The organism is uncultured Sphingobacterium sp. (genome assembly GCF_964277905.1).
Classification (GTDB): Bacteria; Bacteroidota; Bacteroidia; order Sphingobacteriales; family Sphingobacteriaceae; genus Sphingobacterium; species Sphingobacterium siyangense.
Map to the genome: position 1 here is coordinate 346027 of NZ_CAXYKD010000024.1, position 48136 is coordinate 394162.

At 37.3% G+C, this 48136-nt stretch carries 40 protein-coding genes and 2 tRNA genes (1 of these 42 cut by a window edge); 26 read left to right on the forward strand and 16 right to left on the reverse strand.

Going from position 1 to position 48136, the window contains the following annotated elements; genetic code table 11:
* Positions 1 to 865: the 5' portion of a quinolinate synthase NadA gene (gene nadA / locus ACHWSC_RS11425; RefSeq protein WP_120335633.1), read on the reverse strand. 131 nt of this gene lie to the left of the window's left edge; the window shows 865 of its 996 coding nt (coding positions 1–865); it begins with the start codon at positions 863 to 865; its stop codon lies beyond the left edge, outside the window.
* 3149 nt (positions 866 to 4014) lie between these two features.
* Between nadA and nadB the strand changes: the two genes are divergently transcribed.
* Together nadB and ACHWSC_RS11435 are read left to right on the forward strand one after the other, a co-directional pair.
* The gene (gene nadB, locus ACHWSC_RS11430) at positions 4015 to 5607 is read left to right on the forward strand and encodes an L-aspartate oxidase (RefSeq protein ID WP_394676851.1); all 1593 of its coding nucleotides are present in this window, start codon (positions 4015 to 4017) and stop codon (positions 5605 to 5607) included.
* Between the two features lie 5 nt (positions 5608 to 5612).
* Positions 5613 to 6119: a gamma carbonic anhydrase family protein gene (locus ACHWSC_RS11435; protein ID WP_394676852.1), complete on the forward strand. Its 507-nt coding sequence runs from the start codon at positions 5613 to 5615 to the stop codon at positions 6117 to 6119.
* 49 nt (positions 6120 to 6168) lie between these two features.
* Here the strand turns inward: ACHWSC_RS11435 and ACHWSC_RS11440 are convergent, their stop codons facing one another.
* From ACHWSC_RS11440 to apaG, 4 genes are all read right to left on the reverse strand, one after another.
* Positions 6169 to 7848: an Ig-like domain-containing protein gene (locus tag ACHWSC_RS11440; RefSeq protein ID WP_394676853.1), complete on the reverse strand. Its 1680-nt coding sequence runs from the start codon at positions 7846 to 7848 to the stop codon at positions 6169 to 6171.
* 78 nt (positions 7849 to 7926) lie between these two features.
* Positions 7927 to 9786, reverse strand: coding sequence for a tRNA uridine-5-carboxymethylaminomethyl(34) synthesis enzyme MnmG (gene mnmG, locus ACHWSC_RS11445; RefSeq protein ID WP_394676854.1), 1860 nt, complete (start codon positions 9784 to 9786; stop codon positions 7927 to 7929).
* A gap of 93 nt (positions 9787 to 9879) precedes the next feature.
* Complete coding sequence (locus ACHWSC_RS11450) at positions 9880 to 11745, reverse strand: ABC-F family ATP-binding cassette domain-containing protein (RefSeq protein WP_394676855.1); 1866 nt, start codon at positions 11743 to 11745, stop codon at positions 9880 to 9882.
* Between the two features lie 349 nt (positions 11746 to 12094).
* Positions 12095 to 12481, reverse strand: a complete 387-nt coding sequence (gene apaG, locus ACHWSC_RS11455; protein ID WP_046673176.1) for a Co2+/Mg2+ efflux protein ApaG — start codon at positions 12479 to 12481, stop codon at positions 12095 to 12097.
* Positions 12482 to 12630: 149 nt separating this feature from the next.
* Between apaG and ACHWSC_RS11460 the strand changes: the two genes are divergently transcribed.
* The 10 genes from ACHWSC_RS11460 (at position 12631) to ACHWSC_RS11505 (ending at position 22943) form a co-directional block, all read left to right on the forward strand.
* On the forward strand, positions 12631 to 13341 hold the full coding sequence (locus tag ACHWSC_RS11460) for an SAM-dependent methyltransferase (RefSeq protein ID WP_394676856.1): 711 nt from the start codon (positions 12631 to 12633) through the stop codon (positions 13339 to 13341).
* Between the two features lie 204 nt (positions 13342 to 13545).
* The gene (locus tag ACHWSC_RS11465) at positions 13546 to 14301 is read left to right on the forward strand and encodes an alpha/beta fold hydrolase (RefSeq protein ID WP_394676857.1); all 756 of its coding nucleotides are present in this window, start codon (positions 13546 to 13548) and stop codon (positions 14299 to 14301) included.
* 22 nt (positions 14302 to 14323) lie between these two features.
* Positions 14324 to 14809: a hypothetical protein gene (locus tag ACHWSC_RS11470; RefSeq protein WP_205400232.1), complete on the forward strand. Its 486-nt coding sequence runs from the start codon at positions 14324 to 14326 to the stop codon at positions 14807 to 14809.
* Positions 14799 to 15899: a Nif3-like dinuclear metal center hexameric protein gene (locus tag ACHWSC_RS11475; protein ID WP_394676858.1), complete on the forward strand. Its 1101-nt coding sequence runs from the start codon at positions 14799 to 14801 to the stop codon at positions 15897 to 15899. The genes ACHWSC_RS11470 and ACHWSC_RS11475 overlap by 11 nt, the downstream gene beginning before the upstream one ends.
* Complete coding sequence (locus ACHWSC_RS11480) at positions 15899 to 16651, forward strand: zinc ribbon domain-containing protein (protein WP_046673181.1); 753 nt, start codon at positions 15899 to 15901, stop codon at positions 16649 to 16651. Before ACHWSC_RS11475 ends, ACHWSC_RS11480 begins: the two co-directional genes overlap by 1 nt.
* 143 nt (positions 16652 to 16794) lie before the next feature.
* Positions 16795 to 20112 (forward strand): PDZ domain-containing protein, encoded by a 3318-nt coding sequence (locus ACHWSC_RS11485; RefSeq protein ID WP_394676859.1) that lies wholly within the window; start codon positions 16795 to 16797, stop codon positions 20110 to 20112.
* A gap of 241 nt (positions 20113 to 20353) precedes the next feature.
* Positions 20354 to 21277 (forward strand): CPBP family intramembrane glutamic endopeptidase, encoded by a 924-nt coding sequence (locus tag ACHWSC_RS11490; RefSeq protein ID WP_120335623.1) that lies wholly within the window; start codon positions 20354 to 20356, stop codon positions 21275 to 21277.
* Positions 21252 to 21467, forward strand: a complete 216-nt coding sequence (locus ACHWSC_RS11495; RefSeq protein WP_083663420.1) for a DUF2007 domain-containing protein — start codon at positions 21252 to 21254, stop codon at positions 21465 to 21467. Before ACHWSC_RS11490 ends, ACHWSC_RS11495 begins: the two co-directional genes overlap by 26 nt.
* Positions 21464 to 22264, forward strand: a complete 801-nt coding sequence (locus ACHWSC_RS11500) for a phosphatidate cytidylyltransferase (RefSeq protein ID WP_120335622.1) — start codon at positions 21464 to 21466, stop codon at positions 22262 to 22264. Before ACHWSC_RS11495 ends, ACHWSC_RS11500 begins: the two co-directional genes overlap by 4 nt.
* A 7-nt stretch (positions 22265 to 22271) precedes the next feature.
* Positions 22272 to 22943, forward strand: a complete 672-nt coding sequence (locus ACHWSC_RS11505; RefSeq protein WP_120335621.1) for a DUF2461 domain-containing protein — start codon at positions 22272 to 22274, stop codon at positions 22941 to 22943.
* Here the strand turns inward: ACHWSC_RS11505 and ACHWSC_RS11510 are convergent, their stop codons facing one another.
* Entirely contained in the window at positions 22944 to 24140 is a 1197-nt protein-coding gene (locus tag ACHWSC_RS11510) for an anhydro-N-acetylmuramic acid kinase (protein ID WP_394676860.1), read from the reverse strand.
* Positions 24141 to 24240: 100 nt separating this feature from the next.
* On the opposite strand from ACHWSC_RS11510, the gene gcvH reads away from it, so the two are divergent.
* Positions 24241 to 24621 (forward strand): glycine cleavage system protein GcvH, encoded by a 381-nt coding sequence (gcvH, locus tag ACHWSC_RS11515; protein WP_075990412.1) that lies wholly within the window; start codon positions 24241 to 24243, stop codon positions 24619 to 24621.
* Between the two features lie 59 nt (positions 24622 to 24680).
* Here gcvH and ACHWSC_RS11520 read toward each other — a convergent pair whose 3' ends face one another.
* The 3 genes from ACHWSC_RS11520 to mqnB all read right to left on the reverse strand — a co-directional run bounded on the left by ACHWSC_RS11520 (position 24681) and on the right by mqnB (position 27298).
* Positions 24681 to 25436: a DUF6263 family protein gene (locus tag ACHWSC_RS11520; protein ID WP_157625820.1), complete on the reverse strand. Its 756-nt coding sequence runs from the start codon at positions 25434 to 25436 to the stop codon at positions 24681 to 24683.
* A 110-nt stretch (positions 25437 to 25546) separates the two neighbouring features.
* Positions 25547 to 26533, reverse strand: a complete 987-nt coding sequence (locus tag ACHWSC_RS11525) for a pyruvate dehydrogenase complex E1 component subunit beta (RefSeq protein WP_046673190.1) — start codon at positions 26531 to 26533, stop codon at positions 25547 to 25549.
* Between the two features lie 123 nt (positions 26534 to 26656).
* Positions 26657 to 27298: a futalosine hydrolase gene (gene mqnB / locus ACHWSC_RS11530; protein WP_120335618.1), complete on the reverse strand. Its 642-nt coding sequence runs from the start codon at positions 27296 to 27298 to the stop codon at positions 26657 to 26659.
* A gap of 591 nt (positions 27299 to 27889) precedes the next feature.
* Between mqnB and ACHWSC_RS11535 the strand changes: the two genes are divergently transcribed.
* The 8 genes from ACHWSC_RS11535 to ACHWSC_RS11570 all read left to right on the forward strand — a co-directional run bounded on the left by ACHWSC_RS11535 (position 27890) and on the right by ACHWSC_RS11570 (position 33983).
* On the forward strand, positions 27890 to 28303 hold the full coding sequence (locus ACHWSC_RS11535; protein WP_070562714.1) for a 6-carboxytetrahydropterin synthase: 414 nt from the start codon (positions 27890 to 27892) through the stop codon (positions 28301 to 28303).
* A gap of 28 nt (positions 28304 to 28331) precedes the next feature.
* Positions 28332 to 28961 (forward strand): GTP cyclohydrolase I FolE, encoded by a 630-nt coding sequence (folE, locus tag ACHWSC_RS11540; RefSeq protein ID WP_046673193.1) that lies wholly within the window; start codon positions 28332 to 28334, stop codon positions 28959 to 28961.
* A gap of 241 nt (positions 28962 to 29202) precedes the next feature.
* The gene (locus ACHWSC_RS11545) at positions 29203 to 29838 is read left to right on the forward strand and encodes an O-methyltransferase (protein WP_394676870.1); all 636 of its coding nucleotides are present in this window, start codon (positions 29203 to 29205) and stop codon (positions 29836 to 29838) included.
* Positions 29839 to 29860: 22 nt separating this feature from the next.
* Complete coding sequence (locus ACHWSC_RS11550) at positions 29861 to 30385, forward strand: glucosaminidase domain-containing protein (RefSeq protein ID WP_046673195.1); 525 nt, start codon at positions 29861 to 29863, stop codon at positions 30383 to 30385.
* A 15-nt stretch (positions 30386 to 30400) separates the two neighbouring features.
* On the forward strand, positions 30401 to 31234 hold the full coding sequence (locus tag ACHWSC_RS11555) for a glucosaminidase domain-containing protein (protein WP_070562717.1): 834 nt from the start codon (positions 30401 to 30403) through the stop codon (positions 31232 to 31234).
* Positions 31235 to 31304: 70 nt separating this feature from the next.
* Positions 31305 to 32057 (forward strand): hypothetical protein, encoded by a 753-nt coding sequence (locus ACHWSC_RS11560; RefSeq protein WP_394676861.1) that lies wholly within the window; start codon positions 31305 to 31307, stop codon positions 32055 to 32057.
* Positions 32058 to 32079: 22 nt separating this feature from the next.
* Positions 32080 to 33117, forward strand: coding sequence for a DUF3078 domain-containing protein (locus ACHWSC_RS11565; protein WP_394676862.1), 1038 nt, complete (start codon positions 32080 to 32082; stop codon positions 33115 to 33117).
* A gap of 11 nt (positions 33118 to 33128) precedes the next feature.
* The gene (locus ACHWSC_RS11570) at positions 33129 to 33983 is read left to right on the forward strand and encodes an N-acetylmuramoyl-L-alanine amidase (RefSeq protein ID WP_240199692.1); all 855 of its coding nucleotides are present in this window, start codon (positions 33129 to 33131) and stop codon (positions 33981 to 33983) included.
* Between the two features lie 25 nt (positions 33984 to 34008).
* Here ACHWSC_RS11570 and ACHWSC_RS11575 read toward each other — a convergent pair whose 3' ends face one another.
* The 6 genes from ACHWSC_RS11575 to ACHWSC_RS11600 form a co-directional block, all read right to left on the reverse strand.
* Positions 34009 to 35724: a sodium:solute symporter gene (locus tag ACHWSC_RS11575; RefSeq protein ID WP_394676863.1), complete on the reverse strand. Its 1716-nt coding sequence runs from the start codon at positions 35722 to 35724 to the stop codon at positions 34009 to 34011.
* Positions 35725 to 35818: 94 nt separating this feature from the next.
* On the reverse strand, positions 35819 to 36028 hold the full coding sequence (locus ACHWSC_RS11580; RefSeq protein ID WP_075990403.1) for a hypothetical protein: 210 nt from the start codon (positions 36026 to 36028) through the stop codon (positions 35819 to 35821).
* A gap of 7 nt (positions 36029 to 36035) precedes the next feature.
* Positions 36036 to 38489: a PIG-L family deacetylase gene (locus ACHWSC_RS11585; RefSeq protein ID WP_394676864.1), complete on the reverse strand. Its 2454-nt coding sequence runs from the start codon at positions 38487 to 38489 to the stop codon at positions 36036 to 36038.
* 634 nt (positions 38490 to 39123) lie between these two features.
* Complete coding sequence (locus tag ACHWSC_RS11590; protein ID WP_046673203.1) at positions 39124 to 39378, reverse strand: DUF6952 family protein; 255 nt, start codon at positions 39376 to 39378, stop codon at positions 39124 to 39126.
* A complete protein-coding gene (locus ACHWSC_RS11595) occupies positions 39359 to 39673 on the reverse strand; it encodes a co-chaperone YbbN (RefSeq protein ID WP_046673204.1) in 315 nt (104 codons plus the stop codon). Before ACHWSC_RS11595 ends, ACHWSC_RS11590 begins: the two co-directional genes overlap by 20 nt.
* An 84-nt stretch (positions 39674 to 39757) precedes the next feature.
* Positions 39758 to 40390 carry a peroxiredoxin gene (locus ACHWSC_RS11600; protein ID WP_070562738.1) on the reverse strand — a complete coding sequence of 211 codons (633 nt, stop codon included), beginning with the start codon at positions 40388 to 40390 and terminating at the stop codon, positions 39758 to 39760.
* A 288-nt stretch (positions 40391 to 40678) separates the two neighbouring features.
* Between ACHWSC_RS11600 and ACHWSC_RS11605 the strand changes: the two genes are divergently transcribed.
* The 3 genes from ACHWSC_RS11605 (at position 40679) to ACHWSC_RS11615 (ending at position 41922) form a co-directional block, all read left to right on the forward strand.
* Positions 40679 to 40762 (forward strand) — tRNA-Tyr (locus tag ACHWSC_RS11605).
* A gap of 235 nt (positions 40763 to 40997) precedes the next feature.
* Positions 40998 to 41069: transfer RNA gene (locus tag ACHWSC_RS11610), tRNA-Arg, on the forward strand.
* A gap of 178 nt (positions 41070 to 41247) precedes the next feature.
* Positions 41248 to 41922: a phosphatase PAP2 family protein gene (locus ACHWSC_RS11615; RefSeq protein WP_120335614.1), complete on the forward strand. Its 675-nt coding sequence runs from the start codon at positions 41248 to 41250 to the stop codon at positions 41920 to 41922.
* A 33-nt stretch (positions 41923 to 41955) separates the two neighbouring features.
* On the opposite strand, the gene ACHWSC_RS11620 is transcribed toward ACHWSC_RS11615, so the two are convergent.
* Positions 41956 to 43143: an MFS transporter gene (locus ACHWSC_RS11620; RefSeq protein ID WP_394676865.1), complete on the reverse strand. Its 1188-nt coding sequence runs from the start codon at positions 43141 to 43143 to the stop codon at positions 41956 to 41958.
* A 542-nt stretch (positions 43144 to 43685) separates the two neighbouring features.
* Between ACHWSC_RS11620 and ACHWSC_RS11625 the strand changes: the two genes are divergently transcribed.
* Both ACHWSC_RS11625 and ACHWSC_RS11630 read left to right on the forward strand, forming a co-directional pair.
* Positions 43686 to 46889 (forward strand): S41 family peptidase, encoded by a 3204-nt coding sequence (locus ACHWSC_RS11625; RefSeq protein ID WP_394676866.1) that lies wholly within the window; start codon positions 43686 to 43688, stop codon positions 46887 to 46889.
* A gap of 314 nt (positions 46890 to 47203) precedes the next feature.
* Positions 47204 to 47965, forward strand: a complete 762-nt coding sequence (locus tag ACHWSC_RS11630) for a hypothetical protein (protein ID WP_394676867.1) — start codon at positions 47204 to 47206, stop codon at positions 47963 to 47965.
* Positions 47966 to 48136: the final 171 nt, after the last annotated feature.

A 48136-nucleotide genomic window follows, 5' to 3' on the forward strand; every position in this document is an offset into this window, starting at 1 on the left:
TAAGCTTCATATGTGGACAATCATTACATGCACAGGCATTATTAGGAGGTGCAGGAATAAAAGTCTTATGTGGACTTGCTTTTTGCATTTGGTAGAGAATACCTGATTCTGTAGCAACAATATAAGCCTGGGCCGTATCTGTCTGGGTAAATTTAAGCATGCCGGCAGTCGATCCCACATAATCGGCTATCGCCAGTATATGATCTTCACACTCCGGATGGGCAATAAACTTAGCATCAGGGTACTCGCTTTTCAAACGATCAATTTTATCTTGAGAAAAAATTTCATGGACCATACATGCACCATTCCAAAGCACAAGATCTCGTCCAGTTTTCTTTTTAACGTATGCTCCGAGATTACGATCCGGGCCAAAAATGATTTTCTGATCCGCTGGCAGGCTCTCTACGATCTGAACAGCGTTACTAGAGGTACATACGATATCGGAAAGCGCTTTCAATTCCGCTGTACAGTTTACATAAGTGATGACCAAATGATCAGGATATTGTTCCTTAAATTTAGCGAAAAGATGAGGTGGGCAAGAATCTGATAGCGAACAACCTGCTTTGGCATCTGGCAGAAGAACCTTTTTCGTCGGTGAAAGTATTTTAGCCGTCTCAGCCATGAAATGTACTCCAGCAAAAACAATTACATCGGCATCAGTTTTCGCAGCTTCCTGGGATAAACCAAGGCTATCTCCTATATAATCCGCTATATCTTGAATTTCAGACTCTTGATAATAGTGAGCCAAGATGACAGCGTTCTTTTCTTTCTTTAACCGTTGGATCTCTTTAATCAAATCCAGTGAGGGATCAATCGGAGCATCGATATAACCTTTTGCTTGAAGCTCATAATTTACAATTTCCATGCGAGTAGTTTCAACTTTTATGAACAGCAAAAATAAGCATTGTTAGATATATAAAAGTCAATTAAAAGCAAATTAATCAGGTCGTGGTAATATACCGCTCGCTTGAATGTGATCCATTATTAGATAATAACGGATAAAACACTGATATAAAACCTCTTATTAATAAAGAATAGATTGCAGCGGATCTACCGAGCCTAGCTTATAGGATAATGTCAGTTTTCAAATTTGATCGAACAACTACAACTGTTGCCCAATTACATGATCTTGCAGCACTGACAGTGAAATACCTATTTAAAAAATACAAATTAAACGTTTATAATATTAATAGTTAAATTAATTTATATAAAGTTTAATCACACAATATTATGCCCATATAAACTCTTTTAGACTTGAATATTTAGGAAACTATTCAAACTCTTCATTTATACTAAAAGCTGAAAGGGTTTATTTCACATTATTTCGATCTTCGAAAATCAGTTTCATCCGCATCCAACCTTCATAGCCTAAGGAACGTTTTTAGGCATATTACAAAACAATGAAAAATATAGCACAAAAGGAAGCTTTATTTATTAACATTTCAGATTAAAAAACGTTTTTGAGCTCGTATAGGAGAGATTAATGGATTCTGGATTGATCAATAATTTTATATCAAATTCTCAGCGGGTTTATTTTGTAAATTTGGAGTAAACTGTATATGCCTGCAGCATTGAAAACGTACAAAATAGCTTCGAAAACAAAATAAACGCTCTCAGAATCGTCTATAGGATATTGTATCATCACCTTCCCTAAATATGCCATTCTAATCGCAAATATTTGAAGTTTATATATTTTCCGTTTACCAACCACATACAGCAACGGAGGCCAGAATTGGGCAAAAATCAATTTTCACCAATAAAAATACGTCATAGACAATCAATACAAAACAATAATTTCTGGAATAAGTGCTTTTACATTTACATATAAAAATACTAGCAGCATGTAGAAATGAATATAGGAATGTAGGGATGTAAATTTAAGCCAATTCAGGGTCAATAGCGTTGAATGAAATAGTTCAAATAAAGCCTATAAGAATTGGATATTTATAAGAAAATCTAAAAGAGTCGGGTAGAAACGAATCTAGAAGAGAGTAATTCGCGGAAATTGAAATAAACGACTAAATGATGCGTACAGCATCCAAAATAAAGTGGATGAGAATTAAATATTGGCTACTATAATATAAGATAGTGAATTTATTTAATTCTAAGAGGCTTAAATGAAATTTTCACAATTCAATTTTACAAAATTCAAGAATAAATGAAGAATCCCACCAAAATAAAATAAATTATACCGAGTATCAGATTAGAATCCCGTAAATAGCTCCCTCAAAAGCTCAATATAACAGAATCCGAGCGTATATACGGCTAGACCAAGCATCTGGCAATAATTATGGTACAAAGCGCAAAAAATTCAACAAATACAACTTAAAAGATACTAACTAGTATAATAAAGAAATATAAATTTGTTAAAAAATATAAATTTTCATATTTATGTTAAATTTAGTGAATTAAACCGATTAATAGTCAAATATATAGATAATATTACAAGATAACACTAAATATGCCACTGACAACGCGCTTTCAAAGCAACTTAGTCGCTTAGAATTAAATATTCGAAACAAATAGCGAATCAAGTCAATATATTCAATCTATAAGAGCTTTATTTTAGAAAAATATGCCCTGAGAATGATATAAAAAGATACTCCATAACAATAATCCAGAATATTCGAATCTCACTGATCTAAATTTGGATAATTCCTCCATCTAATGGATGTTGGGCTGCAAATATAGTAAGATTGTTTGTTCTACAATAAATTATTTGAAGAAATTATTTACAATCCAAAATTATAAACAAGCAAATTTTAAAATTTCACTTAGATCGCAAAAAATTCACTATTTAAACGCATAGAATGCAATAAAAAGCACTGAAAACAAATTTTGTAAAAATATCCAATTTTAACCGGGTTTATTTTTAAACAATAGCCTTGAGATTCTGTTTAAAATTCAATTCCGCCAAAACCAAACGGATATTATAGCCAATTCGAATACGATAACCCGATCAGGAATAAAAAATTCCAATAACCATTACGGTTCAATTTTCATTTTGAAAAATTTGTTGATAAAATTATAAGATTTCGTACTTCAATTTAAACTCGTTGAGAAGGCCATATTCTAATATTTTTAAAAAAAATAAGCAAATAAGCAATCCTAAAACGACTTAAAATCCAAATAGCAAAATCAAGTAAATTACCTTTTTAAAGAAATTTTCAAAGCAAAGATTAGTAGCTATTAGAATTCAATAAAAGAATTTATCTGGTTGAAAGCCAAAAATATTGAAATCTCATAGCACCAAAATGAGAATTAAACCATTTCTTCATCAATTTCTATCAGTTACAATCCAATAAAATTGAAATAAGATCCCATAAGGGAAAATATCCAAGTATAAAACGGCTTAAAACTAAATTTTTCCTAAAAAAAATATAAATAACGCGCTGAAACTACTTTAAATCTATATACAAAAAAAAATAAAATAAATATCCAATCCTAAAGCGCTTCAAAAGCCAATAGGAAATTAAAAAAATAATATAAACTCAACTAGAATTAAATATTTCAATAGGGGGACTTTATAATTCCCAGATATCGAAATCTAACGGCCTCTAATCGAACTTGACAAAACTAAACAAAGATTTTCGAACGTATTCCACAATCTTTTTTTTCAATAAATACTAATTATTTAAAATAGAAAATCTCTTATTGTTTATTATGGTGTGGAAAAGTGGTATAAATTAGGTTATTTCAATTTTGATTTTAGGTTTTTAGTGAGTTTTCAACAATTTTTCAACAGGATTTATCTATTAAAGAGCTGATTTTTAAAATTATAATTTATCGTATTTTTTATTTTCCATATATTTTTGTTGAATAGTTTTTGTTTAGAAAATGTGGAAATCTATGGATTTTTGTGCGGAAAAATTTTAGAAATAAGGCTTCGAAATAGGGGATTTGTGAATTGTTAAATACTTTTCATTTTTATTTAACCTTTTATTTACACGTTTTCCACATTTTTCGTTAATTTGAATCGTCACTTTTGGGGATAGTTTGTGAATTTTAATTTATATGGCAGATAGAAAGGTAGATTTTTTGGTCATTGGATCAGGTATTGCTGGATTGAGCTTTGCTTTAAAGGCATCGAAATTCGGTAAAGTATTGATAGTCACTAAGTCCAATGAGGATGAGTCTAATACAAAATATGCGCAAGGGGGAGTGGCTGCCGTTGTGGATAAGTCAGATAGCTTTGAAAAGCATATCATTGATACTCAGATTGCTGGGGATGGTTTATGCGATGTTGAAATTGTGGAAAACGTAGTGAGAGAAGCACCGGAACGGATAGCAGAACTTATTTCATATGGGACATCATTTGACAAGGAGGAATCGGGCTTGTATGACCTGGCAAAAGAGGGGGGACATTCAGCTCATCGTATTTTACATTATAAAGATATAACTGGTTACGAAATAGAGCGGGCATTATTGGCTCAAGCACATAGTGATCCCAATATTGAAATTGTAACACATTACTTTGCCATTGATTTGATTACACAGCATCATCTGGGTGAGTACGTGGATAAAAATAGGGAAGACATTACCTGTTATGGAATTTATGCTTTTAATACCTCATCACATTTAGTAGATAAGATTTTGAGTAAGGTCACCGTGATGGCCTCTGGCGGAGCCGGTCATGTTTATTCAAGTACAACAAATCCAACTATTGCGACCGGAGATGGTATAGCGATGGTGTATCGGGCAAAAGGTAAGGTACGTAATATGGAGTTTATGCAATTTCACCCTACTTCTTTATATAATCCAAAGGATTCGCCTGCATTTTTGGTATCCGAAGCTGTACGTGGATTTGGGGGAATTTTAAGGAGGATCAATGGTGAATCTTTTATGGAGGAGTACGATGAACGTGCTTCCTTGGCACCAAGAGACATCGTTGCTAGAGCTATTGATGCCGAGATGAAGAAATCAGGTATAGATTATGTTTACCTCGATATTACGCATCGGGATAAACAGGATATTATCAAGCATTTTCCAAACATTTATGAAAAGTGCCTTTCGATCGGACTGGATATGGCGAAGGATTTTATACCAGTTACACCGGCGGCGCATTACCTCTGCGGGGGTATCTATGTCGATGATTTTGGACGCAGTAGCCTTGTTAATTTATATGCTTGCGGTGAGTGTTCTTCTACTGGACTACATGGTGCAAACCGATTGGCTTCTAATTCGCTTCTTGAAGCACTTGTTTATGCACATCGTATTTTCTTAGACGCCACAAAGTCGATCGGATTGATTAACCATATTGTTGACGTTCCGGAATGGGATGACTCTAAAACTTCACTTTCAAATGAGGATATTTTAGTAAGTCATAATTTGCGCGAATGCCAAAAGATTATGAGTGACTATGTTGGTATAGTCCGTTCCGATTTTAGGCTGGAAAGAGCCCTTAAACGATTACATCTGTTATATGAGGAGACTGAAGAATTTTATCGAAATACCAGGCTTTCTGTTAAATTGTGTGAATTGCGTAATGTTATCCAAGTAGCTTATATTGTGACAAAATCAGCTATGTTGAGGAAAGAAAGTAGGGGATTGCATTATACAACGGACTACCCTAAACATTCGGAAGTACTACAGGACACAATTTTTTAAGGAATATGGCACTTATTTTACCTGTTTTGTATAAATCTCCATTGATAGCCGAAGAATGCTTCTTAGCACCTAATTCAACGATTGTAGGCGATGTAGAGATTGGGCATCACTGTTCGGTATGGTTTAACGCTGTAATACGTGGAGATGTCAATTATATTCGTATTGGTAATTATACGAATATTCAAGATGGTGCTGTTATACATTGTACCTATAAGAAATGCGGTACAACGATTGGAAATTATGTAAGTATAGGCCACCAGGCTATGGTACATGGATGTATTTTGGAAGACCATGTACTCATTGGTATGGGAGCTATCGTTATGGATAATGCTATTGTTGAATCTAATGTTATTGTAGCAGCTGGAGCAGTGGTGTTAGAAAACACCCGCTGTGAATCGGGATTTCTATATGCTGGGGTACCTGCGAAAAAGATAAAGGCACTTACTGAAGAGCAGAAAGATCTATTGCAGCAGCTACCACATAATTATGTTCTGTATAGCTCTTGGTTTTAGCTTAATCGAATTAGCAGTATTTTAAATTATTATTTTAGAATGGCCTCACTTATTCTTTTTTGAGGCCATTCAAAGAAAAGCTATCTTTTTGTTCCCAATTAGCACGTATAGTAAATACTTTATTTAGATATATTACAGGTTCCGGAAAGGTTTTCTTTTCGACATCTCCGGTATCCCAGATTCCATTATCATTGTCGTCGCGAATTACACGTATGCTATACTTTCCTCCTGGATACTGTTTGTATACGACGGTCGGATTGTTCATGTTTATTTTGTCGACGCGGTAGACTTTATCTTTTTTCTCATTGATTAACTCTACCAGATATGTTGTATTGCTATCTAGATCTGTAAAATCAAATGTCAGATCCCCATAGTTTTCACTATCGTCATAAGTCAAATCCAGCTTTTTCTCTTTATTCTGCTCGCCAAAATAGCCTGTTATGGCGCCTTCTGTAAACTCAATTTGGTACTTTTTATCTTTTCTCCAATTATATCGAATATGGTAGATATTGCTATTCGCTGTATCAACAGCAAGTTGGTAATTGGTTCGGAACAATGAGTCTTCTTTGAATTTCAACTTGGTTTTATCGATATTCTTGATCGGTGTGAATGCAGATACCTGAAGGTGTGTAATCCGATCTACTCGCCCATTATTCGGGGTAAAAATAGGATCAATTGTCTGCTCTATTTTTACATTCCCTTTTCTAATTAGAATGGTGTCCAATGGCCTTTCATTTTCTGTCAGAACTAGCTTTAGGGAGTCTATTTTTAAATTTGGAATAAACAAAGTGGCGGAGTCTGATGTATTTGAAAAGCGTACTATTTTATCCTTGTTGTTTACTTCATCATTTAGGATATTGAGTTTGGGTTTGTCCACTCGCCTGTTAAAAATAAGAAGTATACTTCCATTTTTTTCAAATTTCTTCTCTTGCGTTCTAAACTTTTTTGGGGTTCCTTTGAATATCTCCAAATTGATATTGTTTAAGTCTCGCTCTAGCACGATAGAGTCTTTTAGGAAACCTATTTCTTCATCAGCGCCATTATAGATCCTATCATTGTTCTTTTCTTGAAGTGCGTAAATGCGATAGGTTCCTTCTCTCAAATTGTTTAATTTGTAATTGCCTGCAGTGTCTGTTGTCGTAAATATATTCGCTTTCTTCTTCCCGAAAATGGAATCTTGGCTAGTGGGGATCAATAAGACTTTAACATCTTTTTGGACCTCTTTGGTCACTGCGCTTTTTACATTACCGGATATACTGAGCGAATCTATTTTGTCTCCTGTTGCGAATACATAAGCATAATTGACCAGTGCATTTCCTGCGTTATAATCGACTAGTCCTTTACCGAAATATATGCTGTAAGTTGTATTTTTTTCTAGAGAATCAGGTAAGGTAATTTCTAGATTTTTTTTCTTGACCTTGAACTCTGGGTTACTCCCCATGTCTGGCGTAATACTGAATTCTTTTTGCTGATTTGCCAGTTTGATATACTCGTCGAAAGTGATAACTATTTTTTTTGCTGTAAAATTCTTCGAAAAATTCGTAGGGCTTTCCAATAGTATTTTCGGGGGAATGGAATCTTTTGGCCCCCCCGTAGGCTGTTGTATGCTCGCACATTGTATGGACAAGCCAATGAGCATAATAAACATGCTTAAAATAAGTAATCTTGTTTTTAAGCTACTTTTTAGCCTTTTTGAACCACTTTTATTTTCTTTTAAAGAAGTTGTCATAAAAAATAGAATATTGTCTTAAATCGCTTATTTTAAGCTATGTAATATTTTATATATAAGTATTTGTATATCAGTTATTTAACTCATGTGTACCATCAATACAGTGATATCGGAAGGTGAAACACCCGAGATTCTTGAGGCTTGTCCCAGTGTACGTGGTTTTACCTTTGATAGCTTTTGTCTTGCCTCAATGGATAATGACGTTAGTAAGCTGTAGTCGAAATCAGGGTTTATTTCTCTATCTTCCATCTTCTTCATACGATTAACTATTTCCATTTCTTTATCGAAATAGCTTTCATATTTGAGATTGATCTCTGCTTGTTCGATGGTGTTGTTATCAAATTGGGATACATAGTGTGCAAAGCCTTCATCTCCTTTCAGAATATCTTGTATACCAACTTGTGGTCTCGCAAGTACATTACTCAACCTTGTTTTCTGAGGAAGAGCGCTCGAGCCAACTTCTGATAACACTGCATTCATCTTTTCGACATTGGTTGAATTTTGTTTTAGATACTCAATTATTTTAGTTGAGTTATCAATTTTGTCTTGCACTTTTTTGAGTCTTCCTTCTCCTACTAATCCCAATTTGTAAGCTAGTGGGGTTAGGCGAATATCAGCATTGTCCTGGCGCAAAAGTAGACGATGTTCTGCTCTTGATGTAAACATACGGTACGGCTCTTCAGTTCCTTTTGTTACGAGATCATCGACCAATACACCTATATAAGATTCGGATCGTTTTAGAATAAGTTCCTTATCATCGTTGATGCGTTGATGAGCATTTATCCCGGCTAGGAAACCTTGAGCGGCGGCCTCTTCATAGCCAGTAGTCCCATTGATTTGTCCTGCAAAAAATAGATGTTTCACCAATTGGGTTTCTAGGGTTAGATCCAGTTGCATTGGTGGAAAGTAGTCGTATTCTATGGCATAACCTGGTCGGTACATCTTTGCATTTTCAAAACCAGGGATTAATTGCAAAGCTTTTAATTGTACATCTTCCGGTAGTGAAGTCGAAAATCCATTGACATAGATTTCTACTGTTTTAAAACCTTCGGGCTCCACGAATATCTGATGCCTTTCACGCTCGGCAAAGCGATTTATTTTATCTTCTATAGAAGGGCAATAACGCGGACCCAATCCTTTGATACGTCCCGTAAACATGGGTGATTTTTCAAACCCAGTACGAAGCATTTCGTGAACTTTATCGTTTGTGTAGGTAATCCAACAACAGCGTTGCTCAGTAGGTATTTCTACATCTGTATAAGAAAACCGCCCTCTTTTTTCGTCGCCCCACTGTTCTTCCATTAATGCATAGTTGAGGCTTCTCCCATCTATGCGTGGTGGAGTTCCTGTCTTCATTCTTCCTGATTCGAAACCAAGGGAAACAAGTTGTTCGGTTAAACCTGTGGCTGCCTTCTCTCCTGTTCTACCGCCTCCAAATTTCTTATCGCCAATGTGAATTACACCATTTAGAAAAGTTCCATTGGTCAGTACCACAGCGTCCGATTCTATTTCTATTCCCATCGAAGTGATGACACCGCAAGCTTTTCCATTTTTGACGATAACTTCTTTTACGGTATCTTGCCACATATCTAAATTTGGAAGAGACTCCAATTGTAACCTCCATTCTTCAGCAAAACGCATTCGGTCATTTTGTGTACGTGGACTCCACATAGCTGGACCTTTCGAAAGATTGAGCATTCGGAATTGAATGGTTGATTTATCTGCTATGATACCAGTATATCCGCCCATAGCATCAATTTCTCTTACAATTTGTCCTTTTGCTACACCACCGATAGCGGGGTTACAACTCATTTGGGCTATTACTCCCATATTCATTGTGATGAGTAAAGTGGACGAACCTAAGTTAGCTGCTGCAGCCGCTGCCTCACATCCGGCATGCCCCGCACCAACGACAATTACATTATATTTTTTAAACATTTTTCTATTCTTGTTCCACGTGAAACGTGGTGTTTTTATTTCTTTGTAAATTTACGTTTTCTTTGTGTTCCACGTGAAACCTCTGGTGAAATTTTACATAAAATCAGCAAGATATAACCATCTTTCGGATTTATCGTCTATCTGTTTTTGGATAGATTGAATTTCTTCCGCTAAGGAAGAAAGTTTTAGATGATCTGTTACCTGGTTTAGTTCCTCCGTTTTTAACACTACTTGTGTTTCCAGTTTTTCGATTTCTTCTTCTAGTTTGTTATATTCCAATTGTTCCTTGTACGAGAGTTTTTTCTTTTCCTCTTTTACAATTGGCTTTACCTGTTCTTGGGTTATCCTTTTTTGTTTTTCCTTTTCTAATTTTTGGATTTCTTCCTGTTCAAGTTTAAAGTCGGCATAATTTCCATTGTATATCTGCACGATCCCCTTTCCTTCAAAAATGAAAAGTTGATCCGTTAATTTGTCTAATAGATACCTGTCGTGTGATACTAATATGAGTACTCCTTTGTAGTTGTCAAGAAAATCTTCCAGCACGTTTAATGTATCAATGTCCAAATCATTGGATGGTTCATCCAGGATTAAGAAATTTGGATTCTTCATTAAAACACGCATTAATTGAAGTCTTTTTTTCTCCCCTCCACTTAATTTGTTAACGAAACCAAATTGTTTTTCAGGAGGAAATAAAAAGTGGGTTAGCAGCTGTGAAGCCGTGATTACTTCCCCATTTGCCATTTCAATATAGTCTGCTATATTTTTTACAACATCTAATACTCGATCGTTTTCATTTACTTCCAATCCTCCCTGTTTATAGTAGCCATATACTGTGGTTTCCCCTACTGCTATAGACCCTGTATCAGGTTTTTCTTCTCCCGTGATTAAATTAAGAAAGGTTGATTTTCCAGTACCATTTTTTCCAGCTAGACCAATACGATCACCTTTTTTAAAGGTGTATGAAAAATCATGTATGATTTCTTTTGCTCCATAACGTTTGGCAACATGTTCTAGTTCGAGTATTTTTGAACCCTGTCTGCTTACTTTTACACTGAGTTGTACCGAGTCGTTTCCTTTAATTGCTTTAGATTTTTCTTCCAAGTCATAGTATGCTTCAATACGTGATTTGGATTTGGTACCACGTGCCTGTGGTTGACGACGCATCCACTCCAATTCACGGCGAAGTAGATTTCTGCTTTTCTCAACCATAACCGCATCAATAGTTTCGCGTTCGGACTTCTTTTCTAGAAAATAAGAATAGTTACCTTTATAGGTAAAGAGATTGCCCCTATCCAGCTCTCGAATCTCAGTACAGATATTATCCAAGAAGTAGCGATCGTGCGTTACTAAAAGAACGGTTTTGCTACCTGTTGTTAGTAGTTTTTCAAGCCATTCAATAGTCTCTATATCTAAATGGTTGGTGGGTTCATCTAATATATAAATATCCGGCTCGTCTATCAAAAGCTTGGCTAGCGCAAGGCGTTTTCGTTGGCCTCCTGATAAACTTTTGATATCTTGATGGAAATCCATAATGTTTAAACGATTAAGAATCGTCTTAATATTATGCTCATACTCCCAGGCATTCAATGAACTTATTTTTTCTGTAAGATCTTCTAATTTTTTCTGATCGATATCAGTTTCCAATAACAGCTCCTCGTACTCACGGATAAGACGTTGTTGATCGTTGTCTGTACTATAAATAAAATCGTTGATTGATTTTAATCCTGTGAAATCAGGATCCTGTTCTAAGAAACCAATTTTTATACCTTTTTCTTTTACAACTTTTCCTGAGGTTGGCAAGATTCGCTCTGCTAAAATAGCGAGTAAGGTTGATTTACCTGTGCCATTGATTCCGACCAAGGCCACACGTTCCCCCTTCTGGAGACCGAAATGTAAATCTTTAAAAAGCCATCGATCATGGAAGGAATGGCTTACTTGTTCTGTAGCTAAAATACTCACGTTATATCACCCTAAATTATATTCAGTCAATTTACACGCCAAAACACTACCAGGAGGTTTCTTCTCTTGGTAGTGTATATCGTGTTGATAATCAATGTTTTAATTATGTTTCTATTGATTATCAGTTATTTATATATTGAATCAATAATCGTTTTGATTGTTGACTAATTTAATCTATCGGGTGGCATACGATCAAATGCTAGCATTTGCCATCGAGTAAAATTAGTATACCCCGAGGTTGGCATGTTCATTTGGAATGCTCGCAAAAATAAAGAAATAGTTTCTTATTCGATGCGAAAAAAGCTTCGTTATTTGATTAATTGGCAATAATGATACTGCCTTGATAAAATTAATTCAATGCGTAATCAGCTATCAGATTGAAACGTGGTATTTCAACTTGAAAGCTGCCGTTGTCCAGTGTTCGGATCATATTGTAATATCCTTCCATGAATCCGAATTCGCTATTGAGATTGCAACCTGAGGTATACTGATGAGTCTGGCCAGGTTCTATAATAGGTTGTTCGCCTACCACCCCTTCTCCAGATACCTCCCTATAGTCTCCTTTTGCGTCAAAGATTTTCCAATAGCGACTTATCAATTGAACCGTGTAATCGCTGAGATTTTCTATGCTGATATGATAAGCAAACATGAAATGTTCACGGTCCGGATTCGAATACTCTGATTGATAGATGGTTTCAACCGAGATTTTTACGCCTTCTGTAATTTGTGTGATCATTTGAATGATGTTTATTGTTGCAATGAATATTTACGCTAAAATACTAATAATGAGTTTAAAAATCGAAATTATAATCATTTTAAAAGGTTAAATAATGCTAAGTTTAAAATTAGTATAGCCAAATGGACCTTAATTAGTAGGTTTGTATTATGGCAAATGGTATCTTATATTTAATTCCTGTTCCATTGAGTGATGACGCAGCTTTCCAATCGTTTACTGCATATTTAGTGGAAACAATCAATTCATTGGACGAGTATATTGTAGAAAATGAAAAAACGGCTCGTAAGTTTTTAAAACTTGCAGGTTTAAAGATTCCGCAGAGCGAACTAAAAATTCATGATTATGGAAAACATGCACGGAATAAGGGAAATATAAACGACTTTTTTGGAGGCTTGAAACAGGGCAAAAATGTTGGTTTAATGTCTGAGGCAGGATGTCCTGGTGTTGCTGACCCTGGAGCTTCTATTGTAGCACGGGCACATCAGTTGGGTATTAAAGTGGTTCCTCTTGTTGGACCAAGTTCTATTTTACTAGCGCTTATGGCTTCTGGATTTAGCGGTCAGAAATTTGCTTTTCATGGGTATTTACCTATCGATAAAATTGATCGAGCTAAGGAAATTAAAAACCTCGAACAACAATCAGCACGCGAAAAGCAGACTCAGATTTTTATTGAAACTCCATTTAGAAATAATCAACTTTTGGCTGATCTACTAAAAATATGTAAACCTTCCAGCTTACTCTGTGTTGCGTCAAATGTAACTGCGGCCGATGAAAATATCCAAAGTTTGACGATTGGTGAGTGGAGAAAACGATCGTATGATTATCATAAAAAGCCTACTATTTTTTTACTTTATGCATGATGTTTTTATAGCTCCCCCCTACCCTATCTTCCTTGATGATGTTTAGTTGAGAAGCTAAAAGCTGTTTTTATTCGATTGAATCATGTTTTATTAAAGTAAGTGAGTGGTCACATCTAGTTTTTTAATAAAAATGTAAACTGGCTTATCAATACAGTTTCTGAACAGATTTTGTGAAGTGTAGAGGATGTTTTAATATATAACACAATGAATTACTGTAAATTACTGTTTATTATATTTTTCTTTTCATTAGTTGGATTCGGTAAAGATGTTTCTGCGCAGTCTTCTACGTATGTAATCGTCCATGGAGCTTGGGGTGGTGCTTGGCAGTTTAAAAATACTGCAGTTGAGTTAGCGAAGAAAGGAAATGAGGTTTACCGCCCTACACTAACAGGCTTGGGCGAGCGTTATCATTTAGCAGATACCTCTATTCGATTGCAAACTCACGTTAATGATGTTGTAAATACGATTCTGTTTGAGGATCTTCATGATATTATACTGGTGGGACATAGTTATGGTGGTATGGTAATTACGGCTGTGGCCGACAGTCTTCCGGATAGAATACGTAAATTGGTTTACTTGGATGCTATACTTCCGGAGGATCAACAATCTGTAATAAACTTAATGGGGAAATCTACTGCAGCAAATGGACTGCTAAGATTAGAAAAGGATGGTTATATTTTTCCTTTCTGGGTGAAGGACGTTAAGAAGCTTCCTAGAGATGTCCCCCACCCGCTAAAAACAATGACAGATAAGATTAATTTAAAAAATCCGAAACGACTTAAGATTCCAAGTACATACATTTTGACTTATATGGATGGTACAGCAATTGAGGAGGATGATTTTTACCCGTTTTATAAGAAGGCTAAAACCATGGGTTTTAAAATAATTGAATTTGTTGGAGATCATAATCCACAAATAAAAAAGTTGAAAGAATTAGTAGATTTGTTGGAACAGGAATAATAAATAAGCAATAAATAGTTCAATGACGCAAGAGGAATTAATAAAAGAGTTAAGTAAGCCTGAAGTAATTTATACCGCTATGGGTATTGTGGCTATACGTATTATTGTATGGCTTTTATTTGCAAATACAATTCGAAAGACCTTAAAATTGGTAGCCAAAGAAAATAGATTAATGACGCCTAATCAATCCTGGTTAGTTGCCATTCCGCTGGTTAATATTTATTGGAATTTTCAGGTTGCGTCGCGTCTAAGGGATTCTTTGATCAATGAATTTTATGATCGAAAAATAGCTGTGGAAGAAAATCCTACGTTTAAGAAAGGATCGCTATATGCTTGGATTTACTTGGCCACAAATATTCCACTCCCGCTTTCCATTTCCGGTGTACTGATCATTATGCATTTTGTGACATTGGCTAATTATTGGTTTGAAATTAACGCGAATAGAAGAATTTTAGAAGAACATAATAAATTTAGAGAAAAGGAGGTAATTGTAGACCATGAAAATTAAAGAAGTCATTGATTATTTGGAGCAATTGGCTCCTTTAGATTTGCAAGAGTCTTATGATAATGCTGGGCTTATTGTGGGCGATGCCAATAGAGAGATTACAAAAGTGCTCATTTCTTTGGACTGCACTGAAGCTGTTGTAAAAGAGGCCATTGATAAAGGATGTAATTTAATTATTTCGCATCATCCTATTGTGTTCAAGGGCCTGAAAAAAATTAATGGAAAAAATTATGTGGAGCGTACGGTTATTAAAGCAATTGAACATCAAATTGCATTATATGCCATTCATACAAATCTCGATAATGTTACCGGTGGAGTGAACACGAAAATTGCCGATAAATTGGGATTAGAAAATCAGGCTATACTGGAATCTAAAACGGATGTATTGCGAAAAATGGTCGCTTTTGTACCAAGGAGTCACGTTGAAGATGTCCGACAGGCATTGTTTGATGCGGGCGCAGGTAAAATCGGAAAGCACTATGATCAATGTAGTTTTAATACGGCAGGTTATGGTAGTTTTAGACCTTTAAAAGGGGCCGGTCCTACCATTGGAGAGATTGATGTTCAAGAGCGTGTAGAGGAAACACGGATTGAGGTTATCTACCTGAAATCTAATGAAAGAAAGTTACTTTTAGCACTCTATGAAGCTCATCCCTACGAGGAAGTAGCTTATGATTTGTTTGATATTCAAAATACGGCTACCGAAATTGGTGCTGGAATGATTGGAAATTTGGCTGAACCAATGGCTGAATTGGAATTTTTAGCTTATCTTAAGGACAAACTGAGGTTGAATGTCATTCGTCATACAGCCTTATTAGATAAAAAAGTTAGTCGTGTAGCAGTCTGTGGTGGCTCGGGTGGATTTTTACTTGGTGCAGCCAAACGTTCTGGTGCTGATTTTTTTGTTACAGCAGACTATAAATATCATGAATTTTTTGATGCTGAAGGTGAAATAGTGATTGCAGATACGGGACATTTTGAGAGCGAACAATTTACGCAAGAATTATTGTACGACATTATTACGAAAAAATTTCCTAACTTTGCAACCTTAACAACAGAAATAGATACAAATCCTATAAAATACTACAGTTGATGGAACAAACCGTAGAACAAAAATTGAAAGCATTATGGCTTTTACAAGCCATACATACTAAAATAGACAAGATTCGCCAAGTTCGTGGTGAATTGCCTATGGAAGTTGCAGATCTTGAAGATGAGATTGCGGGTTTAGAAACTCGTATTGAGAAGATCAGAATAGACTTAGACGATTTAGAAGATTCGATCGTTAAGCGTAAAAACATGATTAAGGATGCCCAAGCTGCTATCAAAAAATATGAGTCGCAGTTAAATGAGGTAAAAAATAATCGTGAATACGACGCTATTTCGAAAGAAATCGAAATTCAAGGTCTTGAAATTCAGGTTTGTGAAAAAAGAATTAAAGAAGCAGAATTCGAAATTCGCAACAAGACAGAAAACTACGATACTACTGTAGGTAATCTTGAGTATAGCAAAAACGAGCTTGAGGGAAAAAAGAAAGAATTGGAAACAATTACTTCTGAAACTCAAAAGGAAGAAGATGCATTATTGGCTAAAGCTGCTGAGGCTGAAGCTAATATCGAAGAACGTTTGGTAAAGGTATATTACCGTTTACGTAACTCGTTCAAAAACGGACTTGCTGTTGTTTCGATTGATCGTGATAGCTGTTCAGGATGTCATAATAAGATTCCTGCTCAAATGCAATCAGAAATACGTCAACGCAAAAAAATCATCATTTGTGAACACTGTGGTCGCGTTTTGGTCGATGAAGGAATTGTGTTAGAAATCGAACAAGAGTACGGTTTCTAATCTTCAAAAGATAAAGGAAAGTCCTGCTGGAAAGCAGGACTTTTTTTTTATCATATTTTTTATGCAACTTTGTTGATATACTAACTAGGTCCACTTTACAAAAGTGTAGTTTTGTGTGTGGTAAATTTAACCTTTAAACGTTTATGAATAAAACTCATTTCAAGTTATTTGCTGCCTTTTTGCTCGGGACATCCTTTCTGCAAACAAAAGCGCAAGAAACCCTATTGCTTCGAAATCCAAGTATCAGCGCCAATAATATCGCTTTTGTCTATGGTGGAGACATTTGGATTGCCGACAAAAACGGAGCAAATCCGAGACGCCTTACAACAAATCCAGGGGTGGAACAGAATCCAATGTTTTCTCCAGACGGCAAGAAAGTAGCATTCACAGGCAATTATGACGGAAATACAGACGTATATGTAATCCCTGTAACGGGTGGAGAGCCAAAACGTATCACTTATCATCCCTCGTCGGATGTATTGCGCGGATGGCTCAATAATGATGAAGTATATTATACTACATCTCGTGATTTCACCTATGCTTTAAGTCCACGATTATACAGTTCCAATATTCAAATGTCGGGAATGGACAAGGCGCTCATTATGCCTGAGGCTACTCAAGGAAGCCCTTCTGCCGATGGTCGTTATTGGGCTTACATCAAGAATACTGACCCTACTGAAAGAGATCGAGTAGCCTTTAAGCGTTACCGGGGTGGTGGTATGCCAACCATTTGGATCTTTGACACCAAAACAAAAGAAATCGAGACTATTCCGAATGTTAAAAGTAATGATGTTAAGCCATTATGGTTGGGAACGAAGGTTTATTTCCTATCTGACCGCGATAAAATTGTCAATATTTTTAGCTACGATACCAAAACTAAAAAGGTTGAAAAACTAACAGATTTCAAAGATTATGATGTACGTTCCTTGAATGGTAATGGTAACGACTTGATTTTTGAATATGCTGGAGTATTGAATACACTGAATCTAAACGGAAATAAAATTACTCCTTTGCACATCACTGTGAATACAGATGTCATGTACAAAAGACCTTATTATAAAGATATTAAGGACGATATACGTTATGCTACATTATCTCCTACAGGTCAGCGAGCGTTATTTGAAGCACGTGGGGAGATCTTTACGGTACCAAAGGAAAAAGGAGAAGCTCGAAATTTATCTAATTCACCAGGTTCACATGAACGTTTTCCAGATTGGTCTCCTAATGGTAAATGGGTTTCATATATCTCAGATAAAAATGGATCCTATCAGTTGGTACTGATGGATCAGTTCGGAAAAGATCAGCCATTGTACTTTAATTTAGGGGAAACCAATTTCTATTTTGAACCGACTTGGTCGCCAGATTCAAAGAAGCTTTTTTACAATGATGCGCATCTTAATCTGTACTATATTGATATTGCTTCCAAGGCTGTTGTCAAAGTCGCCGATGACAAATTAAGTGGTCAGACCGGGCGTGTATCCAATCATTTCCAACCAAGTTGGTCTCCAGATTCAAAATGGATATCCTTTATACGTACACTGGAAAACGGTGCACCTGCTGTGTTCATGTATAACTTAGATACAAAGAAAACTCAGCAAATTACGGATGGTATGAGCTCTGCCCGCAGTACTGCATTTTCGCAAGATGGTAAATATTTATTTTTCACGGCGAGTACAAATACAGGTTTAACAAATTCTGGTTTACATATGTCCGCTGTACAGCGTAACGTAGATTATGCAGTCTATGCTTTTATCCTGTCGAGCAAAACACCATCATTCTTTAAAAACGATAGTGATGATGAGCAAATCCGTGAAGATAAAGCTGATAAAAAGGAAGAGGGAGAGAATAATAAAAAAGAACGTGTAAAAGAGAATGATAAAAAAGCCCCTAAAAAGGATAAGAAGGAAGAGTCAGTTGCAAGCAAGCCGGTTGACAAATCTATTCAGGTAGACTTTGATCGTATAGAGAATCGAATTGTTGCCCTCCCTTTGCCAGCCGGTCCTTACTGGAATTTAAATGGTTTGGTTCCGAATCAATTGACTTATCAACGTGGTGGAACAATCGGTGCATATGATTTTAAGGATCTTGAAAATAAAACCTTAGTGGAGAATGCACGTAGTTTTGTTATTAGTGCTGATGGTAAAAAAATGTTATATCAAACGGGAAATGGATTCAATATTGTAACAGCTGGGCAAAAAGTAGCCTCTCCTACTGCAGGAGAAGTCAAGTTAGGTGGAATTCAGCAATTGGTGGATCCCGCAGCCGAATGGAAACAGGTCTTCAATGAAGTTTGGTCAATGCAAAAAGACTATTTCTATGTAGAAAATATGCATGGTGCAGACTGGAAAGCGATGAAAACCAAATATGAAAAATTCTTACCTTTTGTAAACCATCGTTCTGATCTTGGTTATTTATTGAACGAAATGATGGGAGAAATGGTCGTGGGACACAATTATATCTATCCAGGAGATCAACCTTCTACGCCATCAGTTTCAGTTGGTGTGTTGGGAGCAGATTATACGCTAAAGAATGGTTATTATCAGATCGCCAAATTGTTTACCCGTCTTGAATGGAATCCATCGTTCAAAGCCCCATTGGCTGAACCGGGATTAAACATAAAAGAAGGAGACTATATTGTTGCTGTTAATGGTACTGAATTGACTGAGGATAAGGATATTTATAGTCTATTCGACAACACTGTTGGTAAACAAGTTACGTTGAAGGTCAATTCAAAACCTTCGTTGGTAGGCGCACGAGAAGTAATCGTTAAACCGATCTCGTTTAGTGATGAAATGAACTTGCGTAACATGGAATGGGTCGAAAGGAACCGTAAAAAAGTAAATGAATTGAGCAATGGGCAAATAGCTTATGTGTACATGCCGAATACCGGTCCTGAAGGGTATACCTATTTCAATCGGTATTACTTCGCTCAGATGGATAAAAAGGCTCTTCTAATGGACGAAAGGAACAACGGTGGTGGCTGGGTTGCCGATTACGTGATTGATCTCTTATCTCGCGAGTTAATCGCCGGCTGGGGAATTCGTGATGGAAAAGGATTTACGACTCCGGGAAATGGTATTTATGGACCAAAAGCCATGATTATTAATGAAAATGCAGGCTCAGGTGGGGATATGATGCCTTATATGTTCCGTTTTAAAGGACTTGGTAAATTGGTCGGTCGTACAACAATGGGGATTTTGGTTGGCATAAGCGGTTACCCTCCTTTGTTGGATGGAGGCCGTATTACTTCACCAAACTTTGGTGTCTATGACCTAAAAGGAAATTGGATTATCGAAAATGAAGGGGTCGCTCCTGATGTATTTATCGAACAATTGCCTAAAGATCTTTTGGAAGGCCGAGATCCACAGCTTGAAAGAACGGTGAAGATATTGTTGGAAGAAATGAAAACATATCCGTATAAAAATCTGCAGAAACCTGCAGATCCAATTCGAGTAAATTAGGATAATCTACATCAAAAAAAAGGCTTTGGATTTTTCCAAAGCCTTTTTTTTGATCATATATGCTGTGTCAAATGTATTCATATTCGGGATGATCGAATACCTCTGTTGGAGTTTTTCTGTATTTGGATGATATCGCGCGTTGCCATTCGGCTAGTACAAACTAGACGGCAGAATTTGAATGAATGCGACAATTTTAATAAATCTTGCTTTTATTACTATCTTTAACTGATATTTAATAGCTATGTTTCCTGAACAAACACCCCATCCGTTTCAATCTTTGTTACGATTGATCTTAATGGTTATCGGTTTTACCATTCTTTCGCAGATTATTGCTATTCTGATTATTGCAAGTTATTATACATATACTAGGCAGGTCTTCTCATTGGAATCCTTAATGAATGGATCGGCCAATGAGATGCGCTTTATGTTGTTAATGAGCAGCTTGGGATCTTTTGTTGTGCCAGCTTATCTGATGAATACACGCGAAGGATATGGCATTACTTATTTTAAACTGAAAAAATGGCCTAACGGAATGCAATTTGGCTATATATTTTTGGCAATGCTTTCTTTTATGCCTTTGATGAGTCTGATCGGTCACTGGAATGAATCCTTACAATTGCCCGATAGTATGCAATCGTTGCAGCGTTGGATGGAGCGTAGCGAAAAGGAATCGGGTGATTTAATTAAGGGCATAATTATGGAGTCGAGTATATCCGGCTTTTTGTACAATATTGTTGTACTGGCCTTAATTCCGGCCATAGGTGAAGAATTGTTGTTTCGTGGTATTTTGCAAAAAATAATAGGAAGATGGTTGAGCAATCAGCATGTGGTTATATGGCTCGTTGCTATTATCTTCAGTGCAATACACCTGCAATTTTTTGGTTTTGTTCCCCGCATGTTATTGGGGGCTTTTTTTGGCTATCTTTATGTATGGAGCAAGAACATCATATTGCCCATCTTTGGGCACTTTGTCAATAATGCCGGAGCCACAATTGGAGCATTTTATTACGTAAGACAGGGAAAGAGTTATGATGAACTCAATGCATTTGAGTTACAATCTTGGTGGATATATCTTGTAGCCTTCATTTTTACTCTTATTTTTGTATTCTTATTTTATCGATCAACGCAAAAAGAAAACAATGGAGAACGATTGGAAAAAAATTAAAACATATACAAATGCTATTCAAGCCGAGATAGTCAAACAAATGTTGGAAGAGAATGGTATTCCGGCTGTCGCGTTGAATAAACAAGATTCTTCTTATCTGTTTGGAAAAATTGAACTTTATGTCAGCGAAGGATCTATCGAAGCAGCCGAAAGGTTAATTGAGGAATCGGAAGGGGATTTTAGTTTATGAAAACAAGAGCAATAACCGGAGTAATCTTTGTGGCTGTTATGATCGCGGCTACTCTTTTGGGAGCTTATGTTTATTCCATCTTTTTTACCTTGCTAAGTACATGGTGTCTTTATGAATTCTATGGAATAGTTTCATCCGAAGAACGCGCTCCAAATAAAGTGATTGGTATCGCCCTGGCCTTGGTACTGTTTGTTTTGGGATCCTTAATTTCGATGGATCTGCTTGCGGTAAAATTTTTAGCACTGATTATTCCGTTTATAAGTACGACTTATATTATTTCACTGTTTCAGAAGAGAGCTTTTCCTTTTAATGATATTGCCTATACTTTTTTGGGAATAGCTTATGTTACATTACCTTTTTTCCTATTTTCCAAATTAGGGTTTATGCAAGGTGCTTTTAACTATGTCCTGCCCTTAGGTTTTTTGATCTTATTGTGGACAAACGATACAGGGGCATATCTCGCTGGACGAAGCTTCGGGAAACGTAAACTATTCGAACGAATCTCACCAAAGAAAACATGGGAAGGTTTTTTCGGTGGATTGATTTTGGCAATTGTTGCTGCAGTGAATCTAGAGAAGTATTTTGGTTATCTACCACTCTGGCAATGGGTAAGTATAGCGGCTATTATCAGTATTGTTGGAACATTGGGAGACTTAGTTGAGTCGATGTTAAAGCGCAGCTTGCACGTAAAAGATTCCGGAAATATATTGCCCGGACATGGTGGTTTTTTAGATAGATTTGATGGGCTGCTATTAGCGGCACCTATGGTCTATGTTTTCTTAATTTTAATCAATTGATTGTATTATGAGTCACATTCAAAAATCTACATTTGATTTTTTAACGGAATTGAAAGCCAATAATTCTCGGGAATGGTTTGCCGATAACAGAGCTCAATATGAAGCTGCATTGGCTGATGTGAGAAGTTTTTTGACAGATTTAATTGCCGCTTTGAGCGAGTTTGACCCTAAAATCAATACTTCCATACAGGCAAGTAAGTGTTTGTTTCGTATTTACCGTGATACACGCTTTTCAAATGATAAAACACCTTATAAAAGTTGGTTTGGGGCAGGAATTTCAGTTGATGGAAGAAAGTTGCAGGGACCAGAGTACTATATTCATATTGGAGCAGAAAATTCATTTATTGCCTGTGGATATTGGCGTCCAGAAAAGCAACATTTAGAGGCAATAAGACAAGAAATTGATTACAGTGGCAATAAATTGGATGAAATTTTAAAAACAGTATTGACAGGCGGTAATATTGCACTTTTCAAAGAAGATTTACTGAAGCGTGCACCTGCGGGTTATAGTGAGGATAATCCTTTTATTGACTTTATCAAATTGAAAAGTTTTGTGTTGGATAGATCATTAACTATTAAGGATTTATCTGCAAAAAATGCGTTAGATAATATCGTGGCTTCCTATAAAAGTATGCTTCCTTTTAAAGAGTTTTTACAAGAAGCCATCGATACGGACTAATTATTGCGGTAAGCTGATTTTGCCCATGCAGACAGCGGGCGAATCTTTAATTTGCGCTACATTGGATTTGTTGCCTACCAAAGTTTCATTTGCTAACAAAGCAAAGAGGACGGCCTCTTTTGCGTCTGGATTGATACCTAATGTTGCAAAGCTTTCAACTTTACAGGTAGGTAAGCTCCTTTTGATGTAATCAAACAGCAAAGGATTGTGCAGTCCACCACCACTTATATATACAGCCACATCAGATAGTCCTTCTGACTGCTTTCGGATGCCGTTGACCATCGCAAGAGCCGCAAAGCGATTGAGGGTTGCCATAACGTTTTCATGTGGAATATGAGCTGTTTTCGAACGCTCTTGCACCTTTTCGAGATAAGCCAGATTAAATAGTTCTGGCCCGGTGGTTTTTGGAAAGGGCAGTGTTAGAAATTCTTCGGTTAATAATTGATTCAATAGCGCATCATTTACTTGTCCCTTTTTGGCCATATAGGCATCTCTATCCATCTCCTGATTAAAATTAGCCTTCATGTATTGGTTCATCATTGTATTGCCTGGACCGAGATCTGTTGCATAGGCTTTCAATTTTGTTTGATGGCTTGGGATAAATGTGAAATTAGAAATACCGCCAATATTCAGTAAGAATCGATTCTCTGTTGCATGCGAGAAAAGTAGATAGTCGCCATACGCCGCCAAAGGTGCCCCTTCCCCTCCCGCAGCAACATGTTTCTGTCTAAAGTCAGACAGGGTTATGATGCCGGTATTTACGGCAATATGATCTCCATCGCCGATCTGTAAGGTACTATTGGGCCAGTTGCGGTCTTTGGTCAATGATTGGGGAGCATGGTATACGGTTTGCCCATGGCTGGCTATACAATCAATCTCGCTGCTTGGTATATTCCATTGTTGTAGTGCTGTATTGATTAATTTGGCATGCGTGACTCCAATATAAGCATTGAGTCCCGAAAATAACTGTTGGTCGATATTTCGTTTTGCAAAGACTTCACGGACTCGTGCTCTGAAATCATCCTCATAATCCATTGTAGCAAAATTCTCTAGCTGTATTTTTGTTGTTTTACCTGCATTTTCTATGCGGCATACTGCGATATCAAGTCCATCCAGGGACGTTCCGGACATCAGGCCAATAATACGACGATCTTTCTTTTGTGAAATTTGGTAAAGTCTTTCGATTTGAGGATTCATAGCTTAAAAATAAACACAAAAATGTTATGATGAATATCATTTTTGACAATTAAAGATATTTTGTAACTTCACGGCATTAAAAATCAAAAAATTAAATACAATGAATTTTCCAGCAGAATTGAAATACACCAAAGATCACGAATGGATTCGTGTTGAAGGTGATGAAGCAGTTGTAGGGATTACCGATTTCGCTCAACGTGAATTGGGTGACATCGTTTTTGTTGACATAAACACTGTAGGTGAGGAAGTTGCCGCTAATGAAGTTTTCGGTACAATTGAAGCTGTAAAAACAGTTTCTGATCTATTTTTACCTGTATCAGCTACGATTTTATCGGTTAATGAAGCTATTGATGCATCTCCTGAATTGGTCAATTCTGATCCTTATGGTGAAGGTTGGATTGTTCGTATTAAATTGAACAATGTTGCTGATGTAGATGCTTTGTTATCTGCTGATCAATACAAAGAAGAGATCAACGCATAAATTTGATATATAACAAAAAAATAGGGGCCTTTTGGCCCCTATTTTTTTATTATAGTCGTTTATTGACTTTTTAATGTGGTCTTTATTTTTGCTTCAGGCATATCCACTGCACTTGTCATTTCTGTTATCTTGGTAAGGCAGGTTTTTTTATCCAGGACATAGAACCCCTGTACGTTGCCTACCTGATTTGCATCCGGGCCGAACATTTTTCCTTCAACATTTACTTTGTAGCCAAGTTCATTTGCTTCTATTAAAGTCATTGTGCTCTCCACCGAAATGCCTGAATCATCCGATTCCGTTTTGGATGTCCATGAATCACCGATTTTAACAGGCTGTTCAGGTAATACTGTACTTATATTTTCGAACATACTTTTATCAAATGGCATGTTAATACCCTCAGGTAACTTGATGTCAGAAGATTTGCCAAGTTGATCAACATTAAAGCTAATGCTATTTTCTAGCAATTTGCCTAAGGTAGCATGCATCTGTTTGGAAAACTCATTGGCTTCGGGGTTTTTCGAGTCGTAGGACATGTCCATTCCCGCCATATTCATTTTCATGTTTATTCCGGTATATTTAAGGTCAAACGCGAAGATATTGTCTTTTTTCGTTGTATTGGTGATATCAAAGCCCATATTAAGGTCTGTAACCATTTTTTGGCCAGCAGCGTCAATATCCATTGTCATTACAAGGTTTTGCGATATTTTTTTCCCCGAATCGGGATTTACACGTAGTGTGTATTTCTTTTGTGCGGAAGCAGATATCACTAGAAATACAAATACGGCCATTAAAGAGGCAATTCTTAATTTTTTCATATATGGAATTTTAATTTTTTTAATAAGCAACAATCGGCCAGCTTAAATATAAAAAAAAATCCCTTTTACAGGGTAAAAGGGATTTTAATTTTTTAAGAATGTAATTCGTATTACTTCTTGATATAAGATACTTCTTTCACAGCTTTAACAACTTTCTCAACGCTAGGTAAAGCAGCTTCGATCAATGTTGGAGCATAAGGAAGAGGTACATCTGCACAATTTACGCGGATAACAGGGGCATCTAAATAATCAAATGCGTTACGTTGTACATTGAATGCTAAATCCGTCGAAATAGACGCCAATGGCCATGCTTCTTCCACGATTACTAAACGGTTTGTTTTCTTAACAGACGCGATGATTGTAGGGTAATCGATAGGACGTACCGAACGCAAGTCAATTAATTCAACGCTGATACCTTCTTTTTTCAATTCTTCAACTGCAGGAATGACAACGCGAGGAAGCATTTTACCAAAAGACACAACAGTTACATCTGTACCTTCTTGGATAATATTAGCTTTTCCGATTTCCAAGTAATATTCTTCTTCAGGAACTTGTCCTTTATCACCATACATTACCTCAGATTCCATGAAGATAACAGGATCTGGATCGATAATAGCTGATTTCAATAAACCTTTAGCTTCATATGGGTTCGAAGGAACCACAACTTTTAAACCTGGTGTATTTGCAAACCAGTTCTCAAAGTTTTGAGAGTGTTGTGCTGCAAGCTGACCCGCATTTCCTGTAGGACCGCGGAAGACCATCGGAATAGAGAACTGTCCACCACTCATAGAGTGAATTTTAGCTGCCGCATTGATTACTTGGTCAATTGCAACAAGTGAGAAGTTGAATGTCATGAATTCAACAATTGGCTTCAAACCATTCATTGCAGCACCAACAGCAATACCAGCAAAACCAAGTTCCGCAATAGGTGTATCAATGATACGCTTTGCACCGAATTCATCAAGCATACCCTGACTTACTTTGTAAGCTCCGTTATACTCAGCAACTTCTTCTCCTAATAAAAATATTTTGTCGTCTTTACGCATTTCTTCGTTCATTGCTTCACGAAGTGCTTCTCTGAATTGTATTTCTCTCATCAGTTGTAAAATAGTGTCAATTTTTAGATTACAAATCTACTATTTAAAATTGATATTTTGAAGATTTGAACCCGCTAATTCTATAGTTTTATGTCATTTTTTAATAAGTAAATGACTTTTGTATTAAATTTTTGAATATAAGTTGTTCAGATATTCTAATGTTTTTATAAGTGCCTTATTACTATTCATTATCGCTAACGGAATGTTCCACGTGGCACGGTTCCTTCTTTCCACGTAATTTGAAATACCGCGAATCTCAATCACGGGAATTGTCATCTTATCGGCGGCATAGAAAACCGCAGCCCCTTCCATACTTTCAACAAGGCTATTGGGATGCAGTTTTTTAATTTTTTCGATACTTTCTGTGCTACCATGGACTTTGTTTACGGTAATTCCTTCCCCCTGTTTTAGAAAAGGAAGCCTAAGCTCCTTGTCATTCAGTAAAGACGAGGTAAATGTAGACCTTCCATAGCCCAATTGATCTATTGGAATAAAATTATGACCGTCTTCCGCACCTAGTTCAACAAATGACTCTGAAACGACCTGAATAACCGAGCCTATTTCAATAGTACGATCCAAACATCCTCCTATCCCGACATTAATAAGGAGATCATATTTTTTTTCGTGTAGCATTCTTCCCAGCTCAAAGCCTGTGGCGACCATGCCTACACCAGTTACTAGGGTATCGCATTGATCGTAATTTGATACCACTTCCAGAAAAGGCTGCAATTCAAATGAAGTAGCCGCAATAATTAATATTTGCATGACGAGCTCGTTTTGGATTGAAAATTACAAATTATCTTGCAAGCGCATCTCTTTTTAGCATAAAAATATCATGCTTGCAATGAGTCCTGCTTAGAAACCCGAGCTTGATGTTAATAGGGCTAACTGCTTTTTGCTATGATCTCCTCTTTTATAATGCTGTACGAACTGTTTAGTTTTTGTCCCGATGCTATTGGAAACAATGCTAATCGATCGATATAATCGCTTGAATTAGTTTAGATTTTATATATCCTTAGTTTAGATTTTAGTTAGGGTTACTTTAGGTAGAGGCTATATAAAACCTAAACTAACCCTAACTAAACCCTAACTAAACCCTAACTAAAGGTAGAAGAAAATAGGCCTTAAAAATCAGCATTCGTTGTCGTTCTTTTTAAACAGGGAGTGTTTACACTCCGCGACAAAATTTTATATCAAATTATTCTTGAAAGCGGGTTATGAGTAAGGATAAAGTGCTTAGATTTTTGCCTGTTTGTTCAATAAGCTAGAAAGCACTTCATTATATTACTATATTCTGACGGCATTCCTTAAATTGAGATGTTTTAATTGCACTTAAAGCCTTATCTTTGTATCATTATGGTATTTATAACTCGTCGTGAACGTTTCTGTGCTGCGCACAAGCTCTATCGTGAAGACTGGAGTAAGGAGCAGAATGAACAGGTATTTGGTCTTTGCTCCAATCCAAATTGGCATGGACATAATTATGATCTTTATGTAACAGTTAAAGGAAAAGTCAACCCGGAGACTGGTTTTTTGATCGATTTAAAGATCATGAAAGAAATAATCAATCGTAGTATCATAGACAAAGTCGATCACCGTAATTTCAATTTAGATGTTGATTTTATGAAAGGAGTCATGGCTTCTACGGAAAATATCGCAATCGAAATATTTAAGATCTTAAAACCGCTGTTTGACGAACAGGGTGTGATCTTGCATAGTGTCCGTTTGCATGAAACAGAAAATAATTACGTCGAATATTTTGGCGATTAATCTTTAATACATTTAAATAGTAGAAACTATGAGTCAACACTCATTTGACAACGAAGAGTTGGATGGATATATTAAGATCGACAAATACAATACTGAAAAGGTAGATCGCATCGCTGCTCATTATACAGATATATTGGAATGTCTGGGGGAAGATCCAAAACGCGAAGGTTTAGTGAAAACACCAGAACGTGTTGCAAAGGCACTGCAATTTCTGACACATGGCTATGATATCGATGCTGCGGAGGTATTACGTGGTGCTATGTTTGAGGAAGACTATAGTCAAATGGTCGTCGTTAAGGATATTGAAGTATATTCTCTTTGTGAGCACCATATGTTGCCTTTCTTTGGTAAAGCCCATATTGCATATATTCCAAATGGCCATATTGTAGGTTTAAGCAAGATACCACGTGTCGTTGATATTTTTGCGCGTCGTCTGCAGGTTCAGGAACGTCTCACCAATGAGATCAGAGATTGTATTCAAGAAACTTTAGGCGCTCGTGGAGTAGCTGTGGTTATGGAATGCAAGCACATGTGTATGGCGATGCGTGGAGTTCAGAAACAGAATTCCGTAACGACTACCTCTGCATTTACTGGAGCATTCCAAAATGATGTGACAAGATCCGAATTTTTACGCTTGATCACTGCTGATCTTGCTTAGTATATTTGTTGTTTAATAATAAAAAAAGTCCCCCTAAAAGATCATCTTTTAGGGGGACTTTTTTTTGATGAAATTTGGAAACAAAATAGAAAATCTAAAAATGGCAATATGGCTTTTTTATGCATCTGACGCGATTTCCGAAAAATGCTCTTTACAAAAGGATAATTGTATTTCGCTGGTATTCAGCTTTTTGTAAAAAAAAGTTTTTATCATAAAAATGTTTTTTGGTACCTTTGTGGTTATGGAAATTGTTGCCGACGATTTAGAGTCCTATTTGGAACATACTACAGACGAGGAAAATTCGTTACTGAAAAGGGTAAATCGGGAGACATATTTGAAGGAAACAATGCCCCATATGTTATCTGGACACTACCAGGGAAGAGTTCTTTCTTTATTGAGTAAATTGGTTGCTCCGAAACGTATCTTGGAGATAGGAACGTTTACGGGATACGCAACGTTGTGTCTCGCAGAAGGGCTGCAGGAAGATGGGATATTACATACTATCGATATCAATGCAGAGCAACAAGAACGCGTCCAAGGTTATTTTGACGAATCGGCATTTGCTGATAAAATCAACTATCATATTGGAGATGCAGCGGTAATACTACCTACATTAGATGAAACATTTGATCTGGTATTTATCGACGCGGACAAAAAGAGAAATTTATATTATTTCGAAACGATAATAAATCAAGTTCCGTCTGGGGGACTTATTTTGATTGACAATGTCTTATGGAAAGGTAAGGTGTTAGATTCAAAACCAGACAACCAAACAAAGCAGATCATTGATTTGAATGCACGTTTAGCTCAGGACAAGCGCGTAGAAAAGGTGATATTACCAATTCGAGACGGACTTTTTGTATTACGCAAAAGGTAATTTGTGAACTAAAACATTCTTCATGAATTTAAAACAATTAAAAAGCTTTGTACTGTTACTAGCTTTGGGAACTTTTGGATTAACAAAAGTTTCAGCTCAAAGTAATGCGGCATATGTCGATAAGTACAGTCCAATAGCAAAAGAAATGATGGAGGAACACGGTGTTCCAGCATCGGTTATCTTAGCCATCGCTATGCATGAAAGCGGAAATGGTGGTAGCAGGGTAGCAAAAAATTTGAATAACCATTTTGGTGTCAAAGGAAAGAACAACAGTACCGTTATTCGGTCAGCTTACAAAGGTTATCGGTCTGTAATGGACTCGTATGATGATTTTGTAGGAATAGTAAAAAGAAAAAAGACTACTCAGAGTCTTTTTGAAAAACATCCTGGTGAAAAATACGAAGCTTGGGTAAAAGCGATTGCTCGTTCGGGTTACTCTACGAGTAAAGGTTGGACAGCAAAAGTACTCGCTACTATTAGACAATATCATTTGGATATGTTTGATAATGATGCTAAGCAAAATAGATTCTCGTCAACAAAAAAATAAGCGCGACATTATTGCATGAAGAAGTTTTTTTATGGCATGTTTGTATTCATGATGTTGATTACATCATGTTCAAGCCGGAGAGGCACAATATCCTCCACTAAATCTGGCTCAAATTCAAAAACTTCTTCATCCTCTTCTGTGGGACGACCGACCATGGCTGGCAACGACTATATTGCTCATTACAAAGATGTGGCCGTTGCAGAAATGAATAAATATGGTATTCCTGCGAGCATTAAACTTGCTCAGGCTTTACTGGAATCCGGTAATGGTAACAGTTATCTTGCGCGTGAGGCTAATAATCATTTCGGTATTAAATGTGGCGGAGTTTGGAAAGGAAAATCCGTGACTCGTCCCGATGATAATATCAATGACTGCTTTCGTGTTTATGAAAATCCCGAACAATCTTTTCGGGATCACTCAGAGTTTCTGCTACGACCGCGATATGCGGCACTCTTTAAGTTGGATAAGAACGACTATAAAGGCTGGGCCAAAGGCTTGAAAGCGGCTGGATACGCCACCAATCCGCGTTATCCTGAATTGCTGATCGAAATGATCGAAAGATATCATCTTGATCAATACGATCGCGGTGAATCGCCACGTGAAAAAGTTGTACGGGAGGAGACTGTTCAGGTCGAGATCGTACAGAATGTACAAGAAACCCCTCCTACCGTCGTAAAGACAGAAGAAATCAAGAGCCCGGTAGCTATGCGTATTCATGAGGTTAAAGCTCAGGATACGTTATATTCGCTCAGTAAGCTGTACAATGTATCCGTTGATCAGATCAAATCCCTAAACGGTCTTACCGATGATGCGCTATCTTTAGGGCAGCTATTGGTTATATCTAAATAGTTACGCTTTAAAAGATGTTAAATATTTCGCTTTTGTACAGCGATATAGTAGTTTTACGAAAGTGATACTATTGCGATATATTTTTCTACTTATTGCCCTTGTGGGCTTTAGTTCTCCACTTTTTTGCCAAGATAAAAAAGTCGAGGGTATCGTTTTTGATAAAAATACCAAACAACGTATTGGAAATGTAAGGCTGGCCAACTTACGTACCGGCGAGGTCAATTATAATACTATTAAAGGAGAATTTGTCTTTAATGCACAACTAGGAGATCATATTGTTGCGATATGTAAAGGCTATTTTTCAGATACTCTTCAGGTGGATAACCGCGGATTGTTGCTGTTTCATTTGGTACGTGAATCGTTTTATATTGATGAAGTTCAGGTTTTTGCACGCAAGACACCAGAGGAAATTCTGAAAAAAGCAAAAGAGGATTATGAGAAAGCGTATCGTCTTGCGGGTTATGGAGACGTATTTTCTGTTGGCCCAAATGGGGCTGGATTAAGCATCAATTCAATTTACAGTTTATTTAGCAAAGAGGCTAAAAGAGCACGTCGACTAACTAAAACCATTGAAAACGATTATAAGGAAAATGTGATCGATTACAAATTTACGAAAGAGCTTATCAGTAAGATTACAGGATTAAATAGCGAAGAAGCTGAACGATTTAGAAGGATATTTAGACCCTCCTATTTCTTTATTCTCTCAGCGAGTGATTATGAATTGGTGAATTATATCAAAGATTGTTATTCACGGTATCAATTGAACCCTTCGCAATATTTTATTGAGCCTTTTCCAACAATTAATTATAAATTAGTACCGTAAACAAAAAATAGACGTTTTCAGAATGAAGTTATTCAATTTTGTCGGCATGGCTCTGCTTTGCCTTTCTATTACCAGCTTAAAAGCACAGGATCTGAAAGATCTTCGAGCAAAACCAGATACCGTAATTTCTGTACAGAAAGAGCAACCATTAAATATTAAAACGATTCGTCCTATAGTTCCAAAACTAAACTTAGAGGTAGACTATTGGAAACATTGGACAAAATTCGGGATCAATTTAAACCAGGCGTCATTTAATGATAATTGGAAAGGTGGTGGTGTTGGTTCTATTGCTGTAGGATTGAATGCGAATCATAAATCGGATTATACGAAGGACAATTTCAATTTTGTGACCGAAGTTGATTTACGTTATGGCAAGATAAAGAATACCAATAATATTGCGAAGAAGAATAATGACCGTATATTTTGGGATAATAAGCTCTCTTATAAATTGTCTGCCAATTGGGCATTGTTTACGTCGGTGACATTTGAGTCGCAATTTGATGCGGGTTATAAGTATAAAACGGTTAACGGCAGAGATACAATAGACTATATTGAGAATGCTTTTATGGCACCAGCTTATCTGACAGAATCTTTCGGTCTTGAGTATAAGCCTAGTAACGAATTTTCCTTGCGTTTTGGTACGGGTACTGCACGTCAAACTTTTATCTTGGATGAGCGTGTTAAGCCTCGTTCTGGAGAAGGTTTCTTTGAGAAATATGGCTATTATAGAGATCCTAACAATCCAAGTGCGGGTACTGGTGAACGATTTGGTGTAAAGGAAGACCGCTCTTTTGCAAATGCACTGGCATTTCAGCTAACGGGTAACGTGGACAAAAACTTCACAGATAAACTGAATGTAAAGGCTCGTTATAACCTTTTTGCTGACTACGAGAAACTTTCCAACCCTACACACCGTTTGGATGTAACTGTAACGGCAAAAGTCACGAGAGTTATCAATGTGAACTTAAATGGTATCATGATCTACGATCCGGATGTCATTTCAAGAGTGCAGTTGAGCCAGTCGTTGGCGATGGGTATAGTCTATAGTTTACCAAAATAATGTTTAGGCCTGTGTCAATAGGGATATTGCTTTGTTCATTGCTGTCTTTGGCAAGCTGCAAGTCGAAGATACAGCCGGTGGTTGCAAAACCGCTAGTTGCGTCATTTGCTTCTGCATTGGTTGTGGAAGAAAAGGTCGAAGCTAAGCCAGATACCAATTTATTGACACCGGAGGAAAGAAAGGTTGTTTTTTTACAGAAGTCTGGAAACCATCCTTATTGGCGCCAAGAGGAAGCCATACATTATGATGTTCGTAAACCTAACTATGTCATTATTCATCATACAGCACAAGATAGTATTGGGCAGACGATCAAAACCTTTCAGATTCCAAGAACTAAAGTGAGTTCACATTATGTCATTGGCCGGAATGGGGAGATTATACAAATGTTGAACGATTATGTTCGGTCTTGGCATGCAGGGGTGGCAAAATGGGGTTCTATTGTCGACATGAACTCCTGTTCTATAGGTATAGAATTGGATAATAATGGTAGGGAGCCTTTTCCTGAGGCACAAATTAATTCATTGATGACTGTGCTTGATACCTTGAAATCGCGTTATTTAATTCCAGCAAATAATTTTATTGGCCATGCCGATATCGCTCCATCACGCAAGAATGATCCAAGCGTTTTTTTCCCATGGAAAAAGCTTGCAGAACGGGGTTTTGGAATATGGTATGATGAAGGACAGCTTGTGGCCCCTCCTGATAACTTTAATGCGATAGACGCGCTTAAAATTATTGGTTATGATACCTCCAATCTAAAAGCCGCTATCGTTGCCTTTAAACGAAAATTTGTCGTTCGGGATACAACCCCCGAATTGACCATATACGATAAGAGTGTATTGTACAATATCTATAAAAAATACTGAGCCTGAGCAATCAGGCTTTTTTATTTTATTCAAGATCCTTTTTGACCTCTATAGGGCGAGGTGCTTTCGTCCCCAGTTGTACGATATAGGCGATTAACATGACAGCTAGGCAGCCAATAAGATTTAGCCAGAGAAAAGGAATCTTATTCATCGTCCATACTGTGATCACTATAATTTCGGAAAGAATGGCTGCAAGAAAAACAGCTTTGCCTTGGATTTTCTTCATGTAGAAGGCGACGATAAAAATCCCTAGGATAGTACCATAGAATAGTGAGCCCAAGATATTGACCGCTTCGAGGAGATTACCCAATCTGTTTGCATACAAAGCAACAATAACAGTAAATGTACCCCAGATCAACGTAAATAAACGCGACCACAAAAGGTCTTGTTTTTCAGATGAGTTAGGATTAATAAATCTTTTGTAGATATCAATGGTCGTTGTTGAGGCCAATGAGTTAATAGCACTTGCCGTAGACCCCATGGATGCGAGAAAAATGACCGCTATGAGTAGCCCAATTAGGCCCTTTGGAAAGACGCTTGTCACAAAAGAAAGAAAGACATAATTATTGTCATTCGTTTCCGCTGTTGGGTTGTTTTTTTTGATTAAGTCCAAAGTCCCTTCTTTTACGACCTGCATTTTTGCATTAAGTTGAGCGAGTGAGGATCGATAATCAGCAATTCTTTTTTCATCGTCGTGATCCAATGCTGTATTAAGCTGCTGAACAACAGATTCACGTGTTTTAAATAGCTCGCTATGCTTTTGTTCGAGAAGCTGGTAGTCAGGAGCATATTTGCTTTCTTTGAGCTTCTTGATCTCGACTTGATTGAAAAAAATGGGCGGCTGATGGAATTGATAATAGGCAAATACCAGAACTCCAATCAACAGGATCGCAAATTGCATAGGGATTTTCAATAGACCATTCATAATTAATCCCATGCGACTTTCTTTGATCGAAGCCCCTGTCAAATAACGACCTACTTGACTTTGGTCGGTCCCGAAGTAGGAAAGCTGTAGGAAAAAACCACCGATTAGTCCTGTCCAAAGTGTATAGTTATTATTGAGGTCAAAAGTAAAATCCAATGCATTGGTTTTTCCTGATTTTCCTGCAATATGAAGTGCTTTTGATAGTCCAATAGACTCTGGCAACAGATGGATAACTAATATACCTGCTACGAGTAATGATCCAAAGATAATGCTCATTTGAAGCAACTGTGTGTGAGATACGGCTTTGGTTCCTCCATAGGTCGTATAGATAACAACAAAACTTCCTATGGCCAATGTGGTCCATGTAAGATCAATATGAAGGATGGTCGATATAATTAAAGCCGGTGCAAAGATGGTTATACCCGTTGATATCCCTCGCTGTATCAAAAAAAGAATGGCAGTGAGCCCTCTGGTTTTGACGTCAAAACGTTTTTCTAAAAATTCGTAGGCTGTAAATACTTTTAGCTTATGAAAAATAGGGACAAATGTAATGCAGAGCACAATCATGGCCAACGGAAGACCAAAGTAGAATTGGACAAAACTCATTCCTGAGGAATAAGCTAAGCCGGGGGCAGATAAGAAAGTAATGGCGCTCGCTTGCGTCGCCATTACCGATAATCCGACGTGATACCAAGGTAACGAACGATTACCTAGAAGATATCCGTCAATATTTTTTATACCCCTACTCTTATAAACGCCATATACGACAATAAACAAGAGTGTCAGAAATAAAACGATCCAATCTGCTGTACTCATGAATAGTGGTTCGTGAAAATGTACAGAAAAAGGATGAATACGAATAGCCAGATAACGACCAACCAGTAGAAACGCTTCCAGCTATTCATCTTTCTTATCTATCTGAAGGCTTTTGAGGATAGATAACGCTATTAAAAATAGCAGCGATAATCAATCCGACAGCGGCACCTCCAAAGATGCTTAAAAATGTCTCGTTTGCAGTGAATCCAATTAATGCACCAAATACTACAGCAACTAAAAGAATGATTCCTTTTGCTTTGCCAGCATCAATTGTCGTGCAGCTGTTGTCAATCTGATTTTCCATTATTATATTATTTTGATTTTGATAGCAAATTTACGAATAATCTGTAAGCTCCGGGAATCCCGGCAGGCAATTGTCTGAAAAAAGACAAAGATGTATAAACAAATTTACCTTTTCCATATTGAGCAATGAGTAATGAGCCATTATGTAACGGTTCGCCGGGATCTTGCATGGTGATCGGGGTGCGGTACTTTTTATCGATATCTTCCGCAAAGTAGAGTCCCCGCTCCTGCACCCAGTGTTCGAAGTCAGCTTCGCTGATCTTGTTCGGGTAATTAAAAATCGGGTCATTTTTATCGAAATGTACCGTTGCAAGTTCGTCTGTTACACGGCTTCTGCCGATGCTAAAAGGAAAAGGGCCAAAGTTCTTTGAGAACAGTCCATTGTTTACATTGTACTGTTCCAGGACCGTTCCACCCATGTTGACATACGTAAGTAGTCTGTTTTGGAGCTGTGCAATTTGCTTGTTGACATTGAATATTCGTACACCCAAGATTACAGCATCGTAGCTAGAGAGATCTGCTTTTAATGCCTGTTCGTTACTTAATACATCAACTTTAATACCAATGGCCGCCAGCGACTCCGGAATTAGATCCCCTGCCCCATGGATGTATGCCACTTTCTTTACGTCGTTGATCAGGTTGACATTGCTCATTTTTATAGCGACATCTGGGAAATAAACAATATTAGGTATATGATTGTAATCGATGGATTTTATCTCTTTTAAGTGCTCTTTGTTTGCCAATAGGAACCCCAGGGTATCAATGGAAGATTTAGAAGCATCTGATGGTTTTATGCTGATCTCTTTGGAAATTGTACGTTCGCCTTTGTCAAAAGTTAGGTCAAAAGATGCCGGTGAAACTTCCCAGCCTTTAGGTACATTCGGTCTGACGTTAAACGTGGTTGTGTTTGCTCGTCCGTTTTTCTGAAAAGTCAGATTCACTTTGACAGTGTTGGCATTTTGTGTAAGTGCCAAAGGGCTGGAACTTTTTGCCGTCAACTGTGGGACGATCACAATGGGGTCGTAGATTTCGCCACGAACAGGATCGGTATATTTATATTTTATGGGCTGACTGAGTGTGATATTTTCACCATTGATCCGGAGTTGAAATGATACCTCTGGAGCATAGGGGTTTTCTGGATAGCCAGTCAGGTTAAAATCACTGACATTAAATTTGCCTTTTCCATGTGGTTCAATCAACCAGTATGGTTGTGTCGTCCTGTCGGCATGTATAAGAACAGAGTCTCTTTGTAGCTTGTTTATTTTTAGTGTTTCATGAATGCTATTTCCATTTATTTGGGTCAGCTCAACGGTTACATTTGGACGCCGAACAATAATGGAATGTTCCACTTTGATCTGATCTTCCAAGGCATAAGATGGATTTTTAGCGATACTTTCGAACCAAATTCCACCACAGGCAAGAATTAGTTTTTCAACCTCTTTTTTCTTTTCAGTTTTCCAGTATTCATCATCAATTTGATCCAGTGCTTTGTACAGTTGGATCAATTCAGCAATGATCAATTCGGGTTTATCAATTTGATATGTTTGATTGATGTGATCAATCAAGGACTGAACTTTACTGCCGTTTTGAATTCTTTTCCATGAGGTGTCAACACCATCCAAGAGTGTATTTTTTGCAGGTGCACCGTCTACATACTCAAAGTATTCGATTGATGAGCCACGTTGGCTTGCTGAACCAAAGCCTTGGCTTTTGTGTGATGAACGGCTGTGTGCGGCAATTTCCCCATAAGAAGCTCCTAGAAGAGAATTGTAATCCCCGATATCTATTTTTAACTGATCTTCACGTGTATTGTTTTGACCTCCGAAATTAGCTGTATTCCAAAGCAAGCGTTTAGCTTTCCAGGGGCGTACAAATTGAAGCTGCTCTGGAAATTGATTCGGATCAGCAGCAGCTTTAAAGGCTTCATGTGCTAGAATGGCAGACGCTTGATGATGACCATGTCCGCCTCTTGGATCTGGAGGAAAACGTGTGATGATGACATCGGGTCTAAATTTGCGGATAATCCATACGGCTTCGCGAAGAACACGCTGTTTATCCCAGAATTCGAAAGTTTCTTCTGGAGTCTTTGAGAATCCAAAATCATATGCTGAGGAAAAAAATTGCTCACCCTTATCGATTTTTCGAGCAGCCAGTAATTCCTGCGTTCGAATCAATCCAAGTTCAATGCCTTGTTCTGTTCCGATGAGGTTTTGTCCGCCGTCACCTCGAGTTAGGGATAAATAACCTGTTTTATATTTTTTTTCCTGAGCTAGCCAAGCGATTAGCCGGGTATTTTCATCATCCGGATGTGCCGCAAAATAAAGGACTGAGCCCAGCACGTTCAGTTTTTCTAGATTAACTTTAATTTCAGCAGCATTCCACTGTGGATTCTGTGCTTTAACGATTGAGGTTGACAAGATACCAGCCAAAATAATAATAACAGAGAGAAAAGGTCTTCGCATGTTTAAAGATAAAGATTTTGATGAACAACGGATTGTTGGAGATTGTAATTTTATTGACAGTCTTTAAGTAGTGCGTTTATGACGTAGGTTTATTGCTTTAACTTACGGATATTAACCATTAACCTAATTCAACTTAGGTCAATATTTAGCGAAGAGGTAAAGGGATCGATCGTTGAAAGGTAAAACATAGGTATAAATAAAAAACGGAAATCCCAATCAATTTGGAATTTCCGTTTAACAATTAAAATATTTTTTCCTGAAACGAATTTTTAGAGAATAGTTATTTTGTCGCTTCGCTCCAAGTGGCAACCTTTAACATAGTAAATATATGTAGAAAATATTTAGTTCTGTTAGATTACTTTAATTAGTTTTCCACATTGCTAAATTTTGTCAACATTTTAGCTTTTGGAAAACATATAATATATAGGCGTCATGCGTTTAAGATGCTGCAATACAACGATATTTAGAATAAGATAGATTCTCCACTACCTTAAAAAAAATCTGGATTGGTCTAAATCCAATTGCATATTTGTTTGACAAATTTCAATTGATGTTAGTTTCTATGCTTCAAATGCTCAAAAACAACCGGAACAACCTTTAAAGAAAGTTTCACACGAATGCTTTTTTGCAAAGACTATTTATCAATAGCACCTAGAACACGCTTCATAAACATATTTAACGCGTCTTTTTTTGAGTTACCTTCTTTAATTAATTTATCAACCTCTACAGCTCCGTATAGGTTTGAAATCAATTCACCAAGAACGTCAAGTTCTTCATCTTTCAAAGGAGCTTCGGTTAATGCTTCCAGTGTCTCGATTGTTTCCAAGACATAATCTACATCATTCTGCTCGATGAACTCTGTCAAATGCTTAATTACTGGTAGTTTCATTGAATAATTCTACTAATGCGTCTAACTTATTTGTTTGTACCTGATTGACTAATTTACCGTTCTTAAAAGCGGCAAAAGTGGGTAGGTTATTGACATTTGCCAGTTTGCGGGATTCAGGAAATTTTTCTGCATCTGCAATAACAAAAGGTACGCTATCATTTTCGCCAGCCAGTTTTTTGAATTTTGGTTTCATGATTTTGCAGTTACCACACCAAGTGGCAGAGTACTGAACCATAACAATATCGTTATTGTTTACAATTTCTTGTAAATTATCGTTTTCTAATTCTTGTAACATGATTTTATTATTAAGGTGATTGTTGGAGAAATCAACAGGAGCCGGGAAAAGCTCCTGTTGATAAGACAATGTGGTCTTGTATTGTTAGTGTTTCGCTAAATAATCAGCTACACCTTTTCTGTCTGCGTTCATGGCATCTTTACCTTCTTCCCAGTTTGCAGGACACACTTCGCCAAATTTCTGTACGTGAGCGTAAGCGTCGATCAAACGTAAGTATTCTTTAACGTTACGGCCCAAAGGCATGTCGTTTACTGATTCATGGAATACACGGCCAGTTTCATCGATCAAGTAAGTTGCTCTATAAGTAACCGCAGAACCTTGAGCCAATGTTCCGTATTCAGGGTGTTCAACTTCTTGAACATCTAAGATTCCCAATATACTTGATAAGTTACGGTTGGTGTCTGCCAAAAGAGGATATTCAACACCTTCAATTCCACCGTTATCTTTTGCTGTGTTTAACCAGGCAAAGTGTACTTCATTTGTATCGCAAGAAGCGCCGATTAAGACTGTATTGCGTTTTTCAAACTCAGCAGCTGCTTCTTGGAAAGCGTGCAATTCAGTAGGACATACGAAAGTGAAATCTTTTGGATACCAAAATAAAAGCACTTTTTTACCTTCTTTAACTGCTTTTTCAAAAATGTTGATTTGTAAATTGTCGCCTAAATAATCAATTGCATCTACTGTAATGCTTGGAAAACTTTTACCTGTGAAACTCATAATATATCTTTCTTTTTTTTGTTGACACAAAGATACAGCAACTCGATGCAAAAAGCGAATTGATTTTACCAATACACTATCGTCAAAATCTATTATGACTAGATTATAACAATAAGTTTTTATTATAATAATGATAACTTGATCTCATGATGAAGAGATCATTTGAATGTTTCTTGAAAATAAATGAATTAATACTGCGGTAGTTACAAATTTATGGCCTAAAATAATTGCAGTTTTGCAAATCAAAAGCTACTTTTGCGACGTTCAATTCTAGAACAACACAATGCTGGAGGGGTTCCAGAGCGGTCAAATGGGACGGACTGTAAATCCGTTGCTTCGGCTTCGAAGGTTCGAATCCTTCTCCCTCCACCATTTTTCATTTTCTAAATCCAGTTTATCTTTCAGGTTCTAAATTTGCGTTTGTTAGGGACTATTCCATCGTACATGAAACGGCTTTTAATATAGATTTTTTGCTATTGTGGATGTTAATGGCTTTAGTAAAACTAGTCTATACAGGGGTTCCCTCTCTTTTTGAAAAAAATATAACAGGATTTTAGACTAGCTATTGACTTATATATAAAATAAACCTAAGTTTGGCTTCTGAAAAGGCCCCGTAGTTCAACGGATAGAATAGATGTTTCCTAAACATTTGATAGCAGTTCGATTCTGCTCGGGGCTACTGAGAAAAGCGATGGATTTCCATCGCTTTTTTTGTTTAGTGCCTAATAGTTTTTCTTTTCTTATCAAAATAAATACGTAATAGAATTGTAAATTTTTAATAGAATGTTTATTTTCGGATCATTATTTACACATACAGCAATTTTACTTTTGGCCTGTAATCCTGTAACATAGATTGAATGGGAAAATTTTTATTATACCAATTTAGAAAGGTATATGCAGCTAATCCTGCTTTTTTTGTTTGTTTTGCCATTTGGATGGCCTTAATGACAGCTATAGTTGTATTTATACCGAAGGGAGATTCATTCCATTTTGTGAATACACGTCATGCATTTTGGGCCGATATTCTTTTTACAATACAGACCTATTTTGGAGATGGTCTTTTTGTTATAGGTGTTTTTATTGCTTACTGCTGTACACAGCAGTGGAATTTTGCTCGAGCTGTTCTCGGGACTTATATCTTTTCAGGGCTGATCTGTTGTGTATTGAAAAACCTTTTTGATGCCGATAGACCGGCAACGGTATTTCATGGAGACCCAACATTCCATGTTGTTTCTTGGTTGCGTGTAGCGCACTTTAACTCCTTCCCTTCTGGACATACAACGTCGGCTTTTGCGATGGCAGCTACGTTAGCCATTATCTCAAAAAATAGAGCTTTTGGTATAATTTTATTTGTTCTCGCTGTATTAACGGGCTACTCTCGGGTGTATTTGGGTCAGCATTTTGTCGAAGATGTATGGTTTGGCTCCATCTTAGGGACAGGTACGGCCTGTTTTTATCTATTGGCAATGCCTTATGTTTTAAGAAGTAAACGTATGTCATTTGGACTGAGATTTCTTCAGGTCAAAATCTAAAGTGCAAATTCGGTAAACATGTGCTTTGGTGGATTAGGCTGCGCGTGTTTCTTTAAATAGAGATAATCGCCCAACCATCACAAACATCAATAGGCCGAAACAGGCAAAAACACCGTAGGAATAGCGTAGGCTAAAAGCTTCAGCAATATATCCAATTAAAGGCGGTCCCATTAAGAAGCCCAGGTAACTGATGCTTGAAACCATGGCTAAGGCTACTCCAGATGGTACATTTTTGTTCTGCCCAGCAATGCTATAGATAGATGGGACGTTGCAGGCCACACCTATACCTACCAACATAAAGGCTAGGGTACAGATGATAAATTCGGGGAAGATAACCGATGTCATCATTCCGACAAACATCAGCAGGCCACTGTATTGCAGGGTTCTTTTTCTCCCTAATTTGCGAATGACAGCATCACCAACAAAGCGCCCAGTGGCCATCATAATCATAAAAGACGCGTAGCCAACGACAACAAATTTTTCGGGAGCTTGAACAATCTCTTTGAAATAGACCCCACTCCAGTCAAACATTGCCCCCTCTGTTGCCATGCTGAAAAAGCCGATAATGCCGAGTTGAAGTAAGCCACCTTCTGGTTTAGAGAAAAAACTACGCTTGTCCTTTTGAGGAGATTTGCCCGGAACCAGATACTTTTGGTTGATTAGTGTATTTGCTGTGACAATGACTAATATGATTAAAAAATGATAAAAGGTGTTCAGACCCAAATTCATCGTTAACAAGCCAACTAGTGCGCCTGTGAAACCAGCGATGCTCCAGGCCCCATGAAAAGAAGTCATTATTGATTTTTTGAAAATCTGCTCAGTTGCAACGCCTTGCGTGTTCACGGAAATATTACACATATTGCCAGTGACACCAAACAGAAATAATATGCCTCCCAACTGCCAGGCATTCTGTGCGAAGGGGATGGAGCACAAGACCAAGGTGTAAGCGATAGGTACAATACGCAAAACACTTGCACTGCCATATTTTGTGACCAGCTTTCCTGAGAGAGCCATTGTTGCAAGCTGCCCAACAGGAAGCATTAATAAAATTGTACCCAATTGCCCCTCACTTAAATGGAGATGAGCTTTAATAACGGGAATTCGACTTGCCCAAGATGCAAACGCGATCCCTTGGCAAAAAAAGAAAAGTGATACCGCGATTCTTATGCGATTTCGTTTGTTATAAAGATCTTCTTCTGAATGAGTTAACGTTGCTTCCATAGTTTCTGATTTGAGGGTGCAAAGTTAAGGATAAGTATCCCATTAAAAAATATAATGATTCAAAAAATACTTCAACTTTTGGGTTGCAATAGGGATACAGAAATATGCCTATATTTAAATTGTTTATCGGCTTGCTTATAATTATATGCTAATGTTGTGATAATTATCTTCTCTTACAGTCTTTTGGTAAGAAAATAATACGTTGTTCTTTTTGAATTCGGCTAAAACATATGTATTCAATATGATATGTTTTGCATAACCATTCCTTGTATAAAAACCGGAAAGAGACACATTTGTTTCAGTCTATTTTCAAGCATGCTTCAAGTTAAGAAGATATTAGTTGCGGAAGTCAAAAATAGGCCAAGTGGGAACTTCTACTTCATTAGAAAATAAATACCAATGAAATAGGGAGGAAAGGCCTACGATCAAATGCTGAAATCGTGAAGAAATAAAAATATAAAATTCTTCACTATTTCATAGTGGTTTGTTCAATACCTATTCTACCTTTGTATTGGCAAACAATTATTAGCCTCCTAGATAACATGATAAAAAAACTAATCTTAAGTACAGTTCTAGCCTATGCTGGAACAACCTGTGTTATTGCCCAACAACCCACATTTTTGTCCCATCCGACATTGAGTCCCGATGGTAAGGAAATGGTTTTTAGTTACGAAGGTGACCTTTGGAAAGTAGGGAGCCAGGGTGGTGTTGCAGTTCGGCTGACAGGAATGGAAGGAAATGAGATCAATCCACGAATTTCCCCTGATGGAAAATGGTTGGCTTTCTCGGCCAATCAAAATGGTAATATGGACGTCTATGTGATGCCTTTGGCTGGTGGAGATATACGACAGCTTACATCGCACGATGCTTCGGATGAAGTAGACAGCTGGAGCTGGGATAGCAAGACGCTTTATTTTACGTCATCGCGTTACAATAGAATGAGTGCTTATCAAGTCGCTTTGGATGGCGGAACGGCAACAAGGTTGTTTCCTCATGTCTTTAATTATATCAGTAATGTGGTGCCAACACCTTCAGGAGAATTATTATTCAATGACAGCTGGGAAGGCTATAGCTCGGCCAACCGCAAGCGATACAAAGGTGCTTTCAATCCGGATATAAAGTCCTATAATCCCAAAACAAAAGCTTTTCAACAGTATACAGATTATATAGGTAAGGATTTTTGGCCGACAGTAGACCAGAAAGGAAACATATTCTATGTGTCCGACGAAAGCAATGGTGAATACAATCTTTATCAAATAGCTGGAAAAGCGAAAACCCAATTGACCTCTTTCCCAGAATCAATCAAACGTCCGTTTGTCGCGGCAGATGGTAGTAAGATCGCTTTTGAAAAAGGGTACCAGCTTTATATTTACGATGTCAATGGAAAGAAAACCATACAGCCCAGCATCGCACTTAACCGTAATCAGGTACTAGGAAAGCTGAAGGAGTTCAATATTTCAGGTAACATCAGTAATTTCGACGTTTCACCGGACGGGAAAAAGATGGCATTTGTATCCCGTGGGGAATTGTTCGTGTCGGATATCGAAGGAAAGTTTGTTCGTCAGATGCCAAGTCAAGGGGAGCGCATCATGGAAGTTAAATGGCTTAAAGACAGCAAAACATTGCTCTATAGTCAAACGTATCAAGGGTATCAGAACTGGTTTTCACGCACAGCAGACGGTAAAGGAGAGGTAAAACAATTGACACAAGATCTGCGTAACAATCGGGATATTACATTCAATGCGGATAAAACAAAAGCGGTATATCTCAGCGGACGTGATGAAGTTCGTCTATTGGATTTGACAAGTTTGAAGAGCCAAACAGTAGTTAGAGATGAAATCTGGGCATTTCAAAATTCTTCGCCCTCATTTTCTCCCGATGGAAATTATCTTTTATTCACGGCCATACGCAATTTTGAACAGGATATTTTTGTGTATAACCTGAAAAATGAGCAAACGACAAATTTGACAAATACTGGTGTTACAGAGGCAGCACCATATTGGTCTCCTGATGGTAAATACATTTATTTTGCGAGTAATAGGACTAAGCCTTCTTATCCTACTGGTATGCAAAACTCAAGCATTTTCCGAATGGCATTGACCAACTTTGACCAACCTTATCGTAGCACAAAGTTTGATGAATTATTTGTAACACCTGAAAAGAAAGATACGACAGTAAATAAAGCTGGTGCAACTAAGAAAGAAGATGCTGCTAAGGATAAGAAGAAAAATGATGCCGACAAGGTAAAGTCAACCGCAACACCAGCAGCCGAAGCCAAGAAAGCTGTTTTGGTCCAATTGGATTTAGAAGGATTGCGTGACCGAATTGAGCAAGTCAGTCCAGCATTTGGAACACAATCTGATCCTTTGGTGATACAAAAAGGGGATAAATCCTATTTGTTCTATGCTTCCAATCATGAAGGAAAATATAGTACATATCGTACCGTATATGAGTTATTTACACCAGCCAAAACCGAGAAAGTCACAGATGGAGGTATAGGACAATTTGTAGAGTCTGCAGGCAAGTACTTCGTGCTGACCCGAGGAACAATTCAGAAATATAATCTTGACTTGAATAAGCTTGATGCGGTCACCATGAGTTTTAAATTCAATCGGGATCTTGAGAAAGAGTTCAATCAGATGTTTTATGAGACATGGGCCAATCTGGAGGAGAATTTCTACGATAGCAAATTCCATGGTGTAGATTGGACCGCTGTTAAAAAGAAATATGAGAAATATCTTCCAGGTATCAACGATAGGACAGATTTACGCATCCTCTTAAATGATATGTTGGGCGAACTCAATTCGTCACATTTAGGTTTCAGTTCAATGGGGCAGGAAGAACGTAAGCCGTTTGGTTTTGTAACGAATGAAATCGGTGTGATCTATGATACAAGCAACCCTTATAAGATTAGCTATATTGTTCCGAATGGCCCCGCAGCAAAGAAAGAGGCTGATATTCATGCGGGTGATATTCTCGTGGCGATTAATGGAACAAAATTGAATACGCAGGCAGATCGCGATAGTTATTTTACTTGGCCTTCACTGGAAGAGGAAATTCAATTGACCTTGAATCGTAATGGCAAGGAAATTCAGACAAACATTCGTCCGGTATCAAGCGCCGTGTTTAGAGACCTCCTCTACGACCAATGGATTAGAGATAACCGAAGTCGAGTTGATCAGTTGAGTAGCAATAAGATAGCGTATTCACATATGAAAAATATGTCGGATACTGAATTACAGCGGTTCTTGATCGACATGGCTGAACAGGAGAATAACAAACAAGGGATTATTTTAGATTTACGGTATAATACAGGCGGGAATGTGCACGATGAAGTTTTACGATTCTTGTCACAACGGCCTTACTTACAATGGCAATACCGAGGTGGTAAACGTGCGCCACAAAGTAATTTTGCACCATCTGCCAAACCTATTGTTTTATTGATTAATGAGCAATCGCTGAGCGATGCTGAAATGACCGCTGCGGGCTTTAAAGCCCTTAAATTGGGGAAAATAATTGGTAATGAAACCTATCGTTGGATTATTTTTACTTCTGCTAAAGGCTTAGTAGACGGATCAAGCTATCGACTTCCGTCTTGGGGATGTTATACGCTTGATGGTCAGGATCTCGAGCAAACCGGAGTTGCCCCAGATATTCTTGTAAAAAATACAGTACAAGATCGGATGGAAAATAAAGATCCGCAATTGGAAAGAGCAATAAAAGAAATTCTTGACAATATTAAATAGGGAAGTAACAATTAGAATTACTTACTGTAAATAGGCTGTCCAACTTTTTTGAGACAGCCTATTTTTTTAACGTCTCATGTTTTTATGAATACGATCTTCTAATTTTTGCTATTTATTACCCTTCAGCATATGATTTACCTCATTCGGTTCATTTACTTCATTTGGTCCCACCCTTTGCTCTGTGGAAGTTAATAGACGATTTTAAACGGTTTTATCTTTTTAAGTGTCTGTTTACCAGCGTTTAATGATTTTGTACACTGTTTCGTTATGAAATTGGCGATTTTCCTGCATCCCTTCTGAAAATATAAGGCAATATGGAAAAGATTGTATTACAGGTAAAAGAATCTTGCTCTGCAGATTGGGGTAAGATGACGCCACAAGAACAAGGCCGTTTCTGTGGCCAATGTGAGAAGATGGTTGTTGATTTTTCACAGATGAATGATCAGGAAATTGTGGATCAAATAAAAAAAGCCAGTAGGGGGTTATGTGGTCGATTTTATGAAGATCAGTTGATGCGCGAATTGGATGCCACTATTTCTTTTTCTAAAAACCCTATTTGGCAAGGAAGATGGACAGGGATTGCTGCGGGCCTCCTATTGGTTGGATCCTTGAGTTTTCATACTGCTCAAGCACAAAACAAACTGACTGGAGAAGTTGTCGTTGTCCAAACAAAAACGAAAAATGATCAGATAAAGAAGCAAGATCAGGGCAACTCATCAACAAATGATAATTCAGCGTTAAAAGGAAGCCGTGATAGTACTAAGGTAAGCATAAAAGGTAAAGTTGTTTGCGCTGGAAACGATGTAAGCATGGCGGGGACAGAGGTATCCCTAGGAAATTATCGTACGAAAGTGGATGAAAATGGAAATTTTCAGCTTTGGGTACCGCAATCTTTGTTTCGGGTAAACCAAGAGCTCCGTGCACAGATGTTTGGCTATAAAACTGTTGTGATTCCATTCAAAAAAGGGAGTAAAATGCAACTGGATAAACCAATAGAAATGGAAGTTAAGCCAATGATTATGGGAAAGATCGCTGTAGTGGGAACACAAGGCAATATAGGGCGAAAGAATAAATAGTTTAATAGTCTTATTTTGGTCTGTTTTTTATCGAGCAACTGCCAAAAATCTCGCTTGAATGTCATAAAAGTCAAAAAAATATTCTTTTCCACTTGACTTTTTCTACGGTGAACCTTACATTTGGATTATCGAATGACTTCGTAGCTCAGTTGGTAGAGCAACAGACTCTTA

Coding starts and splice junctions, on each gene's coding strand:
- nadB (WP_394676851.1), top strand. CDS start 4,015: ATGGCAGATAGAAAGGTAGATTTTTTGGTCATTGGATCAGGTATTGCT.
- ACHWSC_RS11435 (WP_394676852.1), top strand. CDS start 5,613: ATGGCACTTATTTTACCTGTTTTGTATAAATCTCCATTGATAGCCGAA.
- ACHWSC_RS11440 (WP_394676853.1), bottom strand. CDS start 7,848: ATGACAACTTCTTTAAAAGAAAATAAAAGTGGTTCAAAAAGGCTAAAA.
- mnmG (WP_394676854.1), bottom strand. CDS start 9,786: ATGTTTAAAAAATATAATGTAATTGTCGTTGGTGCGGGGCATGCCGGA.
- apaG (WP_046673176.1), bottom strand. CDS start 12,481: ATGATCACACAAATTACAGAAGGCGTAAAAATCTCGGTTGAAACCATC.
- ACHWSC_RS11460 (WP_394676856.1), top strand. CDS start 12,631: ATGGCAAATGGTATCTTATATTTAATTCCTGTTCCATTGAGTGATGAC.
- ACHWSC_RS11465 (WP_394676857.1), top strand. CDS start 13,546: ATGAATTACTGTAAATTACTGTTTATTATATTTTTCTTTTCATTAGTT.
- ACHWSC_RS11470 (WP_205400232.1), top strand. CDS start 14,324: ATGACGCAAGAGGAATTAATAAAAGAGTTAAGTAAGCCTGAAGTAATT.
- ACHWSC_RS11475 (WP_394676858.1), top strand. CDS start 14,799: ATGAAAATTAAAGAAGTCATTGATTATTTGGAGCAATTGGCTCCTTTA.
- ACHWSC_RS11480 (WP_046673181.1), top strand. CDS start 15,899: ATGGAACAAACCGTAGAACAAAAATTGAAAGCATTATGGCTTTTACAA.
- ACHWSC_RS11485 (WP_394676859.1), top strand. CDS start 16,795: ATGAATAAAACTCATTTCAAGTTATTTGCTGCCTTTTTGCTCGGGACA.
- ACHWSC_RS11490 (WP_120335623.1), top strand. CDS start 20,354: ATGTTTCCTGAACAAACACCCCATCCGTTTCAATCTTTGTTACGATTG.
- ACHWSC_RS11495 (WP_083663420.1), top strand. CDS start 21,252: ATGGAGAACGATTGGAAAAAAATTAAAACATATACAAATGCTATTCAA.
- ACHWSC_RS11500 (WP_120335622.1), top strand. CDS start 21,464: ATGAAAACAAGAGCAATAACCGGAGTAATCTTTGTGGCTGTTATGATC.
- ACHWSC_RS11505 (WP_120335621.1), top strand. CDS start 22,272: ATGAGTCACATTCAAAAATCTACATTTGATTTTTTAACGGAATTGAAA.
- ACHWSC_RS11510 (WP_394676860.1), bottom strand. CDS start 24,140: ATGAATCCTCAAATCGAAAGACTTTACCAAATTTCACAAAAGAAAGAT.
- gcvH (WP_075990412.1), top strand. CDS start 24,241: ATGAATTTTCCAGCAGAATTGAAATACACCAAAGATCACGAATGGATT.
- ACHWSC_RS11520 (WP_157625820.1), bottom strand. CDS start 25,436: ATGAAAAAATTAAGAATTGCCTCTTTAATGGCCGTATTTGTATTTCTA.
- ACHWSC_RS11525 (WP_046673190.1), bottom strand. CDS start 26,533: ATGAGAGAAATACAATTCAGAGAAGCACTTCGTGAAGCAATGAACGAA.
- mqnB (WP_120335618.1), bottom strand. CDS start 27,298: ATGCAAATATTAATTATTGCGGCTACTTCATTTGAATTGCAGCCTTTT.
- ACHWSC_RS11535 (WP_070562714.1), top strand. CDS start 27,890: ATGGTATTTATAACTCGTCGTGAACGTTTCTGTGCTGCGCACAAGCTC.
- folE (WP_046673193.1), top strand. CDS start 28,332: ATGAGTCAACACTCATTTGACAACGAAGAGTTGGATGGATATATTAAG.
- ACHWSC_RS11545 (WP_394676870.1), top strand. CDS start 29,203: ATGGAAATTGTTGCCGACGATTTAGAGTCCTATTTGGAACATACTACA.
- ACHWSC_RS11550 (WP_046673195.1), top strand. CDS start 29,861: ATGAATTTAAAACAATTAAAAAGCTTTGTACTGTTACTAGCTTTGGGA.
- ACHWSC_RS11555 (WP_070562717.1), top strand. CDS start 30,401: ATGAAGAAGTTTTTTTATGGCATGTTTGTATTCATGATGTTGATTACA.
- ACHWSC_RS11565 (WP_394676862.1), top strand. CDS start 32,080: ATGAAGTTATTCAATTTTGTCGGCATGGCTCTGCTTTGCCTTTCTATT.
- ACHWSC_RS11575 (WP_394676863.1), bottom strand. CDS start 35,724: ATGAGTACAGCAGATTGGATCGTTTTATTTCTGACACTCTTGTTTATT.
- ACHWSC_RS11580 (WP_075990403.1), bottom strand. CDS start 36,028: ATGGAAAATCAGATTGACAACAGCTGCACGACAATTGATGCTGGCAAA.
- ACHWSC_RS11585 (WP_394676864.1), bottom strand. CDS start 38,489: ATGCGAAGACCTTTTCTCTCTGTTATTATTATTTTGGCTGGTATCTTG.
- ACHWSC_RS11590 (WP_046673203.1), bottom strand. CDS start 39,378: ATGAAACTACCAGTAATTAAGCATTTGACAGAGTTCATCGAGCAGAAT.
- ACHWSC_RS11595 (WP_046673204.1), bottom strand. CDS start 39,673: ATGTTACAAGAATTAGAAAACGATAATTTACAAGAAATTGTAAACAAT.
- ACHWSC_RS11600 (WP_070562738.1), bottom strand. CDS start 40,390: ATGAGTTTCACAGGTAAAAGTTTTCCAAGCATTACAGTAGATGCAATT.
- ACHWSC_RS11615 (WP_120335614.1), top strand. CDS start 41,248: ATGGGAAAATTTTTATTATACCAATTTAGAAAGGTATATGCAGCTAAT.
- ACHWSC_RS11620 (WP_394676865.1), bottom strand. CDS start 43,143: ATGGAAGCAACGTTAACTCATTCAGAAGAAGATCTTTATAACAAACGA.
- ACHWSC_RS11625 (WP_394676866.1), top strand. CDS start 43,686: ATGATAAAAAAACTAATCTTAAGTACAGTTCTAGCCTATGCTGGAACA.
- ACHWSC_RS11630 (WP_394676867.1), top strand. CDS start 47,204: ATGGAAAAGATTGTATTACAGGTAAAAGAATCTTGCTCTGCAGATTGG.